The following is a 56794-nucleotide window of genomic DNA, read 5'->3' as shown; positions in this document are numbered from 1 at the left end:
TGTCCAACTCCGGCACCACCAACGAAATCGTGACGCTGCTGCCGCTGATCAAGCGCCTGGGCATCAAGATGATCAGCATCACCGGCAACCCCGAATCGACATTGGCCAAGGCTGCCGAAGTAAACCTCAACGTGCATGTGGCCCACGAGGCCTGCCCACTGAACCTGGCGCCGACCTCCTCCACGACCGCCGCCCTGGTCATGGGTGATGCGCTGGCCGTGGCGTTGCTGGAAGCGCGCGGGTTTACCGCCGAAGACTTCGCGTTCTCCCACCCAGGGGGCGCCCTGGGCCGTCGCCTGCTGTTGAAAGTGGAAAACGTCATGCACTCGGGCGATGAATTGCCCCACGTCCAGCGCGGCACGCTGCTGAAGGACGCGCTGATGGAAATGACCCGCAAGGGCCTGGGCATGACGGTGATCCTGGAAGCCGACGGCAAACTGGCCGGGGTATTCACCGACGGCGACTTGCGTCGCACCCTGGACCGCACCATCGACATCCATACCGCGACCATAGATGCTGTGATGACGCCCCACGGCAAGACCGCTCGCCCCGAGATGCTGGCAGCTGAAGCCTTGAAAATCATGGAAGACCACAAGATCGGCGCGCTGGTGGTGGTCGATCATCAAGACCACCCGATTGGCGCCCTGAACATGCACGACTTGCTGCGTGCGGGAGTGATGTAAATGACAGGCGACCTGTTGCAACGCGGCAAGAACATCAAACTGGCGATTTTCGACGTAGACGGCGTGCTGACCGATGGCCGCCTGTATTTCCTCGAAGACGGCAGCGAATTCAAGACCTTCAACACCCTCGACGGCCAAGGCATCAAGATGCTGATGGCAGCGGGCGTGCAAACAGCGATCATCAGCGGCAGAAAAACCCCGGTTGTGGAACGCCGCGCACAAAACCTGGGGATTCCTCACCTGTATCAGGGCCGCGAGGATAAACTGGTGGTCTTGGACGAGCTTCTTGGCCAACTCAACCTAAGCTATGAGCAGGTCGCCTATTTGGGCGATGACCTGCCTGACTTGCCGGTGATCCGTCGAGTCGGCCTGGGCATGGCCGTGGCCAATGCGGCAGCCTTTGTTCGCGAACACGCCCATGGCATCACCACCGCCCGCGGCGGCGAAGGTGCCGCCCGCGAGTTCTGCGAGCTGATCCTGCGCGCCCAAGGCAGCCTTGAAGCGGCCCACGCCGCCTACCTATAGAGCGTTTTATGCTGAGCAAAAAGATTCGCAACTTCCTGTTATTCGGGGTCATCGCCGCGCTGTTCCTGGCGGTGGGCTACTGGAATATCAGCCCGGAGCGCTTTCTCGACCAGCCTGTTGCGCAGGTTGACGAAGGGGCTATCGACTATTACGCCACCAATGCCTACAGCATCCAGTTCCTGCCCGACGGCAAGGTGCAGTATGAGATGACATCGGACAAGGTCGAGCACTTGAAGGCCACCGAAGTCACCCTGCTGACCAACCCGGACATGAACATCTACCGTGGCACCGAGTTTCCGTGGCATGTCACCAGCAAGCGTGGCGAGGTCAACCCGGACGGCACCGAAGTGGAACTGATCGACTCGGTGCGCGTCGCGCGTACCGACGATAAAAACCGTGACACCGTGATTACCAGCAGTCGTATGACCGTATTCCCGCAGAAGCAATATGCGCAGACCGAGCAAGACGTTAGAATCGACGGCGCTGGCGGGGTATCGACTGGCAAGGGAATGAAAGCGTATTTGAAAGAAAGCAGGATACACCTGCTATCGAACGTAAGAGGACAGTATGAGGCTCGTTAAAACTCTCCCTATTTTGCTCAGTCTGGGCGCAGCACTGGGAAGCGTGAGCGCCTGGGCTCTGCCGAACGATAGCCAGCAACCGATCCACATTTCGGCTGACGATGCGCAACTGGACGACAAGCAAGGCGTCGCCACCTACACCGGCGGCGTGATCATCACCCAGGGCTCGATGAAGATCACCGGCAACACGGTGACCTTGACGCGTACCGCCAATGGCGACATTGACGTGGTGACTTCGGTGGGCAACCTGGCTTACTTCGAGCAGAAGCAGTCGCCGACCGACAGCGGCCCGATGAAGGGCTACGGCAAGACCATCCAGTATCACGCCCAGCAGAACCGTATTGTCCTGATCGACCAGGCCAAGGTCCTCAGCCCGGACGGCAACTCCACGGAAGGTGAGAAAATCACCTATGACACCGTGAAACAGATCGCCAACGCCGGCCGCGCCAATGGCGCCAAGGTGACTGCGCCACGTCCGCGTATCGACATGGTTATCCAGCCGAAGAAGAAGGCCGAGTAATGGCAACCCTGAAAGCCCAGCATCTGGCCAAGGCCTATAAAAGCCGCCAGGTCGTGCGCGACGTCAGCCTGTCGATCGACAGCGGCCAGATCGTCGGCTTGCTCGGCCCCAACGGCGCCGGCAAGACCACCTGCTTCTACATGATCGTCGGCCTGGTCCAGGCGGATCAGGGTCGCGTCCTGATCGACGACCTGGATGTCAGCCACCAGCCAATGCACGGTCGTGCACGGGCCGGTATCGGCTATCTTCCGCAAGAAGCGTCGATCTTCCGCAAACTGTCGGTGGCCGACAACATCATGGCGATCCTCGAGACCCGCAAGGAACTCGACCGTGATGGCCGTCGCAAGGAGCTGGAAAGCCTGCTGCAGGAATTCCACATCAACCACATTCGCGACAACCTCGGCATGAGCCTGTCCGGCGGCGAGCGTCGTCGTGTGGAAATCGCCCGTGCCCTGGCCACTGCGCCGAAATTCATCCTGCTGGACGAACCGTTTGCCGGCGTCGACCCGATCTCGGTCGGCGACATCAAACAGATCATCCACCACCTGAAAGCCAAGGGCATCGGTGTATTGATCACCGACCACAACGTGCGTGAAACCCTCGACATCTGCGAAACCGCATATATCGTCAACGATGGCCAACTGATTGCCGAAGGCGACGCCGCCACGATCCTGGCCAACGAATTGGTGAAGGAAGTCTACCTGGGTCACGAGTTCCGCCTGTAAACACCGTGGTGTCACGGCCGCTGCCAAGATGCGCGGGAGTCAATGAAAACCTCCGGATTTTTATTGTTACCGTGCTCTAGGCAAAGCCCCCGACATCAGGCATATAATTTGCTTATGTTTGGCGCTCACGCGCCCTGTCGTGGATGGCGCATTGCGCCGGCGAATAAGGTGTTAAGCCCCTGCCATGAAACCATCGCTAGTCCTGAGAATGGGCCAGCAGCTGACGATGACACCGCAGCTGCAACAGGCCATCCGCCTGCTCCAATTGTCGACCTTGGACCTGCAACAGGAAATCCAGGAGGCTCTGGAGTCCAACCCGATGCTCGAACGCCAGGAAGAAGGCGACGACTTCGATAACGCAGACCCGCTGGCCGACAACATCGAGCAAAAACCCAATTCCGACGTGCAGGAACCTTCCTATCAGGAAACCGCCCCAACGGTGGATAACCTGGAAGAAGGTGAATGGAACGAACGCATTCCCAACGAACTTCCCGTGGACACCGCCTGGGAAGACGTCTACCAGACCAGCGCCAGCAGCCTGCCCAGCAACGACGATGATGAGTGGGACTTCACCACCCGCACCTCCGCCGGCGAAAGCCTGCAGAGCCATCTGTTGTGGCAATTGAACCTCGCGCCGATGTCGGACACCGATCGCCTGATCGCCGTGACCCTGATCGACTGCATCAACAACCAGGGCTACCTGGACGAGACGCTTGAGGAGATCCTCGAAGCGTTCGACCCGGAACTGGACATCGAACTGGACGAGATCGAAGCCGTCCTGCACCGGATCCAACAGTTCGAACCCGCCGGCATCGGCGCCCGCACCCTCAGCGAATGCCTGTTGCTGCAATTGCGCCAACTGCCTGCCAAGACGCCTTGGCTCATTGAAGCCCAGCGCTTGGTGACCGACTACATCGACCTGCTGGGTAGCCGCGACTACAGCCAGTTGATGCGCCGTATGAAACTCAAGGAAGACGACCTGCGCCAGGTCATCGAACTGGTACAGAGCCTCAATCCGCGCCCGGGCTCGCAGATCGAGTCCAGCGAAGCCGAATACGTGGTGCCTGACGTCATCGTGCGCAAGGACAACGAACGCTGGCTGGTGGAGTTGAACCAGGAGTCGGTGCCACGCCTGCGGGTCAACCCGCAATACGCCGGCTTTGTACGCCGCGCCGATACCAGCGCCGACAACACCTTCATGCGCAACCAGTTGCAGGAGGCCCGCTGGTTCATCAAGAGCCTGCAAAGCCGCAACGAAACCCTGATGAAAGTCGCCACCCAGATCGTCGAGCACCAGCGCGGCTTCCTGGAATATGGCGACGAAGCGATGAAACCGTTGGTGCTGCATGACATCGCCGAAGCAGTCGGCATGCACGAATCGACGATTTCACGGGTGACCACGCAGAAATTCATGCATACCCCACGGGGTATTTATGAGCTGAAATACTTTTTCTCCAGCCACGTCAGCACCTCCGAAGGCGGCGAATGCTCGTCCACGGCGATCCGCGCGATCATCAAAAAACTGGTTGCCGCGGAAAATCAGAAAAAGCCATTGAGTGACAGTAAGATCGCTGGTTTACTGGAGGCACAAGGCATTCAGGTCGCCCGTCGAACCGTCGCCAAGTACCGCGAGTCCCTCGGGATCGCGCCTTCCAGCGAGCGTAAGCGTTTGATGTGACGGGCGGGCCATAGCGTTCCAGTGGTGGGTATTCCTGCCCACCGCTTTATGCACTGGCAACGAAGGAGAAGCTGTATGCAAGTCAACATCAGTGGACACCAACTGGAAGTGACCGAACCGCTGCGCGCCTATATCGGCGAAAAACTCAAAAGAATTGAGGGGCATTTCGACAAGATCACCAACGTGCAAGTCATCATGACTGTCGAAAAGCTGAAGCAGAAAATCGAAGCCACCTTGCGTATACCCGGCGGGGAAGTAGTCGCCAATGCCGAGCATTCAGATATGTATGCCGCCATTGACGACCTGACCGACAAGCTGGATCGCCAAATCAAAAAGCATAAGGAAAAGCAGCAGAGCCTCCTCCAGGGCACAGGCCGCTAACACTCCCCACCCATGATTCGACTTGAAACCATCCTGACCCCCGGCCGTTCCCTCGTGAACGCGCCGGGTGGCAGTAAAAAGAAAGCCCTTGAGCAAATTGCCAACCTGATCAGCCGCGAAGTGCCTGACCTGGAGATGCAAGATGTCTACGAGGCTCTGATTGCCCGTGAAAAACTCGGCTCCACCGGTTTTGGCAACGGCATCGCCATTCCCCACTGCCGCCTCAAAAGTTGTGAGGCACCTGTCAGCGCCCTGCTGCACCTGGACGCTCCCATCGATTTCGACGCCATCGACGGCGCCCCGGTCGACCTGCTGTTTGTTCTGCTGGTCCCGCAAGCCGCCACCGATGCGCACCTGGAACTGCTCCGGCAGATCGCCAGCATGCTCGACCGCAAGGAAGTACGCGACAAACTGCGCAGTGCCAGCAGCAATGAGGCGCTGTATCAGGTAGTCCTGGATGAACAGAACGGGCAGTAATCATGCGTTTGATCATCGTCAGCGGCCGTTCCGGCTCGGGTAAAAGCACCGCCCTCAACGTACTTGAGGACAGTGGTTTCTACTGCATCGACAACCTGCCCGCCGGCCTGCTGCCAGAGCTCGCGGAACGCGCGTTGATCCACACCGAGCTGGCGCAACCGCTGGTGGCCGTATCGATCGATGCCCGCAACCTGCCCAGCCACCTTGAGCGGTTCCCGCAACTGCTCGAGGAAGTTCGCGCCAAGCACATCCATTGCGATGTGCTGTACCTGGACGCCGACGAAGAGACCCTGCTAAAGCGCTTCTCTGAAACCCGTCGACGCCACCCCCTCAGCAGCCCCCATCGTTCCCTGGCAGAAGCCATCGAGGACGAAACCAAGTTGCTGGGGCCGATCATTGACCTCGCCGACCTCAAGATCAACACCACCGGGCTCAACCTGTACCAGTTGCGTGATGCCATCAAGCTGCGCCTGCTGAACCAGCCCGAGCCGGGTACGGCATTCCTCGTCGAGTCGTTTGGCTTCAAGCGCGGCATGCCGGTGGACGCCGACCTGGTGTTCGATGTGCGCTGCCTACCCAACCCTTATTGGAAACCGGAACTGCGTGACCAGTCCGGGCTGGACCAACCTGTGGCTGAATACCTGGCAGCGCAACCGGATGTCGAGGAGATGTTCCAGGACATTTCCAGCTACCTGCTCAAATGGCTGCCGCGCTTCGCTGCAAGCAATCGGGCGTATGTCACCATTGCCATTGGCTGCACCGGCGGCCACCACCGCTCGGTCTACCTGACCGAACGCCTGGGCCAACTGCTGCAAAAAACCCTCAAGAACGTCCAGGTTCGCCACCGCGACCTTAGCTGAAAGGAACACCCCCGCGATGCCTGCTCTGGAAATTGAAATCATCAACAAGCTGGGGCTGCATGCCCGGGCTTCCGCGAAGTTCGTCGGCGTTGCCGGGCAGTTCCCCTGCCAGATCCGCGCGGGGCGTACGCCAGAGTCCATGGTCGATGGCAAAAGCATTATGGCCATGATGATGTTGGCCGCCGGCAAGGGCACCCGAATTCACTTGAAGACGGAAGGCGAGCAGGAGCAGGAAGCCATGGACGCCCTGGTGGCGCTGATCAACAACTTCTTTGATGAGGGTGAGTGACACCCTTGAAGACGGGCGTGAAGTCGCTACGACTTCAGCCCAATGCGGTATCCATCACCATCATCAAACAAAACCCAATGCACAACCCCAGGCTGGCGAGCATCTCGTGACCGTTGCGCCGCGACTCGGGGATGACCTCGTGAGTCACCACCAACAACATGGCCCCCGCGGCGAGCGCCAGCCCAAGCGGCAACAGCACTTCAGCCAGGCTTACCAACCAGGCGCAGAGCACCGCGAACACCGGCTCGACCAACCCTGAAGCAGCTCCGATCAGGAACGCCTTGATCCGCGACATCCCTGCCCCGGCCAACACCAACGCAATCACCAAGCCTTCGGGCACATCCTGCAAGGCAATGCCCATGGCCAGGCTGTCGGCATCGGGCATTGCGCCGCCCGCCGAAACACCCACGGCCATGCCTTCGGGGATGTTGTGGGCAATGATGGCAAACACAAATAACCAGATACGCGGCGGGATCACCGGGTGATCGGGCGTGCCTACCAGCATTTCCGGGCTGGCACCGGAGACCTTGCGATCAACCAGATACAACCCCAATGCCCCCAGCATGATGCCAACGCTGATCAGGCCACTGGCCCCCCAAGGCGAAAGCCCCAGGCCTTCGGCGGCGGCGATGCCCGGCACGATCAGCGAAAATGCCGTCGCCGCGAGCATGACCCCGGCACCAAAACCCAGCAAGGTGTCACTGAGCGCCACCGGCATGCGCCGAATCACCAGCACGGGCACCGCACCGAGTGCCGTGCCCAGTGCGCAGATCGCGCCGCCTTGCAGCGCGCGCAGGATTCGCGGCTCCAGGTTCAGCCAGTCCAGCCCATGGGCCACCAGCAATGCAGTCCCTGCCAATAGCAGCAGCGAGCCAAACGCATAACGAAACATCCGCCCGCTGCTGACCGCCAGTGTTTCAGTGCCCATAGTCGGCCTTAGATCTTGTTATGGAGGTGAATGTCAGGCCAAGGCGGCCTGATAGCGTGAGGCAACTTCCGGCCAATTGATCACGCTATAGAACGCGTTGATATATTCCGGACGCCGGTTCTGATAACGCAGGTAGTAGGCATGCTCCCACACGTCCAGGCCGAGGATTGGCGTGTTGCCATTCATCAGGGGGCTGTCCTGATTACCGCTGCTTTCGACGACCAGGGTCTTTTGTGGAGTAACGCTCAGCCAGGCCCAGCCGCTGCCGAAACGGGTCAGTGCGGCTTTGGTGAAGGCTTCCTTGAAGCTCTCGAAACCGCCCACCTGCTCGTCGATAGCCTTGCCCAGCGCGCCCTCAGGCTTGCCTCCGCCTTGTGGCGACATCACTGCCCAGAACAACGAGTGGTTGGCATGGCCGCCACCTTGGTTGATCACCGCAGCGCGCAGTGTTTCCGGCAATTGCTGCACACTGGACACCAGTTTCTCTACCGGCCAGCCCGCGAACTCGGTGCCTTCGACGGCAGCGTTGAGGTTATTGATGTAGGTCTGATGGTGCTTGGTGTAGTGAATCTCCATGGTTTGCGCATCGATATGCGGCTCCAGGGCGTCGTAGGCGTAAGGCAAGGCAGGCAAGGTGTAGGACATCTCAATGTGCTCCGTAATAAGGACTGTTGCGAGTCGACGCATCCTGTTGCGCCGCGGTGCTGCCCAGCAGGCGATGGGTACGCGGGTACTCACCGTGATCGCTGATGAAATTCAACAGTTCAATGTAGGTCTTGCTGCTCTGGCGTAGCGCCGCCTCGCGTAACTGCGGGGTCAGGCGCGGGTCCTGCATCGCATGCAACAAGCGCTGGTGAATGGCGCAGAGGTACTCCGCGCTTTCTTCCGGCTGGTTCAGACGCAGATGCAGGTCCGCCAGGTTGTGATGGGAAATGACAAAAGCCGCCACCGCTTCGTCGGCATCCGCCCAGCGTTCGAACAACACTTGGGCCAGGGCCAGGGCTTGCAAATAGGCCTCGCGAGCGTCAACCAACTCGCCTTGCATAAAGCAGCGATTGGCCCGTTCGATCGTGCGTTTCCAGTGCTCCATGGTGAGCCTCCAAAGCAGTGTCGGTGATTACACGCCGCCGGCCGTGAGCTTTTCCGGGTCCAGCAGGACTTCCAGTTGGCTGCGGGGCAAGTCGGTGTGCTCCAGGGCGACATCAATCACCGGACGGCCCTGCTGATAAGCCTTCTTGGCGATTTCAGCAGCCTTCTGGTAACCGATGATCGGGTTGAGCGCGGTGACCAGGATCGGGTTACGCGACAACGCTTCCTTGAGCTTGGCTTCGTTGACCTTGAAGCTGCCAATCGCCTTGTCCGCCAGCAGACGGCTGGAGTTGGCCAGCAATTCGAGGCTGCTGAGCAGGTTCTGGGCGATGATCGGCAGCATTACGTTCAGCTCGAAGTTGCCGGACTGGCCTGCGACGGTGATCACCGTGTCATTGCCGATCACTTGGGCCGCGACCATGGCAGTGGCTTCCGGAATTACCGGATTGACCTTGCCCGGCATGATCGAGGAGCCCGGCTGCAGGCCCTCAAGCTCGATTTCACCGAGACCGGCGAGCGGCCCGGAGTTCATCCAGCGCAGATCATTGGCGATCTTCATCAGCGATACCGCGGTGGCTTTCAACTGACCGGAAACAGCGACAGCGGTGTCCTGGGAGCCGATCAGTGCGAAGAGGTTCTTGCCCGGCGTGAATGTGACGTCGGTCAGCCTGCTCAGTTGCTGGCTGAAACGTGCGGCGAATTCCGGATGCGCGTTGATCCCGGTGCCGACCGCAGTGCCGCCCTGGGCCAGGGCCTGCAGGCTTGGCAGCAGGTCCTGCAGATGGCCGATATTGGCCTTGAGTTGCTGCGCCCAGCCATTGAGTACCTGGCTCATGCGCACCGGCATGGCGTCCATCAGGTGGGTGCGACCGGTCTTGATGAACGGGTGGACTTCTTCGGCCTTGCGTTCGATCACCTGCACCAGATGCAGCAGGGCCGGCAGGGTTTGCTCATGCAAGACCAACGCGGCGCTGACGTGGATGGTGGTCGGAATGATGTCATTGCTGCTTTGGCCGCAGTTCACGTGGTCATTGGGGTTGACCGCCTCGCCCAGCAAGCGTGTGGCGAGGGTCGCAATCACTTCGTTGGCGTTCATATTGGAGCTGGTGCCGGAACCGGTCTGGAAAACATCCACCGGGAAGTGCTGCATGAAATCGCCTTCGAGCAAGCCCTGGGCCGCATCGACAATGGCCTTGCCCTGCCCTTCGCTGATTTGCTTGAGGTCGACGTTGACCTTGGCGGCGGCAGCCTTGGCAAGGATCAGCGCGCGAATGAATTGCGCGGGCATACGTTGACGGCTGATCGGGAAGTTGTTCACCGCGCGCTGGGTTTGTGCGCCATACAAGGCCTCGGCCGGCACTTGCAGTTCGCCCATGCTGTCGCGTTCGATACGGGTGTTACTCATCGGAGGATCCTTGCACAAGGTCAGACACAGAAAGGGAAGGCAGCAACTCGCAGGTCGCCAATTGCCAGGCAAAGGTCTGCCAGCGCTTGAGGCGGCAGGCGCAGTGGGAAAGTTTTTCCAGGTCGCGCAGGGGGCGCCAGGCCTGGTCCAGGCATGTCGTGCGCCAATGCCAGGGCAGCGCAATATCGCCGGCGGTGTCGAGCAGCAGGTGGAATGAGGTTTCAGCGATCGTCCACGGATGGGTCGCAGTGCAGCACGCCAGGTATCGACCCTCGTTGAGGTAATGTTCGATCAGGCGCGGCTCGTCGGGATTGAGGCCGCAGCGAATCTGACGACTCATCCAGCGCCAGCTCTCCAGGTAAGGATCCTCATGCAGGACAGAACTCATGATCCACACTCATTCGGTAATGATATTTATTATTAAATGATATTGAGAATCAAAACAAGAGCCGCAAGTCAATCCACCTGTCACGCAAGCACAAAAAAGGCGCGCCATCAGTGATGATGGCGCGCCTTTTTTGTTGAAGCGTCGGGAGGGTCAGCTGCCAGCGACAGTCATCCGCTCAATCAATACCGAACCTGTGTGAATGTTGCTACGCCGTTCCAGGTCGTTACCCACCGCGACGATTTGCTTGAACATGTCGCGCATGTTGCCGGCGATGGTCACTTCCTGGACCGCGAACTGAATCTCGCCGTTTTCCACCCAGAAACCCGCCGCACCACGGGAGTAATCACCGGTCACCATGTTCAGGCCATGCCCCATCAACTCAGTCACCAGCAGGCCACGCCCCATGCGACGCAGCAACGCCGCCTGGTCTTCATCGCCATGGGTAACGAACAGGTTGTGCACGCCACCGGCGTTGGCCGTGCTCGGCAGGCCGAGCTTGCGGCCGGAGTATGTCCCCAGCACATAGGACACCAACTCGCCGTTTTCGACGAACGGTTTGGCATAGGTCGCCAGGCCATCGCCGTCGAACGCCGAGCTTCCCATGGCACGCATCAGGTGCGGGCGCTCATCGAGGGTCAACCACTCCGGGAACAGCTTTTGCCCGATAGCGCCCTCAAGGAACGACGACTTGCGGTACAGGTTGCCGCCGGAAATCGCGCCGAGGAAACTGCTGAACAAACCACCGGCCAACTCCGCCGAAAACAACACCGGCACTTCGCAAGTTGGCACCGGTCGCGCGCCCAAGCGGCTGGCGGCACGTTGTGCGGCGCGCTGGCCAATGCTGACCGGGTCCGCCAGCAACTCGCCCTGGCGGCTTACGTCGTACCAGTAATCACGCTGCATCTGGCCGTTGGCTTCAGCGATCATCACGCAGCTCAGGCTATGGCGAGTGGAGGCATACCCCCCTACAAAACCATGGCTGTTGCCGTAGACACGACAACCCTGATGCGTGCTCAACGTGGTGCCATCGGCGTTCTTGATGCGGGCATCTGCATCGAACGCAGCGGCTTCGCAGGTCAATGCCAGTTCAATGGCCTGCTCTGGGGTAATGTCCCAGGCGTGGAACAGATCGAAGTCTTTCAAGTCCTTGGCCATCAGCGCTTTGTCGGCCAGGCCCGAGCTTTCATCCTCGGAGGTGTGCTTGGCAATCGCCAAAGCGGCGGCGACGGTTTCGCGGATCGCCTCCGGGCCGCTCGCCGATGTACTGGCCGAACCTTTGCGCTGCCCTACGTACAAGGTGATGCCAAAACCCTGGTCGCGGTTGAACTCAACGGTTTCCACTTCCCGCTGGCGTACCGATGTCGACAGCCCCTGCTCCAGCGACACCGCCACCTCACAGGCACTGGCCCCCTGGCGCTTGGCCTCGGCAAGGATCTGCTCGACTTGTTCCTGCAGTGCCGGTAACGCTTGCGGGCCGACGCTTTGGGCTGCACTCATGGTTTTCTCCACTCAAATTCTGCTTTCGGTTAAGGCCATCGAGCGACCGGGCCGGACAAGCGGCCCCCGACTGGTTATCATGGCGGCGTTTCTTTGCGGACTGCCACCATGGTTGATTCTTACGACGACTCCCTCGATGGGGAGAAAAGCAAAACCCAGGTCAAACGTGAGCTGCATGCTCTGGTTGACCTGGGCGAGCGCCTTACAACGCTCAAGAAAGACTTGATTGCAAAACTGCCATTGACCGACGAAATGCGCCGGGCTCTTGCAGACGCACCCAAGCACACCGCGAATATCGCGCGTAAACGCCACATCATGTTTATCGGCAAGCTGATGCGCGATCAGGACACTGACGCCATTCTGGCCTTGCTCGATCAAACCGATGCCTCCACTCGCCAGTACAACGAACGCTTCCATAACCTGGAACGTTGGCGTGACCGCCTGATCTCGGGCGACGACGCCGTGCTGGAGAAATTCGTGCTGGACTACCCGGACGCGGACCGCCAGCAATTGCGCTCCCTGATCCGCCAGGCCCAACACGAGCTGGCGCATAACAAGGCGCCGGCCACCAGCCGTAAAATCTTCAAGTACATCCGTGAGCTGGACGAGACTCAACGCGGTCTGCGCTGATCCTCTTCCCCGGGTGGCGATCTTCGCCACCCGAAGCTCCACCCTTCCTACGAGCCCGTGCCTCCCACGGTGATCGCATCAATTTTCAGCGTTGGCTGGCCGACACCCACCGGCACCGACTGCCCATCCTTGCCGCATGTGCCCACGCCGCTGTCCAGCGACAGGTCGTTACCGACCATCGACACCTTGCTCATGGCTTCCGGCCCGTTGCCAATCAACGTTGCGCCTTTGACCGGCGCGGTGATCTTGCCGTCTTCGATCAGGTACGCCTCGCTGGTGGAGAACACGAACTTGCCACTGGTGATGTCCACCTGGCCGCCACCCAGGTTGGCGCAGTAGATTCCGCGTTTTACCGAGGCGATGATTTCCGCCGGGTCGCTTTCGCCACCGAGCATGTAGGTGTTGGTCATGCGTGGCATCGGCAGGTGCGCATAGGACTCGCGACGACCGTTGCCGGTACGTGCCACGCCCATCAGACGAGCGTTGAGTTTGTCTTGCATATAGCCCTTGAGCACACCGTTTTCGATCAGCGTGGTGCATTCGGTTGGAGTGCCTTCGTCGTCGACACTCAACGAGCCACGGCGCCCGGCCAAGGTGCCGTCATCGACAATGGTGCACAGCTTGGACGCAACCATCTCGCCCATGCGCCCGCTGTAGGCCGAGCTGCCCTTGCGGTTGAAGTCACCTTCCAGACCATGGCCCACGGCCTCGTGCAGCAATACGCCGGACCAACCCGATCCCAACACCACCGGCAACGTACCGGCCGGGGCCGGAATGGCCTCCAGGTTCACCAGCGCCTGACGCAGCGCTTCACGGGCATACCCCATGGCGCGGTCATCAGTGAGGAAATAACGGTAGTCGGTACGCCCGCCACCGCCATGCCCGCCGCGCTCCCGGCGGCCATTCTGCTCGACGATCACACTGACGTTGAAGCGCACCAGCGGCCGTACATCCGCCGCCAGGCCGCCATCGGTGGAGGCCACCAAGATGCGCTCCCACACACCGGCCATGCTCACGGTGACCTGCTGGATACGCGGGTCAAGGGCGCGGGTAGCCGCGTCGACACGCTTGAGCAGCTCGACCTTCTCCGCACGGCTGATCACTTCCAGGGGGTTATCGGGCGCATACAATTGCGCCACGTCCTGGGTACTGAACGCCTGCACCGTACCGTTTTGCCCGGCACGGGAGATCGAACGCGCCGCACGCGCCGCCAGGCCCAAGGCTTCCAGGGTGATCGCGTTGCTGTAGGCAAAACCGGTTTTTTCTCCGGATTGCGCACGCACGCCTACACCTTGGTCAAGGTTGAAACTGCCTTCCTTGACGATGCCGTCTTCAAGGGCCCAGGACTCGGAGATCTGCCCTTGGAAATACAGGTCAGCCGCGTCGATACCCGGCCCGGCCAGATCGCCCAGCACGGTTTGCAAGCTTTCGATGGTCACGCCACCAGGTGCCAGGAGGTGTTCACTGACTGAGGACAACAACTCGCTCATAGGTTTGGCCTTAAATTCATCGTTCCGAAGCAGGCCGCTGTGCGCCCTGCGAGAAAAAACGCCGGTGGCTGACCACCGGCATGCGCGCCCGTATCGACGCTTGTTCACTGCTATCGCGTTCGGCCAACAACACCGCTTCGCCTTGATCCTGTTGCGCCAGCACCCGCCCCCACGGGTCAACGATCGCTGCGTGACCGTAGGTTTCCCGCGGCCCCGGATGCACGCCGCCCTGGGCGGCCGCCAGCAGGTAACACTGGGTTTCGATGGCGCGTGCGCGAATCAGCACGTCCCAGTGCGCCGCGCCGGTCACCGCGGTAAACGCCGAAGGCGCGGTAATCAATTCAGCCCCTGCTGCACGCAACTCGCTGTACAGCTCGGGGAAGCGCAGGTCGTAACACACCGTCAGGCCCAATCGCCCCACCGGCGTGTCCGCCACCACCACGTTGCTGCCGAAAGCATAGTCGTCGGATTCACGATAACGACCACGCGCGTCGGCAACGTCCACATCGAACAGGTGCAACTTGTCGTATCGGGCAACGATTTCGCCCTGGTCATCGACCAGCAGCGAACAGGCGTTGGACTTGGCGTACGGCTGATCCCTGGGCGGCAACGGCAAGGTGCCAGCCACTATCCATAAGGTGAGGTCACGGGCAGTCTGTTTCAACCACGGCAGGATCGGTCCTTCGCCCAATGCCTCGGTCCGGCCGATATCGGCCACATCACGCCGGCCCATGGCGGCAAAGTTTTCCGGCAGCACCGCCAGCTTCGCCCCCCCTGCCGCCGCTTGCTCCAGCAGGCGCCGGGCCTGGGCAAGATTGGCCAGCACATCGCTCTGGCTGACCATTTGAATTACCGCAAAGGACATGGGCCGACTCTCCGTAATGGGCGTGCGACCATGCTACTCCACAGGCTCTCAGTTTGGCTTTTCAAATGGCTTGTCGAAGGTGATTTTTGGATCCTTCCACGGCCCCTCGACTTTGTATTGCACGCTGGCGAAGCGCGAAACGCGGTCACCGATCAACTTGTCGATCAGGAACAACGCCCCACCAATCGCCGGAGCCCCCACGATCAACGCGGCAATCGGCAGGTTGTTGGTGACCGGCAATGTCACCAGCAACTTGGCGTCGACACGGTCGGCCACCAGATCCAGGGTGCCGTTAAGCTCAAGGTTGGTCGACGGCCCGGTCATGGTGATCGGTTCGCGGGTAACGAACACGCCATTACTGGCAGCCAACAGGCCTTTGACCCGGTCATAACTCAAGCCCTTGCCGAGCAAGTCGGAAAAGTCCAGGCGCAACCGGCGCCCGATGGAGTTGAAGTTGAGCAGGCCAAACACACGCAGGGCCTGGGCGCCGCCTTCCACTTCAACGAACTGACCGCTGCGAAAGGATGCGTCCAGGCTGCCGGAGAAACGTTTCGGCCCCACATAGGCCGGCGAGCCCGGCCAGCGCCCGTCCACGTCCAGATGGAAGTCCTTGCTGGTGACGGTCGGCGCATAACCCCAGCCCTTGAGTACATCGCCGATATTCTTACCGTCCAGGCGCCCCTTGTACCAACTGCCGCTGCTTCCCGGCGCGCCTTCCCAGCCGCCATCACCCTTGAGCTGCATGCCCTTGAGGCCAAGGTCCAGATTGGTGAAGGCCAAACCCTTGGTTGTCGGGCGGATCTTCAACGACCACGCGCCGATCAAATCCGGCCCCTGGAACAGCTGGTCGATGGCAATGTCGAGCGCGGGAATATCCTTGGGGTCGATGTCGGCCAAAGGGTCCGGGGCGTTTTCATCGGCCTGTACGCTCGGGTCCACGGCCGGCAGTTTCACATACTGCAGGTTGATCGCAATCGGCGCGCCCTTGGCGTCCGGCAGGTTCACCGTGCCCTTGGCCTGCTGGCTGTCGAGCTGCAGGCCCCACGCCGCGGGTTTGCGGTCCAACTGCAATTTGACCTGATCGAACTGGGTGCCAAAGCCGGTCAGCTTGCCGACCTTGAAGTCGGCGCCGCTGAGCAATTGCTTGGCGCTGCCGCCCGGGTCGTTGCCCGCATAACGGTCCACGAGCTTCTTCCACGGGTCGAGATCCAGTTCCGACAAGACTCCGCGAATGCGCAGGCCTTTGACTGTCGGCAACAGCGCATCGCCATCACCGAGGAACAACTCGCCCCGGCCGTCATTGAACTTGTCCGGCGGCGCCGCGAAGGTGAAATTCGCCAGCTCGCCATAATCGAACCAGTAGCGGCGCTCGTTACCCTGCAAGGTCATGCGGAACACACTGTCACGCCCCTGGCTGGCTGGCATGCCAAAGGGCGCTGGTAAATCCACTGCCACGCCCTTGAGGTTGGAGCTGACCATCAGTTGACTGTCGGCACCGTCAAGGTTCAGTTGCAGCTGGTACGGAATATCGCCGGACACCGGCAACGGCTGGCTGATTTTCAACCAGTCCGTCAGCCGCTTGACCGTGACCTGCCCTTTGGCCGTCACGCGCGTACTGATATTGCCCGGCTTGCCGCCGGCAACAATCTGCGCACTGATCGGCCGGTCGAACGCCTGGGCCGTGATGTTCTGGCCACTGAGGCCCTTGGCGCTGTCGAAGCGGAAATCCCCCTTGAGCTGGGTCAGGTCCAAGGTGGGCTCGGCCAATTGCAGGCGGGACTTGTCGGTCTTGAAGTCCACCACGATTTTCGGTTCGGCGCCTTTGGCCAGCGGTATGTCCAGATCCAGGCTGCCTTGCAGGTCGCCCTCGCCCTTCCAGCCGGCAAACGTCGAAGCCGTGCCGATCGGCGCTTCCTGAAGGATCTTCAGACCATCCCCCAGGCCGCCGGCAAAACCGCCGGTGAGCAGCAGGTGGCTGTCCTTGTCCGCCGGCGCATGGGGAATATTGACGTAGATGTCGTTGACCTTGGTGTCGAGCAATTGCCCCTTGCTGGCCAGGATGCGCACACCGCTCTCTTCGACGAACACTTCACCCGTGACCTTGCTCACATGCGGCCAGCCTGGCTGGAACGCCAGTTCGGCGTCATGCACCTTGAAGAACAGGCTGATATTGCGCGAGGCGGGCAACGCATCGTGGTTGAGCGAGCCCTGGTATTGGAAGAACCCCTCGTCGACCGCACCTTTGAGAATCGCCGTGCGCAGCCATTCATCCAGCGCCGGGCTCAACACCGCCGGCAGGTATTTGGAGGTGAAGCGCCCGTCGCCATCGACCATGCCGACCCGCAGGTCCATGTAGTCTTCGCGGCTTTGGTCAAAACTCAGGCGAATCAAGAAATCGGCAGCCACTTTGCCCTCTTCGCCCAGCACCTTGATATACGGCGCGATCAGGGTGAAGCCATCTTTATCCAGCTTCCACGTCAGGCGCGCATTGGCCTGGATGTACTGCCAGGGTTTGGCAAAAATGGGATCCAGGTGCAGGGAAAAGTCCCTGCTGTCCATGCGCAGTTCGCCATGGCCAAGGTCACCGCTGATACTGCCGGAAATGTTACGGGCAGCCGGGGCACCGAAGTAGGCGTCAAACCCCACACGTTCGAGATTGGCGGCGAAACTGAGTTTTTGATCCGTGGTGTCCTGAGGACGGAAATCCACCAGCACATTGCGCAGCAAGCCAATCGCCTTCAGGTGCTCGATGGTCGTGGCGAAACCTTCGGGCAACGGCGCCAGGGCATTGAGCAACGGTGTGATGGGGGTCAGGTCCAGGCGGTCCGCCTGAAGCTTCCACACCTCCTGGTCCTTGTCGGTGGCCAGGCTTTGCTGCAATTGCACGCGCGATTCCCAGCGGGTCTCGCCCAGGTTCATCGCCAGCGAGTCGAACAGCACCGTAAGACCGCTATCACTGCGTTGCAGGTAGGCGTTGAGGGCCAGGTTTTCAATGTGCACCGGCTTGCGCTCGGCGTAGCTGCCCTTGATCTGTGGCGAGTTGAGGCGCACCACCGCGCTTTGCACGGTGCCCTTGGCCCAGGTCAGCCAGAATTCGCCGCCGGCCTTGAATTGGGTGAGTTTCCATTGCTGCGTCAGCTTGGCCGGAATCCACTTGGCCCAGTCGCTCTGGGGCAGGCTCAGGTAGGCCTGTGCTTCAGCGTCTTGCCATTGGCTCGCACGAATCCGCGTGCGCAAGCTCAGTGCCAGGGGCTGGCCGTCAGGCAGGGTCAGGCGCGCGTCCAGGCGCTGGCGGGTGATGCCGGTATGCAAGCTCAGGCCGACATATGTCAGGGTCAACGGGGGCTGGTCGAAGGGTTGCAAGGTCACCTGGCTGTCGAGCAGTGACACACGCTTGACCATCTGCATACGCTGGAGCAATTGCTGTGGGTCCAGCGGCTGGTCATCCTGCACCGGCAGGCCTTGCAGCGCCCAGCGGCCGTTCTTGTCTTCCTTGACGCTGAGTTGCAGGCCACTGACTTCCAGATGTGCGATGCGCACTTCACGCGCCATCAGGCTGGCCCAGATGTCCGGCACCACTTCGACCTGATCCAGGCGCAAGGCACTGCTGCCCTCGCCCAGCATCACGTCGTGGGCCAGCAGCATCGGCGCAAAGCCGCTCCAACGGCCTTCAAGGCTGCCAATGTGCAGCGGCATGTCCACCGCCGCCTGGGCCTTGGCCTCGACTTCGGCGCGATATTCGGCCACCAGCGGGGTCAATTCGCGCCCCAGGCTCACGTACACCGCCGCCAGTACCAGCAGCAACGCGCAAAGGCCCAGGCCCCAACGGGTCAAAGCGGCAAAAAAGCGTGTCAGACGCTCCATGTCAGGCGACCCTCAAGACAGTCAAAAGTAAGCGAATGGGGATCAGAGCAGCACCACGTCGTATTGTTCCTGGGAATACATGGTTTCAACCTGGAAACGAATTGTGCGTCCGATAAACCCCTCCAATTCGGCGACGTTGCCGGACTCTTCGTCCAACAGACGGTCGACCACTTTCTGGTTGGCGAGCACTCTATAACCTTCGGCCTGGTAAGCCCGAGCCTCTCGTAGGATTTCCCGGAAAATCTCGTAGCAAACGGTTTCCGGAGTCTTCAATTTACCGCGCCCCTGGCAACTGCTGCACGGCTCGCACAGCACTTGCTCAAGGCTTTCGCGGGTGCGCTTGCGGGTCATCTGCACCAGGCCCAGCTCGGTGATGCCGATAATGTTCGTCTTGGCGTGGTCGCGCTCCAGTTGCTTCTCGAGGGTGCGCAGCACCTGACGCTGGTGCTCTTCATCTTCCATGTCGATGAAGTCGATGATGATGATCCCGCCCAGGTTGCGCAGGCGCAGTTGACGGGCAATCGCAGTGGCCGCTTCGAGGTTGGTCTTGAAGATGGTTTCCTCGAGATTGCGATGCCCCACGAACGCGCCAGTGTTGACGTCGATGGTGGTCATGGCCTCCGCAGGGTCCACCACCAGATAGCCACCGGACTTCAGTGGCACTTTGCGTTCCAGGGCTTTCTGGATTTCATCTTCAACGCCATACAGGTCAAAGATCGGCCGCTCGCCAGGATAGTGCTCCAGGCGATCGGCAATTTCCGGCATCAGCTCGGCAACAAATTGCGTGGTGCGCTGGAAGGTTTCCCGCGAGTCGATGCGAATTTTCTCAATCTTGGGGCTGACCAGATCGCGCAGGGTACGCAGGGCCAGGCCCAGGTCTTCGTAGATGACACTGGGTGCGCCGATGGTCTTGATCTGTGCGCCGATCTGGTCCCACAGGCGCCGCAGGTAACGGATGTCCATGAGGATTTCATCGGCACCGGCACCTTCGGCGGCGGTACGCAGGATGAAACCGCCAGCTTCCTTGATGCCTTCGGCCGCCACACAGTCGCTGACCACCTTTTTCAGGCGCTCGCGCTCGGCTTCATCTTCGATCTTCAGGGAGATGCCGACGTGGGCGGTACGCGGCATGTACACCAGATAGCGCGACGGAATCGACAGCTGCGTGGTCAGGCGCGCGCCCTTGGAGCCGATGGGGTCCTTGGTGACTTGCACCACCAGGCTCTGCCCTTCGTGCACCAGCGCGCTGATGCTCTCTACCGCCGGGCCTTCGCGCAGGGAGATTTCCGATGCGTGGATAAACGCTGCACGGTCCAGGCCGATGTCGACGAATGCCGCCTGCATGCCCGGCAAGACACGCACCACCTTGCCTTTATAGATATTGCCGACGATCCCGCGCTTTTGGGTGCGCTCGACGTGCACTTCTTGCAGAACACCGTTCTCTACCACCGCCACGCGTGATTCCATCGGCGTGATATTGATCAGAATCTCTTCACTCATGGCTGGGTCTCGTTCAGGCGTTTTCACAATAGTGACCGATCGCTTAGGGCTGGGCGCTGGGGTTAGGCGTTCAGCGCGCGGTAAGGTGTTGCCAACAGGGTATGCCGAATTGACCGAGCAGTTGCGCGGTTTCGCACACCGGCAGGCCTACCACGGCGGAATAACTGCCATTGAGCCCGGCGACAAACACCGATCCAAGCCCTTGAATAGCATAGCCGCCCGCCTTGTCCTGGGGTTCGCCACTGTGCCAGTAGGTTGTAGCTTCCTCGACAGAAATACTGCGAAAACGTACACGACTGCTTACACAAACAGTTTCGCAGCGCTGGCCATCGGTCACGGCAATGGCAGTGAGCACGTCATGTTCACGCCCCGCCAGCGCCATCAACATGGCCAGGGCATCGGCTTGATCCACGGGTTTGCCGAGGATCTGGCCGTCGACAATGACAGCGGTGTCGGCACCCAGCACACAGGCACCCGAGGCGTGTTCAAGCGCAGCCAAACCCGCCGCAGCCTTGCCGCGCGCCAGACGCTCGACGTAGGAAACGGCGGATTCGTGGGTAAGAGGAGTTTCATCAATCGCGGCGCTGACCACGGTGAAGGGCACACCGATCTGGGTCAGCAACTCACGTCGCCTCGGGGAGCCCGAGGCCAGATAAAGCGAATTCATGCAGACTCTCCCTGTAGGACTCGATAACCAGGCAGAGCCTCGCAATCCATTCAATTGATTTTATAGCGACGACGTAACCCACGCAGGCCAAAACTGATCCAGGGCCACAGCAGCGCACTGACCAGCGCCGGCAATACCAACGCGAGCGTCGGCTGGCGGTTACCCGTCAGGGCACTGAGCCATAGCTGCACCAACTGCGCCAGGCCGAAGATCACCAGGATCACCAGGCACTGCTGCCACATCGGAAACATGCGCAAACGCTGCTGCAACGACAGCACCAGGAACGTAATCAGCGTCAGGATCAGCGCGTTCTGGCCCAGCAAGGTGCCATACAGCACGTCTTCCGCCAAGCCCAGGAACAGCGCGGTGACCATGCCGATCTTGTGCGGCAGGTTCAGCGACCAGAAGGCCAGCAGCAATGCCAGCCAGAGCGGACGCAGGATTTCCATGAATTGCGGCAACGGAGAAACGCTGAGCAGCAAGCCGACCGCGAAGGTCAACCAGACGATCCAGCCATTGCGCGAATGAGTACCGGCCATTATTCCTCCCTCTGCCGCGTGGTTGCCGGAGCCGTTGCCGCTGGACGGGCAGCCGGCGTTGCAGCAGGCGGTTTGGTCGCAGGCGTGGCAGTCGCGGGCGCCGAAGCAGGTGGTTTGGTGGCCGCCGGCTTCACCGCGTGCGCGTTGTGCGCAGCTGGCTTGACCGGCGTCGCGACCGGCGCGGCGGCAGCGGGAACGGCCGCAGGTGTGGCCGATGGCGCAGCGGCAGGCTTGGGCACCGTCGCAGGGACGATCGGCGTGGTGCCGTTCTGCTTGTCTTCGGCTTCCTGGGCTTGGGCGGCATCGTTGGCGCGTTCTTCCGGGGTGCGGTTGTCGCTGAACACCAGCAGCAGATAGCGGCTGCGGTTCAAGGCGGCAGTCGGCACGGCACGGACGATGGCGAATGGCTGGCCGGAGTCGTGGATCACTTCCTTGACCGTCGCCACCGGATAACCCGCCGGGAACCGTTGACCCAGGCCGGAGCTGACCAACAGGTCGCCTTCCTTGATGTCGGCGGTATCGGCTACATGACGCAATTCCAGGCGTTCCGGGTTGCCGGTGCCGCTGGCAATCGCACGCAGGCCGTTGCGGTTGACCTGCACCGGAATGCTATGGGTCGTGTCCGTCAGCAACAGTACGCGCGAGGTGTAGGGCATCAACTCGACCACCTGGCCCATCAAGCCACGGGCATCGAGCACCGGTTGACCGAGGACCACACCGTCGCGCTCACCTTTGTTGATGATGATGCGATGGGTGAAGGGGTTGGGGTCCATGCCGATCAACTCGGCGACTTCGACCTTCTCGTTGACCAGCGCGGAAGAGTTGAGCAACTCGCGCAGCCGAACGTTCTGCTCGGTGAGGGCCGCCAGCTTTTGCATGCGCCCCTGCAGCAGCAGGTTTTCAGTCTTGAGTTTTTCGTTCTCGGCGACCAGCTCGGTGCGGCTGCCAAATTGGCTGGCCACGCCCTGGAACAGCCGTTGCGGCAGGTCGGTGATCCAGTAAGTCTGCATCAACACCAGCGACATCTGGCTGCGCACGGGCTTGAGCAGTGCGAAACGGGCATCGACCACCATCAGCGCGACCGAAAGCACGACCAGCACCAACAAGCGCACGCCCAATGAGGGGCCTTTGGCGAAAAGCGGTTTAATAGGCCGCTCCTCCCAGGCAAATGTTCTCTTTACTCATACGGCATCTAACCGGCCTGGATGCAGGTTGAAGAAGATAAACGCCAACAGGCAGCACTGCAAAGTGCTGCCTGTTGGCGACGCATGAACCGACCAACGAAGCTTATTCGCTGGAGAGCAGGTCCATGGTGTGTTTATCCATCATTTCCAGTGCACGACCACCGCCACGGGCAACGCAGGTCAGCGGGTCTTCGGCAACGATCACCGGCAGGCCGGTTTCCTGGGCCAGCAACTTGTCCAGGTCGCGCAGCAAGGCGCCACCGCCGGTCAGCACCAGGCCACGCTCGGCGATGTCGGAAGCCAGTTCCGGCGGCGATTGCTCCAGGGCGCTCTTCACAGCCTGAACGATGGTGGCCAGGGACTCTTGCAGAGCTTCCAGCACTTCATTGGAGTTCAGGGTGAAGGCACGTGGAACACCTTCGGCCAGGTTGCGACCGCGAACATCGACTTCGCGCACTTCGCCGCCCGGGTAGGCGGTGCCGATTTCCTGCTTGATGCGCTCTGCGGTGGATTCACCGATCAGGCTGCCGTAGTTACGGCGCACATAGGTGATGATCGCTTCATCGAAGCGGTCGCCGCCGACGCGGACGGATTCGGCATACACCACACCGTTCAGGGAGATCAGGGCGATTTCGGTAGTACCACCACCGATATCCACCACCATCGAACCGCGGGCTTCTTCAACCGGCAGGCCGGCACCGATCGCAGCGGCCATTGGCTCTTCGATCAGGAAGACTTCGCGAGCACCGGCACCAAGGGCCGATTCACGGATGGCACGACGCTCCACCTGGGTGGACTTGCACGGAACGCAGATCAGCACACGCGGGCTGGGCTGCAGGAAACTGTTTTCGTGAACCTTGTTGATGAAGTACTGCAGCATCTTCTCGCAGACGCTGAAGTCGGCGATCACGCCGTCTTTCATCGGACGGATGGCGGCAATATTGCCTGGTGTACGGCCGAGCATGCGCTTGGCCTCGGTGCCGACGGCAACGACACTTTTCTGATTACCATGGGTCCGAATGGCCACAACCGATGGCTCATTCAGAACGATACCGCGCTCGCGCACGTAAATAAGGGTGTTGGCAGTGCCCAGGTCAATGGAAAGATCGCTGGAAAACATGCCACGCAGTTTCTTGAACATGGGGAAAGGACCCTAGGCAACGCGTGGGTAAAAAAGTGCGGCAAACTCTAACAACGACAGGGATTTTGGGCAAGGCGCCAATGTGCTAAATTGGCCGACTTTCTACGCACCAACCCCCACAATCGCGGCCATATGACCGTAGAAATGCGGTAGTGTTCCGACAATCTAACACACGGACGCCTTTCCACTGGAGAATCCCATGGCGCTTGAACGCTCCGACGTGGAAAAAATCGCTCACCTGGCCCACCTGGACCTGGTTGAAAGCGAAATTCCACAAACCACCGCAGCCCTGAACAGCATTCTCGGGCTGGTTGACCAAATGCAGGCCGTGAATACCGACGGCATCGAGCCCCTGGCTCACCCACTGGAAGCCAGCCAGCGCCTGCGCGCAGACGTCGTGACCGAACGTAATAATCGCGAGGCCTACCAGTCCATCGCACCAGCGGTCGAAAACGGCCTGTATCTGGTTCCGAAAGTCATCGACTAAAGGGAAAGAGCCTTTCATGCATCACATGACTCTGGCCGAGATCGCCCGCGGTCTCGCCGACAAAAAGTTTTCTTCCGAAGAGCTGACCAGGACCCTGCTGGCGCGTATCGCCGCACTGGACCCGCAGGTCAACAGCTTCATCAGCCTCACCGAAGAGCTGGCCCTGAGCCAGGCCAAGGCCGCCGACGCACGTCGCGCCAACGGTGAGAATGGCGCACTGCTGGGCGCTCCAATCGCCCACAAGGACTTGTTCTGCACCCAGGGTATCCGCACCAGCTGCGGCTCGAAGATGCTCGACAACTTCAAAGCGCCCTATGACGCCACCGTGGTGTCCAAGCTGGCTGCCGCCGGGGCCGTGACCCTGGGCAAGACCAACATGGATGAATTCGCCATGGGTTCGGCCAACGAATCGAGCTACTACGGCGCGGTGAAAAACCCGTGGAACCTGGAGCACGTGCCCGGCGGCTCGTCCGGCGGTTCGGCTGCAGCCGTTGCCGCGCGCTTCCTGCCGGCGGCCACCGCCACCGACACCGGCGGCTCGATCCGCCAGCCAGCGGCGTTCACCAACCTCACCGGCCTGAAGCCGACCTATGGTCGCGTTTCCCGCTGGGGCATGATCGCCTACGCCTCCAGCCTCGATCAGGGCGGCCCGTTGGCACGCACTGCCGAAGACTGCGCGATTTTGTTACAAGGCATGGCCGGGTTCGATCAACAGGACTCCACCAGCATCGATGAGCCAGTGCCGGACTACAGCGCCAGCCTCAACACGTCGATCAAGGGCCTGCGCATCGGCGTGCCGAAGGAGTACTTCAGCGCCGGTCTCGACCCACGCATCGCCGAACTGGTGCACAACAGCGTCAAGGAGCTGGAAAAGCTCGGCGCGGTGATCAAGGAAATCAGCCTGCCGAACAATCAGCACGCGATCCCTGCCTACTATGTGATCGCCCCGGCTGAAGCCTCTTCCAACCTGTCGCGTTTCGACGGCGTGCGCTTCGGCTATCGCTGCGAAAACCCGAAAGACCTGACCGACCTGTACAAACGCTCCCGTGGCGAAGGCTTCGGTGCCGAAGTACAACGCCGCATCATGGTCGGTGCCTACGCCCTGTCGGCCGGCTACTACGACGCGTACTACCTCAAGGCGCAAAAGATCCGTCGCCTGGTGAAGAACGACTTCATGGCGGCCTTTAATGAAGTCGACGTGATCCTCGGCCCAACCACGCCGAACCCGGCCTGGAAGCTCGGCGCCAAGAATGGCGACCCGGTGGCTGCGTACCTCGAAGACTTGTACACCATCACCGCCAACCTCGCGGGCCTGCCGGGCTTGTCCATGCCTGCCGGTTTCGTCGATGGCCTGCCGGTGGGCGTGCAATTGCTCGCCCCGTATTTCCAGGAAGGCCGCCTGCTCAATGTGGCGCACCAGTACCAGTTGCACACCGACTGGCACACCCGCACCCCTACCGGCTTCTGAGGAGAACACTATGCAATGGGAAGTCGTGATCGGGCTGGAGATTCATACCCAGCTCGCCACCCAATCGAAGATTTTCTCCGGTAGCGCCACCACGTTCGGCTCCGAGCCCAACACCCAGGCCAGCCTGGTCGACCTGGGCATGCCCGGTGTCTTGCCGGTGCTGAACCAGGAAGCGGTGCGCATGGCGGTGATGTTCGGCCTGGCGATTGACGCCGAGATCGGCCAGCACAACGTGTTCGCGCGCAAGAACTACTTCTACCCGGACCTGCCCAAGGGCTACCAGATCAGCCAGATGGAACTGCCGATTGTCGGCAAGGGCCACCTGGACATCCCTCTGGAAGACGGCACCATCAAGCGCGTCGGCGTGACCCGTGCGCACCTGGAAGAAGATGCCGGCAAGAGCCTGCACGAAGAATTCCCGGGCGCCACCGGCATCGACCTGAACCGTGCCGGCACGCCGCTGCTGGAGATCGTTTCCGAACCGGACATGCGCAGCGCCAAGGAAGCCGTGGCCTACGTCAAGACCATCCACGCACTGGTGCGTTACCTGGGCATCTGCGACGGCAACATGGCCGAAGGCTCGCTGCGTTGTGACTGCAACGTGTCGATCCGCCCGAAAGGCCAGGTTGAGTTCGGCACTCGCTGCGAGATCAAGAACGTCAACTCGTTCCGCTTCATCGAGAAAGCGATCAACAGTGAAGTGCGTCGCCAGATCGAGCTGATCGAAGACGGCGGCAAGGTCATCCAGCAGACCCGCCTGTACGACCCGAACAAAGACGAAACCCGCGCCATGCGCAGCAAGGAGGAAGCCAACGACTACCGTTACTTCCCCGATCCGGACCTGTTGCCGGTGGTCATCGAGGACGCGTTCCTCAATGACGTACGCGCCACCCTGCCGGAATTGCCGCAGCAGAAACGCGAGCGCTTCCAGGAGCAGTTCGGCCTGTCGGTCTACGATGCCAGCGTGCTGGCCTCCAGCCGTGAGCAAGCCAACTACTTCGAAAAAGTCGTGAGCATTGCCGGTGACGCCAAGCTGGCGGCCAACTGGGTGATGGTCGAGCTGGGCAGCCTGTTGAACAAGCAGGGCCTGGAAATCGACGAAGCCCCGGTCACTGCCGAGCAGTTGGGCGGCATGCTGCTGCGCATCAAGGACAACACCATCTCCGGCAAGATCGCCAAGACCGTGTTCGAAGCCATGGCCAGCGGTGAAGGCAGCGCCGACGAGATCATCGAGAACCGCGGCCTCAAGCAAGTCACCGACAGCGGCGCGATCTCGGCCGTGCTGGACGAAATGCTCGCGGCCAACGCCGAGCAGGTCGAACAGTACCGTGCGGCAGACGAAGCCAAGCGCGGCAAGATGTTCGGCTTCTTTGTGGGCCAGGCAATGAAAGCCTCCAAAGGCAAGGCCAACCCGCAACAGGTGAACGAATTGCTCAAAAGCAAGCTCGAAGGCTGATAGCGACGAATGGTCCGAGTGAGATCCCATGCTCAACTCGGACACTTTGTAGGAGCGGGCTTGCTCGCGAAGGCGGTTGATCAGTGAAGGAATACTTGGCTGACACACCGCCTTCGCGAGCAAGCCCGCTCCCACATTTGATAAGGGGGTATCCTTGAAAATGCAGCGTCTATTTGCCCTTCTGGCCCTGTTCTCGCTGTTGGCCGGCTGTGCCAGCGGCGTCATCAACCCCAACGGCTACGACGAAACCGGCACCGCCTCCTATTACGGCGCCAAGCACCACGGCAAAAAGACCGCCAGCGGTGAACCCTTCAACCAGAACGCCCTGACCGCCGCCCACCGGCAACTGCCGTTCGGCACCCAGGTCAAGGTCACCAACTTGAACAACGACAAATCCGTGGTGGTGCGCATCAATGATCGCGGCCCGCATACCCGTGGGCGCTTGATCGATCTTTCACGCAAGGCCGCCGAGCAGTTGGGCATGATCAGCAGCGGGACCGCACGCGTGCGGGTACAAGCCCTTGGCAACTGAGGAGCCCTGGCCATTTTCGGATTACTGACAGCCCTTTCCCCCTGGAGCCTGCTCGAACTAGTCGGCGGCCTGCTGCTGCTGATCACCGGCGCCGAAATCCTGGTGCGCGCGGCGGTGCGCCTGGCTGCCAGCCTCAAGGTGCGGCCACTGATCATTGGCCTGACGATCGTCGCCTTCGGCAGCAGCGCGCCGCAGATGAGCGTCAGCCTGCAAGCCACCCTGGCAGGCAACACCGACATCGCGGTGGGCAGCGTGATCGGCAGCAGCATCTTCAACATCCTCGTCACCCTGGGCCTGTCGGCGCTGATCATCCCGCTGCGGGTCTCGCGCCAGCTGGTACGTCTGGACATCCCGGTGATGATTCTCGCCGCGCTACTGGTGTTCACGCTGGCGGCCAATGAAGCACTCACACCGGCCGATGGCCTGTTGCTGCTGAGCGCGCTGATCGCCTACCTCGGCGTGCTGCACTACCAGACCCGCCACTCTCGCCGCCCACGCACCCTGGACACCGTGGCCCGCGCGCCCTGGCTGAGCAGCGTGCTGTTGATAGTCGGCGGGCTGCTGATCCTGCTGCTTGCCGGCCACCTGCTGCTCGCTGGGGCGGTGGATGTGGCGGCGGACCTGGGCTTGTCGGAGCGCATCATCGGCCTGACGCTGATCGGCGTCGGCACCTCCCTGCCGTGCCTGGCGACCTCGCTGATCGCCGCCCTGCGCGGCCAGCGGGAAATCGCTGTGGGCAACGTGATCGGCAGCAACCTGTTCAACCTGCTGGGTGTGCTGGGGTTCACCGCCCTGGTGGCGCCCACGCCGCTGTCGGTATCGCCCAATGCCTTGGATTTCGACCTGCCGGTGATGCTCGCCGCCGCGGCGCTGTGCCTGCCGGTGTTCTACAGCGGCTACCGCGTAACCCGCGCCGAAGGCCTGGTGCTGCTGGGCCTGTACCTGGCGTATGGGCTGCATGTGATGTCGTTCACCACTGGCATGCCGCTGGCCACCAAGCTTGAACACCTGATGCTGTATTACGTCCTGCCAGTGCTGGTGGCATTCCTGTTGTTCAGCACGCTGCGAGCCTGGCGCCGTCAACACAAGAGGGAATCGCAATGACCGATCAGAAGAAGTCCGGGGTTGAAATGCGTCGCCAGGTCATGGGCGACGTGTTCGTCGACCGTGCCTTGGGCAACGCCACCGAATTCACACAACCGTTGCAGGATTTCGTCAATGAACATGCATGGGGCGGTGTGTGGAATCGCGAAGGCTTGCCGCTGAAGACCCGCAGCCTGATCACCCTCGCCGCCCTCACCGCGCTCAAGTGCCCGCAGGAGCTCAAGGGTCACGTACGGGGCGCGTTGAACAATGGCTGTACGGTGGAAGAGATTCGCGAGGCACTGCTGCATTGCGCGGTGTATGCGGGTGTACCGGCGGCGATCGATGCGTTCAGGGCGGCGCAGGAAGTGATTGAGGCGTATCAGGCCGATCAGCAGTGACGGCTAGATAGCATTCGCGGGCAAGCCCGCTCCCACCGTTGGCCGAGCTTCAACCTGAGAACGCGGTCGAATGTGGGGCTTGCTCGCGAATGGCCCCCACAAAATTCAGATCCACCCACCCGCCTGCAACACGAAAATCCCGATATTCGTGGTCACCGCCGCCATCAGCGTGGTGATCACGATAATCGCCGCCGCCAGCTCGTGATTGCCCTCTGCTGCCCTGGCCATCACAAAACTGGCCGCTGCCGTCGGCGCGCCGAAATACAGGAACAGAATCCCCAACTCCGGGCCCCGGAAACCCAACAGCCAGGCGCCCAGCGTGGCCACCAGCGGCAACCCGATCATCTTCACCAGGCTCGCGCTCAAGGCCATGCTCCCGCTTTTACGCAGCGCCGCCAGCGACAGGGTGCCACCGATGCAGATCAGTGCCAGCGGCAAGGTCATGTCTGCCAGATAGCGGCCGGAAGACTCCAACCAACCCGGCAGGCCAATCTGGAACACCGCGAACGGCGTGGCCACGATCACGCTGATGATCAACGGGTTGGCCACCACACTCTTGCAGATGCTCCATGGGTCGGACTTGATCACCGGGCTGTACACCGCCAGCACAATGGTCGACAGCGTGTTGTAGAACAGGATCACCAGCGCGGCGAGGATCGCGCCGAGGGAGATGCCGTAATCGCCGTACATGCTGGCCGCCAACGCCAGGCCAATCACCCCGTTGTTGCCGCGAAAGGCGCCCTGGGTATAGATGCCGCGGTCTTCACGCGGGCAGCGAAACAGCGCCCAGCCCCAGGCCAGGGCAAAGCTGAGCAGCGTGGCGACGGCAAAATAGATCAGCAAACCCGGCTTGAGTGCCGAGTGCAGGTCGGCATGCAGGATGCCAAGAAACAGCAGCGCCGGCATGGTGACGTTGAACACCAGGGACGACGCCGTGTGGATAAAGTTGTCATTGATCCAGTCGATGCGCTTGAGCAGCACACCGAGAAACAGCATGGCAAACACCGGCGCGGTGATGGACAGGGTGGTGAGGAAAATTGCCAGCATGCCGGGGAGAACCTTGGTGAGCGTCGTTAGGTGGCTAATGATAAGCCATGCAGCCCACTTCGTCCCGGCAACGCTGATCATATGTGGGAGCTGGCTTGCCAGCTCCCACAAGATCCGCGGCGGTCTCAGGTAATGGGTGCCGGGTTGAACAAGGTGATGTCGTTATGCAGCTTGTGATGCTCAGCCCACGTTTGCTTCTTGCCGCTGGCCACGTCCAGATAGAAGTGAAACAACTCCCAACCCAGCTCCTCGATGCTCGCCCGCCCAGTTGCAATACGCCCAGCGTCGATATCGATCAGGTCCGGCCAGCGCTGCGCCAACTCCGTACGCGTCGACACCTTCACCACCGGCGCCATCGCCAGCCCGTAAGGCGTGCCACGCCCTGTGGTGAACACATGCAGGTTCATCCCCGCCGCCAACTGCAAGGTGCCGCAAACAAAGTCACTGGCCGGCGTCGCGCAAAAAATCAGGCCCTTGCCCTTGAAGCGCTCGCCCGGACCCAGCACGCCATTGATCGCGCTACTGCCGGATTTGACGATCGAACCCAGGGACTTTTCGACAATATTCGACAACCCGCCCTTCTTGTTGCCCGGCGTGGTATTGGCACTGCGATCGGCCTCGCCCTTGGCCAGGTAGCGGTCGTACCAGTCCATTTCCCGGACCAGTTCCTCGGCGACTTCCTTGCTCTCGGCGCGCGAAGTCAGCAGGTAGATGGCATCGCGGACTTCAGTCACTTCGGAAAACATCACCGTCGCCCCGGCCCGCAGCAACAAATCCGAGGCATAACCCAGCGCCGGGTTGGCGGTGATCCCGGAAAACGCATCGCTGCCACCGCACTGCATGCCCAGGATCAGTTCCGAGGCTGGCACGGTTTCGCGGCGGCGTTGATCGAGTTTCTTCAAGCGCGTCTCAGCCAAGGCCATGATCTGCTCGATCATTTCGGTAAAGCCATGGCTGGAATCCTGGAGCCGATACAACCACGGCTCGCTCAAATCGACCGAGCTGTCGTTGTCGTGCATCACCTGCCCGGCCTGCAATTTCTCACAGCCCAGGCTGATCACCAGGGCTTCGCCCCCCAGGTTCGGGTTGCGGGCCAGGTTACGCACGGTGCGGATCGGGATGTAGGCATCCGTCGCGGTAATGGCCACGCCACACCCGTAACTGTGGGTCAGCGCCACCACGTCATCGACATGGGGGTACTTGGGCAGCAACTCGTCCTTGATGCGCTTGACCGCATGGTCCAGCACCCCGGTAACGCACTGCACCGTGGTGGTGATGCCGAGGATATTGCGCGTACCGACGGTACCGTCGGCGTTGCGATACCCTTCGAAGGTGAAACCCTCCAACGGTGCCTGGGTTTCAGGCACCTCGGTGGACAGTGGCAGGCTGTCCAACGGTGGCGCGGTGGGCATGCGCAGTTGATCTTCCTGGACCCAACTGCCACGGGGAATCGGCGCCAAGGCGTAACCGATGGTCTGGCCGTAGCGAATAATCTGACCGCCCTCGGGAATATCTTCCAGGGTCACCTTGTGGCTCTGGGGGATGAAATCCACGGTCACCAGGCCGTCCGGGAACTCGGTCCCGGCCGGTACGCCCTGGTCATTGACCACGATCACCACGTTGTCGCGCTCGTGCAAACGGATGGAGCGCGGCGAGTCGGCATGTTCAATCAACTGCATTACATCGCCCCTCAGGAATGCGCTTGGGAAAGATTGGTCAGCTCAGGGCCCTTGCTCGGCGGCTCCTTGAGCACTACGCGCTTGATCGGGCCGACGATGACCAGGTAACTGAACACCGCCACCAGCGCGTTGGCGCCGACAAACACCAGGGCCCATTTGAACGACCCAGTGGTGCTGATGATGTAGCCGATGACAATCGGCGTGGTGATCGACGCGAGGTTACCGAAGGTGTTGAACAAGCCGCCACTAAGGCCGGCGATCTGTTTCGGCGAGGTGTCGGACACCACCGCCCAACCCAGTGCGCCAACGCCTTTGCCAAAGAAGGCCAACGCCATGAAGCCCACCACCATCCATTCAATATCCACGTAGTTGCACGCCACGATGCTGCTGGAGATCAGCAGGCCACCAATGATCGGCGCCTTGCGGGCGAAGGTCAGGGAGTGGCCCTTGCGCAGCAGGTAGTCGGAAATCACCCCACCCAGCACACCACCGATAAACCCGCAGATCGCCGGCAACGAGGCGATGAAACCGGCCTTGAGGATAGTCATGCCACGGTCCTGCACCAGGTACACCGGGAACCAGGTCAGGAAGAAATACGTGATGCCGTTGATGCAGTACTGGCCCAGGTACACACCGAGCATCATGCGATTGGTCAGCAACTGACGAATGTAATCCCACTTCGGCCCGTCGGTTTTCTTACCTTTGCCCTTGTCCTGATCCATATCGACCATCGCGCCATTGGCGGCGATGTGATTGAACTCGGCTTCGTTGATCAGCGGATGCTGGCGCGGGCTGTGGATAACTTTCAGCCAGATCAGCGAGAACAGGATGCCAATCACCCCCATCACGATAAACACGTGCTGCCAACCGAAGCTGTAAACGATCCAGCCCATCAACGGCGCGAACAACACCGTGGCGAAGTACTGCGCCGAGTTGAAAATCGCCGAGGCCGTGCCGCGCTCCGCCGTAGGAAACCACGCCGCCACAATACGGGCGTTTCCGGGGAACGACGGCGCTTCGGCCAGGCCCACCATAAAGCGCAGCATAAACAGCGCGACCACGGCGGTGGAGACACCGAACTCACCCACATAGCCTTGCAGCACAGTGAACAGTGACCAGGTGAAGATGCTCAGGGCATAGACTTTTTTCGAGCCGAACCGGTCCAGCAGCCAGCCGCCAGGAATTTGCCCGGCCACGTAGGCCCAACCGAATGCAGAGAAGATGTAACCGAGGGTGACCGCGTCGATGCCGAGGTCTTTTTGCAGGCTGGAGCCCGCGATAGCGATGGTGGCCCGGTCGGCGTAGTTGATCGTGGTCACCAGAAAAAGCATGAGCAATATCAAATAGCGGACGTGGGTCGGCTTGGTCGCTTGCATGTAGAAGTACTCCCACTAATTATTTTTTTTGCGGGTAATGGTCTGGTTGTCTCTGAGGACCGCTTTTATGTGGGAGCCGGGCTTGCCCGCGATACAGGCACCTGGGTGTGTCAGGCACACACCGGTGATGCTATCGCAGGCAAGCCAGCTCCCACAGGAACCGGTGCCAACAGGTAGTGCGTGTTACGAACCGATGTAGCTGGTTTTTACGACGGTGTAGAACTCTTGCGCATAGCGACCTTGCTCACGCGAACCATAGGATGAGCCCTTACGGCCACCAAATGGAACGTGATAGTCCACACCGGCGGTCGGCAGGTTGACCATCACCATCCCGGCCTGGGAATGACGCTTGAAGTGGTTGGCGTACTTGAGCGAGGTGGTGGCGATACCCGCCGACAGACCGAACTCGGTGTCGTTGGCCATGGCCAGCGCCGCCTCGTAATCGGCTACGCGCACCACGTTGGCCACCGGGCCGAAAATCTCTTCACGGCTGATGCGCATCGCGGCTTCGCTGTCGGCAAACAGCGTCGGCGCGAGGAAGTAACCCTCGGTGTCGCACGTCACCAGGCCGCCACCGCTGACCAGCCGCGCGCCTTCGCTTTGACCGATGTCGATGTACTTCAAGTCCTGGTCCAACTGGGCCTGGGAAACCACCGGGCCGATGTCGGTCCCGCTTTTGAGGGCGTGGCCGACTTTGATCGACTTCATGCGTTCAGCCATGGCCGCGACGAACTGGTCGTGGATACCGGCGGTGACGATCAGGCGACTGGAGGCCGTGCAGCGTTGGCCGGTGGAGTAGAACGCGCTTTGCACCGCCAACTCGACGGCCTGCTTGAGGTCGGCGTCGTCGAGAATGATCTGCGGATTCTTGCCGCCCATTTCCAACTGCACCTTGGCCTGGCGCGACACACAACTGACCGCGATCTGGCGCCCGACACCCACGGAGCCGGTAAAGCTGATGCCATCGACTTTCGGGCTGTTGACCAATACATCGCCGACCACACGCCCGCTGCCCATCACCAGGTTGAACACGCCGGCGGGGAAACCGGCGCGGGAGATGATGTCCGCCAGGGCCCAGGCACAGCCCGGCACCAATTCAGCGGGCTTGATCACTACGCAGTTGCCGTAGGCCAGGGCCGGGGCGATTTTCCACGCAGGGATCGCGATCGGGAAGTTCCACGGGGTGATCAGGCCGACTACGCCGAGGGCTTCGCGGGTCACCTCAACGTTGACGCCCGGGCGCACCGACGGCACGTAGTCACCGGACAAACGCAGGCATTCACCGGCGAAGAATTTGAAGATGTTGCCGGCACGGGTCACCTCGCCAATGGCTTCGGGCAGGGTCTTGCCCTCTTCACGGGCCAGCAGCGTGCCGAGTTCTTCGCGGCGGGCGAGGATTTCACTGCCGACTTTATCCAGGGCATCGTGGCGCGCCTGAATCCCCGAGGTGGACCAGGCCGGAAAGGCGGCCCGTGCCGCATCGATGGCGGCGTTGACTTGGCTGACATCGGCCTTGGCGTATTCGCCAATCACATCGGACAAGTCCGACGGGTTGAGGTTGACGCAATAGTCGGCACCGGCCACCCATTGGCCGTTGATGTAGTTTTCAAAACGCTGGGCTTGGGACACAAATCTTCTCCTGACGCAAAAGGCCGCTGATCTCTCAGCGGCCTTGTAGATAAGTTATTGCGCGCCTTGCTTGTCGATCAGCGCGGCCAGGGCTTCATATTCTTCCGGCAACAGGTCGGTCAGCGGGGTGCGCACCGGGCCTGCGTCGTAGCCGGCGATCCTGGCGCCGGCCTTGACGATGCTCACGGCATACCCGGCCTTGCGGTTACGGATGTCCAGGTAAGGCAGGAAGAAGTCGTCGATGATCTTGGAGACCGTGGCGTGATCGTCCTTGGCAATCGCGTGGTAGAAGTCCATCGCGGTTTTCGGGATGAAGTTGAACACCGCCGAGGAGTACACCGGCACGCCCAGAGCCTTGTAGGCAGCGGCGTAAACCTCTGCAGTCGGCAAGCCGCCGAGGTAACTGAAACGATCACCGAGGCGACGGCGGATCGAGACCATCAACTCAATGTCGCCCAGGCCGTCTTTGTAGCCGATCAGGTTCGGGCAGCGTTCGGCCAGGCGTTCCAGCAGGGGTGCGGTCAGGCGGCAGACGTTGCGGTTGTACACCACCACGCCGATTTTTACCGATTTGCACACGGCTTCAACGTGGGCGGCAACCCCGTCCTGGCTGGCTTCGGTGAGGTAGTGCGGCAGCAGCAACAGGCCTTTGGCGCCGAGACGTTCGGCTTCTTGGGCGTACTCGATGGCCTGGCGGGTCGAACCGCCGACACCGGCAAGAATCGGCACGCTGGTGGCGCAGGTATCAACCGCGGTCTTCACCACTTGGGAATATTCGCTGGCGGCGAGGGAAAAAAACTCACCGGTGCCGCCGGCAGCGAAAAGCGCCGTGGCGCCGTAAGGGGCCAGCCATTCCAGACGTTTGATGTAACCCGCCTGGTGGAAATCACCCTGGGCGTTGAAATCGGTCACGGGAAAAGACAGCAGGCCGTGGGAGAGGATGGACTTCAGTTCTTGTGGATTCATTATTCGAACACCCTGGGCAAAGACTTTCTGGCGAAAGGTTGTTGTTGGTTTTGATGATGTCGTACGTCATCGTACAACTATAAAAAGATTCGTCAACTGCAATTCGTCGACGTTGATCCACGAGTGAGTGGTCTGCATCTGCGCTTGACGTAGGAAAGTATTCCTCTATGCTTGCAACAACTGTATATGCATACAGTTATTAAGGAAGATTCCTACGACATAGCAAGGAGCTAACATGTCAGGTCTTGAACTCGCAGCACCCGTAAAAAACCCTCCTGTCCTGCGCTTCGAAGGCGGTGAACACACTGCCATCGGCGACGATACCCTGTTGCGTTTCGCTAAGGACGCTGCGGCCATCCCAGCCCGACAAGTGCAGTTGCACCTGCCCAACGGGCTGGCACTGACCTACGGCCAGGTGATTGCGTTGGGCGGTGATTTCTATGGCATCCCCGGCCAGCCCATCAGCGATGGCGCCTCCCCTGCCGAACGCGTGCAACGCTTCACGGCCGCGTTTAACTCGCTGGCGGTATTGCCGGCCTCGCGAGAGGAAGCAGGCAAGATCCTCGCGGTGATGCAAAAGGAGATCAATGCGGTCAACCAGGCGATCAGGGACGGCAAGCAAGCCCATGAAGCCTACGACGCACTCGGTGATACGTTGTCCGAAGAGTGGAACCGCATCACCGGCGGCGGCAGCGTGGTTTCGGCCCTGGTGCCATTGGGGCGTTATTTGAAGCTGGCGGCCGACAATGCCGACCACTTCGGCGAGTGGGCGTTGTCGGCGTATCTGGCAGGGCACACGGCGGCCTTGCAGCAGGCGGTGGTGGCGCATCAGACCGGTACCGACCAGGCACTGGAACTGGCCTACGCCATGAACAGTTTTGCCGATCACTTTTTGACCGACCTGTTTTCCGCCGGGCACTTGCGCGTTCCACGCAAACAGCTGGCGGCCGTGGTCACGCCGGGTGAGCTGGGTTCGCTGATCAGCCGCTTTATGCACGACGAAGACAGCAAGTTCGGGCTCAAAGTGCGCAATGCGCTGGGGGATCAATGGCACGCGTATGGGGACAAACGCTACTTCGACGCCATCGATGCGGACAATCGGACGCAGGTCAAACGTGCGGTGCAGGCCTCAGCCGATGAAGTCTTCGAAACGTTTATCAGCGGCGTGGCGCCCTCCCCGGCCAATTTCAAGGCGCCGTTGTATGTGCCCGACTTGAACGCCGTACAGAACCCGGCGAACAACTTTTCGCCACTGTTCAAGATGGAGGGAGACAAGGTGCTGCGCCGCAAGGACGTGAATGACCTGAACGACAAGCACTGGACGGATGATTGGTGGGGGTGGAGTACGTATCTGTTGCTCAAGGACTACAAGCCCAACCAACCGGCCAGTTAAGTAAACACGCCATCCGAGACACTGGAGATCAAAATGTGGGAGCGGGCTTGCTCGCGAAGGCGGTGTGTCAGTCTGCACATGCATTAACTTAAAGGACGCATTCGCGAGCAAGCCCGCTCCCACACTTGGATTGCTTTACACCCGGCACAACTCGGTTGCCTGCTTTAACCGCGCTGCGCTTCTGCCTCTTCGTGGGCATGGCGCAGTCGCTCACGGCTGTTGGTCAGGTGCAGGCGCATCGCCGCACGTGCCGCATCCGAATCCTTACGGGCAATCGCCTCGTAGATCTCTTCGTGCTCACGACTCAGGCGCCCCATGTAGTGCTGCTGGTCATCATGGGCCAGGCGTGCCGAATTCAGCCGCGTGCGCGGAATAATGCTGGTGCCCAGATGGGTCATGATGTCGGTGAAGTAGCGGTTGCCGGTGGACAGGGCAATTTCCAAATGGAAAGCGAAGTCGGAGGCCACCGCGTCGCCGGCGTGGGCCGCGCTTTCATTCAGGGCATCGAGGGCTGCGCGCATGGTCGCCAGTTGCTCGTCGGTGCGGCGCAGGGCGGCCAGGCCGGCAGACTCGACTTCCAGGCTGATCCGCAGCTCGAGGATCGCCAGCACATCACGCAGGGTAACGACGGTGGCCGGGTCGATACGGAAACCGCTAGGGCTTGGGGTATCCAGCACAAAGGTGCCAATCCCGTGGCGGGTTTCGACTTGTCCGGCGGCCTGCAAGCGCGAGATCGCTTCACGCACCACGGTGCGACTGACGCCATGGGCTTCCATGATCGCCGACTCGGTGGGCAGCTTGTCGCCACGCTTGAGTTCGCCGTCGCGGATCTGCTCGGACAACACCGTGACCAATTCCTGGGCAAGGCTGCGGCGCTTGCGGGGGAGACGCGGGGCGGTGTTGGCGTTTTCCATGATGAATCATCTTTCTCGGTGAGCTTGAGGGAGCATCATAGCCCATGGCGGTTGTACGATCACCGTCCAGGCACGACTTTCATCTATATCCCGAGCGCAAAAAAATGCCCCGGCACAGGCCGAGGCATCCTTCATGGCTGGCCCGAAGGCGGCAGCCGTTTACTTCACCACTTTCAAGCTCGGCCGACCGCTTGGACGCGGTGGCTCGGTATCCGGTGGCAGATCATCGCCGTCTTCGCTGTCGATCGATTCGTCATCCTCGAAAGGCGACTCCAGATCAAACACCATGCCTTGGCCATTTTCCCGGGCATAGATGCCGAGGATGGCGCCAATCGGCACGAACAGCGTATGCGGCACACCGCCGAAACGCCCTTCGAAGCTCACCGCCTCGTTGTCCATGTGCAGGTGGCGCACGGCACTGGGCGATACGTTCAGCACAATCTGTCCGTCACTGGCAAAACCCTGCGGAACCTGAACCGCAGGAAATTCGGAATTGACCAGCATGTGCGGGGTGCAATCGTTGTCCACAATCCACTCATAGAGCGCGCGGACCAAGTAGGGTCGACTGGAGTTCATCAGCGGCTCCTTAAGCCTTAGCGCATGTCGCGTTCGACACCAGACAGACTCGCCTGGAAAGCCTCACGCGCAAACTGGCGCTCCATATAATCAAGCAGCGGCTTGGCCGGCCGCGGCAGTTCAATACCAAGAATCGGCAAACGCCAGAGTATCGGTAATAGGCAGCAATCGACCAAACTTTGTTCCTCACTGAGGAAAAAAGGTTTATCGGCGAACAACGGCGAAACGCCGGTCAGGCTTTCGCGCAATTCCTTACGCGCTTGCGTGCGAACAGCTTCTTTTGTGCGCGAATCCAGAATCACGTCCACCAGCCCGCACCAGTCACGCTGGATCCGATGGATCAGCAGGCGGCTGTTGGCACGTGCCACCGGATACACCGGCAGTAAAGGCGGATGCGGGTAACGCTCATCCAGGTATTCCATCACTACGGTCGACTCCCACAACGCCAGGTCACGATCGACCAGGGTGGGCAAGCTGCCGTACGGGTTCACTTCGATCAGTTTCGGCGGATGACGGCCCGCCTCCACACTGATGATCTCGGCGCTGACACCCTTCTCGGCGAGCACGATACGCACTCGGTGGGAATAGTGGTCGGCGGGGTCGGAGTAACAGGCCAACCGATTGGTCACGCCCATGGCGGTCCTCCTCGCTTGTTGAAATTATCGAAAGCTCAAAAACGAGCGCGCCCAGAGAGCATCTCTGTAACAACCTGTTCAACCGGGTCGCTACGTATTCAGAGATGCCGCTGGGCGCGCAAGATTAACAGCAATTGCTTACGGTTGGATCAATGCACATCCTTCCAGTATTCGCGTTTGAGCAGATAGGCGAATACGAAGAAGAAGGCCAGGTACAGCAACACATACGTACCGATGCGCTGGTGCTGCAGTTTGACCGGGTTGGCCGAGTAGGCCAGGAAGGTCACGAGGTTTTTTACTTTCTCGTCGAACTGCTCTTCATTCAGCGCTCCGGTCTTGGGCACGATGGTCAGCTGATCGCACGCTTCGTGAGTCAAAGGCGTGCCAGTCAACGGGTCATATTGCTTCTTGCCGTTTTCAACGACCTGAACCTGCTTGCATCCTACCACTTGGCGACCCTGCAGGCCGACCAGAACGTTCGGCATGCCGACGTTCGGGAAGACTTTGTTGTTCACGCCGTATGGGCGCGACGGGTCTTCATAGAACGACTTGAGGTAGCCGTAGAGCCAATCGGTGCCACGTACACGGGCGACCAGGGTCAGGTCGGGCGGTGCCGCACCGAACCACGTCTTGGCGTCAGCCGGCTGCATGCCGATGCTCATGTGGTCGCCGATCTTGGCGCCGCTGAACACCGCGTGACTGAGCATCACGTCATGGGGGATACCCAAGTCATCGGCGACACGCTCGTAACGCTGGAACTTGGCGCTGTGGCAGCCCATGCAGTAGTTGGTAAAGGTGCGCAGACCATCCTGCATGGCGGCCTTGTCGGACACGTCGATGTCGACCTTTTCCAGCTCAGGGCCACCGTGCTCGGCAGCGAAGGACAGCAGCGGCAGGGCCGCAAGCATCAATGCAACGAATAATTTTTTCATCAGCCAGTCACCCTTTCCGGAACCGGTTTGGTCTTCTCTAGCCGGGTATAGAACGGCATCAGAATGAAGTAGGCGAAATACAGGAAGGTGCAGACCTGCGACAGCAACGTACGCTCAGGGGTTGGCGCCAACACGCCGAGGACACCCAGGATCACGAAGGCAATGCAGAACACCCACAGCCAGATTTTGCTCAGCCAACCCTTGTAGCGCATGGACTTGACCGGGCTGCGGTCGAGCCAAGGCAACACGAACAGCACCGCGATGGCCGCGCCCATGGCGATCACGCCCATGAGTTTGTCGGGGATCGCACGCAAAATTGCGTAGAACGGCGTGAAGTACCAGACCGGGGCAATGTGCTCAGGGGTCTTGAAGGCGTTGGCCTGTTCGAAGTTAGGCTTCTCGAGGAAATAGCCGCCCATCTCCGGGAAGAAGAACACGATCGAGCAGAACACGAACAAGAACACCACTACGCCGACAATGTCTTTCACGGTGTAGTAAGGGTGGAACGGAATGCCATCCAGCGGGATGCCGTTCTCGTCCTTGTGCTTCTTGATGTCCACGCCGTCCGGGTTGTTCGAACCCACTTCGTGCAGTGCCAGGATGTGCAACACCACCAGGCCCAGGATCACGATCGGCAGGGCCACCACGTGCAAGGCGAAGAAGCGGTTCAGGGTAATCCCCGAGATCAGGTAGTCACCACGGATCCACTGGGTCAGGTCGTTGCCGATCACCGGGATCGCACCAAACAACGAGATGATCACCTGGGCGCCCCAGTACGACATCTGGCCCCAAGGCAGCAGGTAGCCCATGAAGGCTTCCGCCATCAGCGCCAGGTAGATCAGCATGCCGAACACCCATACCAGTTCGCGAGGCTTCTGGTACGAGCCGTAGAGCAAGCCGCGGAACATGTGAAGGTAGACGACGATAAAGAACGCCGACGCGCCGGTGGAGTGCAGCAGGCGCAGGATCGAGCCGTACTCGACGTCACGCATGATGTATTCGACGGAGGCGAACGCTTCTTCAGCCGACGGCGTGTAGCTCATCGTCAGCCAGACCCCGGTGACGATCTGGTTGACCAACACCAGCAGCGCCAGGGAACCGAAGAAGTAGAAGAAGTTGAAGTTCTTTGGTGCGTAATATTTGCTGAGATGGTCTTCCCACATTTTAGTGGCGGGGAAGCGCGCATCCACCCAATCCATGAACTTGCTCATCACGCGTTCTCCTTATCGAGGCCAATGACAATGAGGTCGTCAGTTTCGTAAGTATGCGGAGGCACGGGCAGGTTCAAAGGCGCGGGCTGAGACTTGTAGACGCGACCGGCGAGGTCGTAGTGCGAGCCGTGGCAGGGGCAGAAATAACCGCCAACCCAGTCTTTGCCCAGGTCGACCGGGGCGACTTCCGGGCGGAACGTCGGCGAGCATCCAAGGTGAGTACAAAGACCGACCAGCAGCAGAATCTCTGGCTTGATCGAACGCGCTTCGTTTTTGGCGTAGGCGGGTTGGTCGGACTTCTCGGATTTAGGGTCAGACAACTGGCCTTCGATCTTCTTGAGATTGCCCAGGATTTCCTCAGTACGACGAACAATGAAGACCGGCTGGCCGCGCCACTCAGCAATCATCTGCTGACCTGGTTCGATCTTGCTGATATTCACCTTCACCGGTGCACCTGCGGCTTTCGCCTTGGCACTGGGAAACCATGACCCCACGAACGGGACCGCAGCCCCCACCGCTCCTGCAGCACCCACCACGGATGTGGCTGCTACCAAGAAGCGACGCCGGCCTGCATTCACGCCGTCATTGCTCATTCAGTCCTCTCCCATCAGCTTTTTGGCCTGTTAAATCAGGCGTCTACTAAGTGTTGAATCTTTGCTTATAAAAATTTTGCCGAATGGTAATGAAAAGCCCCACGTATGACAAGGGAATTGCCCGGGGCTCAGCCTCCAGGCCCTGTAGTATAGGGGGTCTACGGATGTGGCAAGTTGTCACGCACAAATTTGTGCATAAATCGCAGGCAATAAAAAACGCCCAGCTCCGTAAGGAGGCTGGGCGCTTTTGTGGAACGTAAAGCGAATTAACGCTTCGAGTACTGCGGACGCTTACGCGCTTTACGCAGACCGACTTTCTTACGTTCAACTTCACGAGCATCGCGAGTCACGAAGCCAGCTTTGCGCAGAGCGCCACGCAGGGTTTCGTCGTACTGCATCAGAGCGCGAGTGATACCGTGGCGGATTGCGCCAGCTTGACCACTTACACCGCCACCGATAACGGTGACGTAGATGTCGAACTTTTCAACGGTCTCGGTCAGTTCCAGCGGCTGACGAACTACCATGCGGGCAGTTTCGCGGCCGAAGAAGTTGTCCAGGGAGCGGTTGTTGATCGAGATGTTACCAGTGCCCGGACGCAGGAAAACGCGTGCGGTTGCGGTTTTGCGACGGCCAGTGCCGTAATTTTGAGTCGCCGACATAATGAACTATTCCGTTAAAACTTCAGTTCTTGGGGCTGCTGAGCAGCATGAGGGTGTACAGCGCCCGCATAGACTTTCAGCTTGCGAAACATATCGCGACCCAGTGGGCCCTTGGGCAGCATGCCTTTTACCGCGATTTCGATCGGGGCTTCAGGCTTCTTGGAGATCAGGCCTGCGAAGTTTGCAGACTTGATGCCACCTGGGAAACCGGAGTGACGGTAGTACATTTTGTCTTGAGCTTTGTTGCCGGTAACAAGCACCAGCTCAGCGTTGATGATCACGATGTAGTCACCGGTATCAACGTGAGGGGTGTACTCAGGCTTGTGCTTGCCACGCAGACGGCTAGCGACTTCAGTGGCCAGACGACCCAGAGTCTGACCAGCGGCATCGACGACAAACCAGTCGCGCTCAACTGTTTCCGGTTTTGCAGTATAAGTAGACATTCTTTAATAGCCTCAGGGGCCGCCCTGTAAATTTAGACGGCGGATCTTACTGAATAGTGCGTACTTTGACAAGTCAAAGGCAGCCGGATACAGACGCTATCGGGGGCTCGGGTCGGCGCGTCCGTTCAACGGCAAGATTCTTCGGCAGGCGGCGCATCACTTCCACTGCAGAAAGAGGTGGGCAATTATGCAGATTGCGAAAAAAAATTCAACCTGCTTTTATGATTGTTTTCCCTGAAGGAGCACCCGATGGATTATCGACAGCTGGGCCGTACGGATCTGAACGTGAGCGCGATAGCCTTGGGCACCATGACCTGGGGCGAGCAGAACAGCGAAGCAGAGGCCTTCGCCCAGATCGAACGGGCCAAGGCCGCGGGGATCAACTTCCTCGACACGGCGGAAATGTACCCGGTGCCGCCCAAGGCCGACACCTATGCCACCACCGAGCGCTACATCGGTAATTACTTCAAAAGCCGTGGCGATCGTGCCGACTGGATCCTAGCCAGCAAGATCGCCGGCCCCGGCAACACCATCGACTACATCCGCGACGGCCACCTGCGCCACAACCGCAAGCACATCGCCGCCGCCCTGGACGCCAGCCTCAAGCGCTTGCAGACCGACTGGATCGACCTCTACCAACTGCACTGGCCGGAACGCAGCACCAACTTCTTCGGCCAACTGAGCTACAAGCACAAGGACGAAGACGACCTCACCCCGCTGGAGGAAACCCTCGAAGCGCTGGACGAACAGGTCAAGGCCGGCAAGATCCGCCACATCGGCCTGTCCAACGAAACCCCGTGGGGCACCATGAAATTCCTCGCCCTGGCCGAAGCCCGTGGCTGGAGCCGTGCGGTATCGATCCAGAACCCCTACAACCTGCTCAACCGCAGCTTTGAAGTGGGCCTGGCGGAAGTCGCGATTCGCGAGCAATGCGGCCTGCTGGCCTACTCGCCCCTGGCGTTCGGCATGCTCAGTGGCAAATACGAAAATGGCGCACGCCCGGCCAAGGCGCGGCTGACCGAATACAGCCGCTTCAGCCGCTACTTCAACCCGCAGTCGGAAGCGGCGTGCAGCCGTTATGTAGCGCTGGCCCGGGAACATGGCCTGGACCCGGCGCAGATGGCGTTGGCATTTGTGACGCAGCAGCCGTTTGTGACCAGCAACATCATTGGCGCCACGTCGCTTCAGCAACTGGATAGCAACATTGCCAGTGCCGATCTGAAACTGTCCAAAGAGGTGCTGGAGGGGATTGAGGCGATTCAGAAGGATCATCCGAACCCTGCGCCTTGATTGATCTGTAGACCGCCATCACAGGCAAGCTCCTACATTTTGACGAGTGAACACCGCCAAATGTGGGAGCTGGCTTGCCTGCGATGAGGCCCTCAAACACGCCACATCACTCAAAGCGCCCGCGCAATGATCTCCTTCATGATCTCATTGGTCCCCGCATAAATCCGCTGCACCCGCGCATCCGCCCAGGCCCGCGCAATCGGGTATTCCCACATGAAGCCGTAGCCACCGTGCAACTGCACGCACTCATCGAGCACCTTGCATTGCAGGTCGGTGGCCCAATACTTGGCCATTGCGGCAGTCGGCACGTCCAGCTTGCCCTCCAGATGCAACGCTATGCACTTGTCGACAAACACGCGGCCGATCTGAATCTCGGTGGCCATTTCCGCCAGCTTGAAGCGAGTGTTCTGAAAATCCGCAATTGCCTTGCCAAACGCCTTGCGCTCGCGAGTGTATTCCAGGGTCCATTGCAGTGCCGCCTCGGCAGATGACACGGCGCCGATTGCCACCGTCAAACGCTCCTGAGGCAACTCCTGCATCAGATACGCGAACCCCGCACCGGCCTGGCCCAGCAGGTTCTCCCTGGGCACGCGCACGTCCTGGAAGAACAGCTCCGAGGTGTCCTGGGCCTTCATGCCGACCTTCTCCAGGCGCTTGCCCTTGGCGAAGCCCGGTGTGTCGGCCTCCACCAGAAACAGGCTGGTGCCCTTGGCGCCCGCCTTGGGATCGGTCTTGGCCACCACGATCACCAACTCAGCCAGATAGCCGTTGGTGATAAAGGTCTTCGAACCGTTGATCACATATTCATCGCCATCCAGCACGGCGGTGGTCTTGACCCCTTGCAGGTCGGAACCGGCACCTGGCTCGGTCATCGCAATCGCCGTGACCATCTCACCGGAGATCAGTTTGGGCAGGTATTTGTGCTTCAACGCCTCGCTGCCGTAATGCAGGATGTACGGCGCGACAATGTCCGAATGCAGGGAAAAACCGATCCCGGTCAGCCCCAGTCGGGCAACCTCCTCGATCACCACTGCGCTGTACAGAAAGTCCGCACCCAACCCACCGTATGCCTCCGGCAGGTGGGAACACAACATCCCCGCCTCCCCCGCCTTGCTCCACAAGGCTCGGTCGATATAGCCCTGCTTCTCCCATTGCCCATGGAACGGCACCGCGTCTTTTTCGAGGAAGGTGCGCACGCTCTCGCGAAAGAGTTCGTGCTCCGGGCTGTACAAGGTTCTGGGAATCATGGGTCACCTGCGAGGATTGTCGGACAAAGACGAGCCCACAGAGACTATGCCGCGAAGGCAGCACGGGACACTGGACACATGCGACAAAAAATAAGACGATCCAGCCGTCTGGTGACCACTTTCCCCTATAAGAATAAATGAAATTATGTCTAACCAAATCTCCACGCCCTTGCGGCGCGTCAGCATTTTGGCCATTGATCGGGTATTCGCTTCAACCCTCATGCAAGCCAAGGATTTCTTCCACCTCGCCAGCCTGCGTTACGGCAAGCAACAAGGCCTGGGCCTGATCCCGGCGTTCGAAACGCGCCTGGTCAGCCCCGACGGGCAGTCGGTGCGCAGCTTCAGTGATGTGATCATGCCGGTGGATGGCGGCCTGGAAGACGCCGACATCATCGTGCTCCCGGCCTTCTGGGACGACTTCGACGCCCTCTGCAGCCGCTACCCGCAAGTGCTGCCGTGGCTGCGCGCGCAACACGCACGCGGCGCCGTGCTCTGCGGCGAAGCCACCGGGGTGTTCTGGCTGGCCGAAGCCGGCTTGCTCGATGGCAAGGAGGCAACCACCTATTGGCGCTTTTTCAACGCCTTCAGCGAACGCTTCCCACGGGTACAACTCAACCAGGACAAGCACCTCACCGACGCCGACAACCTGTACTGCGCCGGCGGCACCACCTCGGCGTGCGACCTCTACATCTACCTGATCGAACGCTTCTGCGGCGCCAACATCGCCCAGGCCGTAGCCCGCGACATTCTCTACGAAGTGCAACGCAACTATTCGCCGGGACGTATCGGTTTCGGTGGGCAGAAGCTGCACCAGGACGTGATCATCCTGCAGATCCAGCACTGGCTCGAAGAGCACTTCGCCGACAAGTTCCGCTTCGAAGACGTCGCCCGGGAACACGGCATGAGCATCCGCAACTTCATGCGCCGCTTCCAGACGGCGACGGGCGACAAGCCATTGCACTATCTGCAACGCCTGCGCATCGAGACGGCCAAGGGACTGCTGTCAGGCAGTCGCAAGAGCATCAAGACCATCAGTTACGAGGTGGGTTACGACGATGCGAGCTTCTTTGCACGGTTGTTCAGGCAGCACACGGAACTGTCGCCGAACCAATACCGCCAGCAGTTCCAGCAGGCGGCATAGGCAAGGCTGAACGCGGTAAAAAATGTGGGAGCGGGCTTGCTCGCGAATGCGGTGGGTCAGTCAACATCATCAGTGACTGACAGTCCGCATTCGCGAGCAAGCCCGCTCCCATATTTGATCTATAGCGTTCTCAGGGCTTATGGCCGCGCGCCAGGAACTCGTGGGATTGCATTTCCAGCAAGCGACTCAGGGTCCGCTGGAATTCAAAGGTCAATCGACCGCCGGTGTACAGATCCTTCAACTCCACTTCCGCCGAGATGATCAGCTTCACGTTACGGTCGTAGAACTCATCGACCATGTTGATAAACCGCCGCGCGATGTCGTCGGTGGTCACGCTCATCTGCTCCACACCGCTCAAGATCACCGCATGGAAGATCTTGCCCAGCTCGATGTAGTCGTTCTGGCTGCGCGGGCCGTCGCACAGGGCGCGGAAGTCGAACCACGCCACGTCATCGCAAGTACGCAACGCGATGATTTCGCGGTTTTCGATGATCAACTTGTCGTTTTCCACCGCCTGGGTGCATTCCGGCGTCAGGGCGCGAAAGCTCTTTTTCAGGCTTTCGTGCGCCGCTTCGTTGAGCGGAAAGTGGAACAGTTCCGCTTGCTCAAGGTGACGCAGGCGGTAGTCGACGCCACTGTCGACGTTGACGATTTCGGTGTTCTGCTTGATCAGCGCGATGGCCGGCAGGAAGCGCGCGCGTTGCAGGCCGTCCTTGTACAGGCCGTCGGGCACGATGTTCGAGGTGGCGACCAGGGTCACGCCGTTCTTGAACAACTCTTCCATCAGGGTGCCAAGGATCATGGCATCGGTGATGTCGGAGACGAAGAACTCATCGAAGCAGATCACCCGCGCTTCGTCGGAGAAGCGCTTGGCAATGATGGTCAGCGGGTTTTTCTCGCCCGGCAGGGTCTTCATTTCTTCGTGCACGCGCTTCATGAAGCGGTGGAAGTGCGTCCGGACCTTTTCCTTGAACGGCAGCGCTTCGAAGAAGGTGTCCACCAGATAGGTCTTGCCGCGGCCGACGCCGCCCCAGAAATACAGGCCTTTGACTGGCGTGCGGTCTTTCTTGCCGAACAGCTTGCCGAGCATCCCTGGCTTGCTTTGCGAGGCCGCGACGAGATCGTCGTACAGGCGCTGCAAATGACGCACCGCCGTTTCCTGGGCTGCGTCATGGAAGAATTCAGGGCGTTTCAGATCAGCTTGGTATCGTTCTAGGGGCGTCATAATTTCGTTAGCAAGGCAACAAAAACGGGCCGTCACTGTAACGACGGCCCTGATTAATGGCAATCAACCCTTGGTCGGGTCAATCCTCGATGGGGGTCAACGCAACGCGCAAGGCGGCGATGGCGGCGTCGCGGGAGGCGTCGTCAGCGAACTGCGCGCTGTCGGCCACGGCCGCGCCGTCCAGCCATACGCTGAAGCCCAGGGCTTCGGTGCGTAGGTCCAGTGCGTCGCCGTTTTGCAGCGCCTTGGTGACGGCGCCAGCGGCTTTACCGTCGGCAAAGTTGCGCGACAGCAACAATTGCTCGCCATCGGCGGCCAGCAGGCGGAAGCGGAAGCTGCCGTCATCCTCGCGGAAGCTCACGAAACGCGCCGCTTTCGCCGCTTTCTTCTTGGTCGCGACCGGTGCCGAGGCCTGCTCGACGAACGAACGCAGGCCCACCGCCTCACGCAACTCGGCGAGGAACGGTGCCGCCACGGCGCGGGCTTTCTTGGCGCCGACCAACAACAGGTCTTCCATGTCCGACGGGCGCGACATCAGTTGGTGATAACGCTCGCGGGCTTCGCCCAGTTGACCGTCCAGCAGTTGGAACAGACGGGCCTTGGCCTCGCCCCAACCCAGACCTTGCAGCAGCTCAGCGCGGAATTCTTCTTCCTGGGACTTGCTGGCAAACGCCTGGTACAGGGTGAACAGGTGGGAGTTGTCCGGGTCCTTGGCTTCGCCCGGCGCACGGGAGTCCGTGACGATCCGCGAGATCGCGTCCTTCATGTCCTTGGCGCTGGTGAACAACGGGATGGTGTTGTCGTAGCTCTTGGACATCTTGCGGCCATCCAGGCCCGGCAAGGTGGCGACGCTTTCTTCGATCAGCGCCTCGGGCATGGTGAAGAACTCCTTGCCCTTGCCGAACAGGTGGTTGAAGCGCTGGCCGATGTCACGGGCCATTTCCACGTGCTGGATCTGGTCGCGGCCGACCGGCACCTTGTGCGCGTTGAACATCAGGATGTCCGCCGCCATCAGCACCGGGTAGCTGTACAGGCCCATGGTGATGCCCGCATCCGGGTCTTCGCCGGCTTCCACGTTCTTGTCCACCGAGGCCTTGTACGCGTGGGCGCGGTTGAGCAGGCCCTTGGCGGCAACGCAGGTGAGCAGCCAGGTCAGCTCGGGGATTTCCGGGATGTCGGACTGGCGGTAGAAGGTCACCCGGTTCACATCCAGGCCACCGGCCAGCCAGGTCGCGGCGATTTCCATGCGCGAGCGCTGGATGCGCTGCGGGTCATCGCATTTGATCAGGGCGTGGTAGTCGGCCAGGAAGTAGAAGGAGTCGGCATTGGCATCCTGGCTGGCGAGGATCGCCGGGCGGATCGCACCGGCGTAGTTGCCCAGGTGCGGCGTGCCGGTGGTGGTGATGCCGGTGAGGATACGGGTACGAGTCGTCATGGGTAATCGCTTATCAGACTGCTATCAATTCGAGAGGCGCGGCAGCACCAGATCCTTGAGATCGGTGAGCTTGCCATGAAAAAAGTGCCCGCATTCTGCCACTTTCAGCAGCTCATGGGGGCGATTCAAGGCGGCGGACCAGTCGTAGACGGTCTGCGGATCGACCACTTCGTCGGTTTCCGGCTGGATCAGGGTCAGTGGGCAGCCCTGTGGCAACACATCGGTATCCCGCAGGCGCATCACTGCCGCGGCGACCATGAACAGGTGCGCGAGTTTTTCGCCCTTGGCTTCCAGACGCCCGCCAAGGCTGGCGGCGACATAACCGCCAAAGGAAAAACCGAGCAGGGTCAGCGGCAAACCGGGATGTTTTTCCCGCAGCCAGGTGGCGGCCGCTTCGGCATCGTCCACTTCGCCGGTGCTCATGTCGTGGCTGCCGGCGCTCGCGCCGACGCCACGATAGTTGAAACGCAAAGTGATCAAACCGGCATCGCGGGCGGTGCGTTGCAGGGTCGATACGACTTTATTGAGCATGGTCCCGCCCTGCACCGGGTTAGGGTGGCAGATCAGCGCCAGGCCACGTGGCTCGGGGTGATCCAGGTACAAGGCTTCCAATTGGCCTACCGGGCCATCGATCAAAACAGGGGTTTCACGCATGAGCAAGAGATGAACTCCGTGACCTCTCAAAGGGTCGACTCGTCTAGCTAAAAGTCTGTGCATGGCATCATTGCGAGGTTAATCGCGGTATACAGCGCAGGTTTGAGCCGTTAACGTAAAGCAAAGCCGTTTATAGAGGAAGGACTCGTGGAACACTCGCTCTTAGTTTGGTTGTTGCCGACTCTTGCCCTGGTTGCCGGTGTCGCCATTGGATTCCTGGTCGCTCGCCTGCTGCCGAATGCCGCGCCTAACCGCACGCAGCGTCAGCTGGATGACATTCAGGAACGTTTTGACAGTTATCAGAACGAGGTGGTTACCCACTTCAACAGCACCGCAAATCTGGTCAAGAAACTCACCCAGAGCTATCAGGAAGTACAGGATCACCTCGCGGACGGCGCCAACCGCCTCGCCCTCGACGACATCACCCGCCAGCGTCTGCTGGCCGCGCTGCATTCCGATGCCCCGCAAACCCCACGGGAGCGCCTGACCCCGCCACGGGAAAACCAGGAGCCACCACGGGACTACGCGCCAAAAACGCCGAACGCCCCAGGCATGCTGGATGAGCATTACGGCTTGAAGAAGTAAGTTTTCTTCAAGCACTAAAAAGCCCGGCTGATCGATGATCAGCCGGGCTTTTTGTTGGCTTCATTTTACAGAACAATGGAGACCCAATGTGGGAGCGGGCTTGCTCGCGAATGCGGTGTGTCAGTGACGGATGTGTTGACTGATCCAGCGCATTCGCGAGCAAGCCCGCTCCCACAGTTTTTGACCGGGTGCAGCCTCAAGCCGGTTGTTGTTCCTGCAACAACCCACCCTCAATCCGCACATGCCGCCCATGGAAGCGCTTGAGGCTGCTGCGATGGCCCACGCTGACGATGCTCAACCCCGGCAATTCATCGATCAACGCCTGGTACAACGTCGCCTCATCCTCTTCATCCATGGCCGAGGTCGCTTCGTCCATGTACAACCACTGCGGCGCAAACAATAGCGCGCGGGCAAACGCCAAACGCTGCTGCTCACCCGGCGAAAGCATGCGTTGCCAGTGGTTGGCTTCGTCCAGGCGCGCCACCAGATGGGGCAAGCGGCAGGTCTGCAGCACCTGTGCATAACGTTGCGCCGGGTAGGCGCTGTCGTCCTGTGGATAACTCAGCACGGTTTTCAAGGTGCCAATCGGCAGATAAGGCTTTTGCGGCAGGAACAGATAACGCGCCGCCGGCAGGCGAATGCTGCCGTGCCCCGCCGGCCACAAATGCCCCATCGCACGCAGCAAGGTACTTTTGCCGCTGCCGGAACGCCCGCTGAGCATCACACGCTGGCCGGGCTCGACACTCATGTCGGCATCGCTCAGCAAGTGGCGGCCATCGGCCAGGTCCATGCCCAAGCCCTGCACCACCAGGCGCTCGCCTTCCGAACGCACATCGATCGCCGGCGGGCGCTGCTCGTTGTCACTCATGGCCTGTTGAAAGCTCAGCAGACGATCACTGGTGGCACGCCACGACGCCAGGTCCGAGTACGCGTTGATAAACCAGCTGAAGTTCTCTTGCACGTTGCCGAACGCCGAGTTGATTTGCATCAGCTCGCCCAACTCGATCTTGCCGGCGAAGTAACGCGGCGCGGCGACGATAAACGGGAAGATGATCGCGATCTGGCTGTAGCCGGCAGTGAAAAACGTCAGGCGCTTGGACACTTTCATGATTTCCCAGAAGTTGTGCCAGACCTTGCTGAAACGTGCGCTCAAGCGCTGTTTTTCATTCGGCTCGCCGTTATACAGCGCGATGCTCTCAGCGTTCTCACGCACCCGCACCATGGAGAAACGCAAGTCCGCTTCAAAGCGTTGTTGTTGGTTGTTCAAGCCGATCAAGCGACGGCCGATCAGGTGAGTCAGCCAACTGCCCACGGCGGCGTACAACAACGCGCACCAGAACATGTAGCCGGGGATGGTGATGCCAAACACGTCGATACTGCCCGACACGCCCCACAGGATGATCGAGAACGACACCAGGCTGACCACATTGCGCAACAACCCCAGGCCCAGGCTCAAGGAACTGGAGGTGAAGTTATTGAGGTCTTCGGAAATCCGCTGGTCCGGGTTATCGGTGTAACCGCCCTGCTCCAGCTGGTAATAGTTCTTGTCGGCAAGCCAGCGGGCGAAGTGTTTTTCGGTAAGCCAGGCCCGCCAGCGGATGGTCAGCATCTGGGTCAGGTACAGGCGGTACACCGCCCCCAGGATCGCCACGGCGGCAATCGCGCAGAAATAGCCGATCAACTGCCAGAACGCGGCGGTGTCCTTGTGTTCAAGGGCGTTGTAGAAATCCTTGTACCAGTGGTTGATCCACACCGAAATCGCCACGCTGAACAGCGACAAGCCAATCACCGCCGCCAGCAGCAGCCACGCCTTGCCCTTCTCTTCACTGCGCCAATACGGCGTGATCATCGCCCAGGTTCGGCGCAGGAATTGCCCACGCACCGCGTCATTGACCGCGCAATACTCAGCGTTCTGATTCATCGTTCAGGCTCTGTAAGAAAATGTAACAGACGTTTGAACCGATCATAGACGATCGGTTCAGGGCTCCGTGCGGCCTGAAGCGGGTTGTTCAGACTTCGTTCAGCGGCGTACCGGACGCTTTTGCAGTTTGCGCTGCAAGGTCCGACGGTGCATGCCCAGGGCGCGGGCAGTGGCGGAGATGTTGCCTTCGTGCTCGGTCAACACCCGCTGGATGTGTTCCCACTGCAAGCGGTCCACCGACATCGGGTTTTCCGGCACCAGGGTGTCGAGGTCGGCATGCTCGGAAAGCAAGGCGGCCAGCACGTCGTCGGCGTCCGCCGGTTTGCACAGGTAGTTGCACGCGCCGCGCTTGATTGCCTCGACGGCGGTGGCAATGCTGGAGTAGCCGGTGAGGATCACCACGCGCATTTCCGGGTCAAGCTCCAGCAGCTTGGGCAACAGCACCAGGCCGGAATCGCCGTCCATTTTCAGGTCGAGCGCGGCGTAGTCCGGCAGGTCGGCCTGGGCGATGGTCAGGCCTTCTTCGGCGGAACCGGCGGTGCTCACGCGAAAGCCGCGACGGCTCATGGCGCGTGCCATCACGCGGGTAAAGGTGGCGTCGTCATCTACCAGCAACAGGTGCGGCAGTTCTTCGCCTTCGACTTGGATCTCGTCACTCATCGATATCTCCTCGTGCGACACGGGGCAGGCGCAGCTCGGTGAGCGTGCCACCTTCCTCATGACTATAGAGCTTCACTGAGCCGCCCGCGCGGGTCACGCTGGCCTTGCTCAAAAACAGGCCGAGGCCGAAGCCTTTGCCCTTGGTGGTAAAGAATGGTTTGCCGATCTGCTCGGCAATGGCCAACGGCACGCCCGCGCCGTGGTCACGAATATTGATGGTCACGTGTTCCGCATCCCAGTCCAGCTGCACGCCCAGGCCTTCGGGGCAGGCGTCGGCGGCATTGTTCAACAGGTTGAGCAACGCCTGGGTCAGGTCGGGCGGCGGCGCCATGCGCGGGACGGTGCCTTGCCCAAGCAGGTGGAAGCGGTAACTGGCTTCGGGGCGCATCAGGTGCCAGCGGTTCAAGGCTTCGTCGAGCCACTGGGTCACGTCCTGCATCTCCACCGCCAGGCGGCGATTGGCTTCGGCGGCGCGCACCAGTTGCTGCAAGGTCTGCTTGCATTGCTTGACCTGCTCCTGCAACACCCCGAGGTCTTCCTGCAGGGCCGGGTCGTGGTGGTCTTGAATGATTTCCTTGAGCAGTACGCTCATGGTCGCCAGCGGCGTACCCAACTCATGCGCCGCACCGGCGGCCTGGGTGGCCACGGCCAGCAGTTGCTGATCGCGCAGGCCTTCTTCCCGCCGAATGGCGCGCAGCTGTTCCTGGCGGCGCAACTCTTCGGCCATGCGCGCAGCGAAAAAGGTGATGACCGCGGCGGACAGGGCAAAACTCAACCACATCCCGTAGATCTGCAGGTTTTCCCGGGCAATGGGAAAGGTCTGCAGCGGATAGAAGCGCGCCAGCAACAAGGTGTAGAGGGTCAGGGCGATGCCCGACAGCACCACCGAATAGCGCCACGGCAACGTCACGGCGGCGATGGTCAACGGCACCAGGTAATACGAAACGAACGGATTGGTGGAACCGCCGGAGAAATACAGCAACACACTGTGGATAAACAGGTCGCAAGCCAATTGCAGCGCATATTCCAACTCGGTCACCGGCCACGTGGTGCGCAGGCGGATCGCGGTAAACACGCACAGCACGGTGGAAAAACCCAGGGTCACACCCAGTTGCAGCCACGGCAGTGGCAACAGGTCGAACCAATAGGCAAGCCCAACGGAGCCGGCCTGTGCGGCCAGGACCAGCGTGCGGATGAACGTCAGGCGCCAGAGGTTCTGGCGAGTGGCGGAAGTCAGTTTTACGGCGGCGAGCATGAGCTCTCCCGGTGAGCGCTGCAGGCGGATCGGCAGGAGTATAAACGATGCCGGCCGGCTGGCACGGCGCGTGTGGCTCTTTGCCGCAGGGCGGGCGAATGACCGTTCGTCGGCCCCACACAACTTGTAGCGAATGTGTAAACCCGAAGAACCCGATGCCACCGTCTACAGTCCTATCGAACACGACTATCCCAAGGAGCTCTCATGTCTCGTTTCACTCGCAGCGCAGCCGTCATCACCCTCAGCGTCGGCACCCTGGTCAGCGTGCCTGCATTGGCCGCCGACGCACTGAACTACAACCAGATTTCCCTGCGCGCCGAGGTCAGCCAGGAAGTTGCCCGCGACAAGATGATCGTGACCCTCTACACCGAATCCCAGAACAGCGACCCGGCCAAGCTCGCCGCTGAAATCACCACCACCATGAACAAGGCCCTGGGCCAGGCGCGCGCAGTCAAAGGCGTGACCCTGCGCCAGGGCAGCCGCAACAGCTACCCGATCTACGACAACAAGAACCAGAAGATCACCGGCTGGCGCGAGCGTGCCGAACTGCGCCTGGAAAGCGCGGACTTCCCGGCACTGTCCAAGCTCACCGGCGAACTGCTCAACACGCTGAAAATGGACAGCATGGATTTCGCCATCGCTGATGCCACGCGCAAGGCCAGCGAAGATTCATTGCTCAAGGACGCCGTCGCCGCCTTCAAGGCCCGTGCGCAACTGGCCACCGACGCGTTGGGTGGCAAGGGCTACAAGATCGTCAACCTGAACTTCAACACCAACGGCTATCCGCAGCCCTACGCACGCGGTGAAATGATGATGAAAGCGGCCGCGATGGACTCGGCGCCAACACCGGAGGTGGAAGCTGGCACCAGCAAGGTCGGCATGATTGCCGACGGGGTGATTGAAGTCTTGCAATAACTTCACGAACAGGCGGTAAAAACGGTGCATTCCTCACAGGTTTGCGCCTTTTTCTTGGGCGTCGTCATATGCCGCAGCATGTTCTCTGGAATCCCCGACAGGATTTCCCCGACACAGAGAGTGCCGCAGCGACAGGGAGTGCTGCGTAGGCATATTGTCTACCTCACGAGAACCCAGCTCATGTCTATCTCTGCAATTTACACCGCGCCTCTCCAACAACATTCCACCCATTTACCCACGCCCTCCCCCGTAGCGCCGGTGCCACAGGCCGGCGCCGGTACAACGGCGTCGCCCCACGAGACCGCTCTGCTCAACGCATACATTGCGGCGGTGCAACGCAAGGTGCTGCACAACGATGCCGGCCTGGTCAAAGTGCCGCCCCAGAGCACGCTGGGCCAATGGCTGGAGCTGTATCGGGCCCAAGTGGAGCACCCAGTCGTACAAGGCTGGATGCGCGATCAGAAGATCGATCCCTCTGCCGTGCTTTCAATCGACCCCTTCAAGGGCACGCTGACCGTCGGGGTCGACGCAAAGGCCAAAACCTTTTCTCTCTCGGACACATCCGGCTGGGGCCAGATCTCTGGCCCGTTGCTGGCCGCCGCAAAAGTGATCGCCCCCGAAAACAAAGGCGCCTTGCGCGTGCGGTTCGGTGATGGCTACACGCAGGTCAGCGCCAAAGTGGTGGCGAACTTCCAGGGCATTCCCCTTCCTGCAAGCCGTTCCCAGGCCAGTGACCAAATCAGGCATCTGGAGCAGCAAAAAGCCTTCGACCCCATCCCGGCGGACGACCCTGCGCGCCCGGCCAGTCACCGCTCAGCGGACGCCCTGGCAGTGCACAAAAAAAATGCAGCCACGTTCTACAGCAGCGCGCCTCAAGCGTTGGAGTACAAGCATCTGGCGGTCGATGTTGCCACTAACCTGCCTGACACACGGGCAGAAGCCAAGAAGTGGGCGGAGGCACTCATTTTCAAGTTGACCGGCAAACATGTCGACGCGGACACCCTCTATTTCAATCGCTTCGACAACTACAACACCCCGCTGAACGGAGCCACCGCCTCGGGCGCCGAACATATCAACGAT

General features: G+C 60.5%; 57 protein-coding genes (2 of these 57 cut by a window edge). 23 read left to right on the top strand and 34 right to left on the bottom strand.

Going from position 1 to position 56794, the window contains the following annotated elements; all coding sequences use genetic code 11:
• From AC3ISR_RS04515 to AC3ISR_RS04470, 10 genes are all read left to right on the top strand, one after another.
• On the top strand, positions 1-683 hold the 3' portion of the coding sequence (locus AC3ISR_RS04515; RefSeq protein WP_192297669.1) for a KpsF/GutQ family sugar-phosphate isomerase. 292 nt of this gene lie to the left of the window's left edge; only the last 683 of its 975 coding nucleotides appear in the window; its start codon lies beyond the left edge, outside the window; it ends in the stop codon at positions 681-683.
• Positions 684-1208, top strand: coding sequence for a KdsC family phosphatase (locus AC3ISR_RS04510; protein ID WP_178922703.1), 525 nt, complete (start codon positions 684-686; stop codon positions 1206-1208).
• An 8-nt stretch (positions 1209-1216) separates the two neighbouring features.
• Positions 1217-1789, top strand: coding sequence for an LPS export ABC transporter periplasmic protein LptC (lptC, locus tag AC3ISR_RS04505; RefSeq protein ID WP_192297670.1), 573 nt, complete (start codon positions 1217-1219; stop codon positions 1787-1789).
• Complete coding sequence (lptA, locus tag AC3ISR_RS04500; RefSeq protein WP_192297671.1) at positions 1776-2309, top strand: lipopolysaccharide transport periplasmic protein LptA; 534 nt, start codon at positions 1776-1778, stop codon at positions 2307-2309. The genes lptC and lptA overlap by 14 nt, the downstream gene beginning before the upstream one ends.
• Positions 2309-3034 (top strand): LPS export ABC transporter ATP-binding protein, encoded by a 726-nt coding sequence (gene lptB, locus AC3ISR_RS04495; protein ID WP_192297672.1) that lies wholly within the window; start codon positions 2309-2311, stop codon positions 3032-3034. Before lptA ends, lptB begins: the two co-directional genes overlap by 1 nt.
• A gap of 184 nt (positions 3035-3218) precedes the next feature.
• On the top strand, positions 3219-4712 hold the full coding sequence (locus AC3ISR_RS04490) for an RNA polymerase factor sigma-54 (RefSeq protein ID WP_192297673.1): 1494 nt from the start codon (positions 3219-3221) through the stop codon (positions 4710-4712).
• A 75-nt stretch (positions 4713-4787) separates the two neighbouring features.
• Positions 4788-5093 carry a ribosome hibernation-promoting factor, HPF/YfiA family gene (gene hpf / locus AC3ISR_RS04485; RefSeq protein WP_010170586.1) on the top strand — a complete coding sequence of 102 codons (306 nt, stop codon included), beginning with the start codon at positions 4788-4790 and terminating at the stop codon, positions 5091-5093.
• 12 nt (positions 5094-5105) lie between these two features.
• On the top strand, positions 5106-5570 hold the full coding sequence (gene ptsN / locus AC3ISR_RS04480) for a PTS IIA-like nitrogen regulatory protein PtsN (protein ID WP_017738757.1): 465 nt from the start codon (positions 5106-5108) through the stop codon (positions 5568-5570).
• Between the two features lie 2 nt (positions 5571-5572).
• Positions 5573-6430 carry an RNase adapter RapZ gene (gene rapZ / locus AC3ISR_RS04475; protein WP_192297675.1) on the top strand — a complete coding sequence of 286 codons (858 nt, stop codon included), beginning with the start codon at positions 5573-5575 and terminating at the stop codon, positions 6428-6430.
• 16 nt (positions 6431-6446) lie between these two features.
• On the top strand, positions 6447-6719 hold the full coding sequence (locus AC3ISR_RS04470; protein ID WP_017738759.1) for an HPr family phosphocarrier protein: 273 nt from the start codon (positions 6447-6449) through the stop codon (positions 6717-6719).
• Positions 6720-6753: 34 nt separating this feature from the next.
• Here the strand turns inward: AC3ISR_RS04470 and AC3ISR_RS04465 are convergent, their stop codons facing one another.
• The 6 genes from AC3ISR_RS04465 to pmbA form a co-directional block, all read right to left on the bottom strand.
• Complete coding sequence (locus AC3ISR_RS04465; protein ID WP_192297676.1) at positions 6754-7647, bottom strand: ZIP family metal transporter; 894 nt, start codon at positions 7645-7647, stop codon at positions 6754-6756.
• A 33-nt stretch (positions 7648-7680) separates the two neighbouring features.
• Positions 7681-8292 (bottom strand): superoxide dismutase, encoded by a 612-nt coding sequence (locus tag AC3ISR_RS04460; protein WP_463983236.1) that lies wholly within the window; start codon positions 8290-8292, stop codon positions 7681-7683.
• A gap of 1 nt (position 8293) precedes the next feature.
• Positions 8294-8737: a DUF2753 family protein gene (locus AC3ISR_RS04455; RefSeq protein WP_192297678.1), complete on the bottom strand. Its 444-nt coding sequence runs from the start codon at positions 8735-8737 to the stop codon at positions 8294-8296.
• Positions 8738-8764: 27 nt separating this feature from the next.
• A complete protein-coding gene (locus AC3ISR_RS04450) occupies positions 8765-10141 on the bottom strand; it encodes a class II fumarate hydratase (protein ID WP_192297679.1) in 1377 nt (458 codons plus the stop codon).
• Positions 10134-10529, bottom strand: coding sequence for a FagA protein (locus tag AC3ISR_RS04445; protein WP_192297680.1), 396 nt, complete (start codon positions 10527-10529; stop codon positions 10134-10136). The genes AC3ISR_RS04450 and AC3ISR_RS04445 overlap by 8 nt, the downstream gene beginning before the upstream one ends.
• Before the next feature lie 150 nt (positions 10530-10679).
• Positions 10680-12026, bottom strand: coding sequence for a metalloprotease PmbA (gene pmbA / locus AC3ISR_RS04440; RefSeq protein WP_192297681.1), 1347 nt, complete (start codon positions 12024-12026; stop codon positions 10680-10682).
• Between the two features lie 108 nt (positions 12027-12134).
• Here pmbA and yjgA point away from each other — a divergent pair, with 108 nt between their 5' ends.
• Complete coding sequence (yjgA, locus tag AC3ISR_RS04435) at positions 12135-12656, top strand: ribosome biogenesis factor YjgA (RefSeq protein ID WP_025856302.1); 522 nt, start codon at positions 12135-12137, stop codon at positions 12654-12656.
• 47 nt (positions 12657-12703) lie between these two features.
• Here the strand turns inward: yjgA and tldD are convergent, their stop codons facing one another.
• The 8 genes from tldD to mreB all read right to left on the bottom strand — a co-directional run bounded on the left by tldD (position 12704) and on the right by mreB (position 23906).
• Positions 12704-14146, bottom strand: a complete 1443-nt coding sequence (tldD, locus tag AC3ISR_RS04430; protein ID WP_053131569.1) for a metalloprotease TldD — start codon at positions 14144-14146, stop codon at positions 12704-12706.
• Positions 14147-14162: 16 nt separating this feature from the next.
• Positions 14163-15011, bottom strand: a complete 849-nt coding sequence (locus AC3ISR_RS04425) for a carbon-nitrogen hydrolase family protein (RefSeq protein WP_192297682.1) — start codon at positions 15009-15011, stop codon at positions 14163-14165.
• A gap of 48 nt (positions 15012-15059) precedes the next feature.
• Complete coding sequence (locus AC3ISR_RS04420; protein ID WP_463983235.1) at positions 15060-18875, bottom strand: YhdP family protein; 3816 nt, start codon at positions 18873-18875, stop codon at positions 15060-15062.
• Positions 18876-18917: 42 nt separating this feature from the next.
• Entirely contained in the window at positions 18918-20375 is a 1458-nt protein-coding gene (rng, locus tag AC3ISR_RS04415; RefSeq protein ID WP_010213134.1) for a ribonuclease G, read from the bottom strand.
• A 70-nt stretch (positions 20376-20445) separates the two neighbouring features.
• A complete protein-coding gene (locus AC3ISR_RS04410; protein WP_192297684.1) occupies positions 20446-21042 on the bottom strand; it encodes a Maf family protein in 597 nt (198 codons plus the stop codon).
• Positions 21043-21092: 50 nt separating this feature from the next.
• A complete protein-coding gene (mreD, locus tag AC3ISR_RS04405) occupies positions 21093-21581 on the bottom strand; it encodes a rod shape-determining protein MreD (RefSeq protein WP_192297685.1) in 489 nt (162 codons plus the stop codon).
• Positions 21581-22729 carry a rod shape-determining protein MreC gene (gene mreC, locus AC3ISR_RS04400; protein ID WP_463983375.1) on the bottom strand — a complete coding sequence of 383 codons (1149 nt, stop codon included), beginning with the start codon at positions 22727-22729 and terminating at the stop codon, positions 21581-21583. The genes mreD and mreC overlap by 1 nt, the downstream gene beginning before the upstream one ends.
• A gap of 139 nt (positions 22730-22868) precedes the next feature.
• Positions 22869-23906, bottom strand: coding sequence for a rod shape-determining protein MreB (gene mreB, locus AC3ISR_RS04395; protein WP_002555108.1), 1038 nt, complete (start codon positions 23904-23906; stop codon positions 22869-22871).
• 199 nt (positions 23907-24105) lie between these two features.
• Here mreB and gatC point away from each other — a divergent pair, with 199 nt between their 5' ends.
• From gatC to AC3ISR_RS04365, 6 genes are all read left to right on the top strand, one after another.
• Entirely contained in the window at positions 24106-24393 is a 288-nt protein-coding gene (gene gatC / locus AC3ISR_RS04390) for an Asp-tRNA(Asn)/Glu-tRNA(Gln) amidotransferase subunit GatC (RefSeq protein WP_192297686.1), read from the top strand.
• Between the two features lie 16 nt (positions 24394-24409).
• Positions 24410-25861, top strand: a complete 1452-nt coding sequence (gene gatA / locus AC3ISR_RS04385) for an Asp-tRNA(Asn)/Glu-tRNA(Gln) amidotransferase subunit GatA (RefSeq protein ID WP_192297687.1) — start codon at positions 24410-24412, stop codon at positions 25859-25861.
• Positions 25862-25871: 10 nt separating this feature from the next.
• On the top strand, positions 25872-27317 hold the full coding sequence (gatB, locus tag AC3ISR_RS04380; RefSeq protein ID WP_463983234.1) for an Asp-tRNA(Asn)/Glu-tRNA(Gln) amidotransferase subunit GatB: 1446 nt from the start codon (positions 25872-25874) through the stop codon (positions 27315-27317).
• Positions 27318-27477: 160 nt separating this feature from the next.
• The gene (locus tag AC3ISR_RS04375; protein WP_192297689.1) at positions 27478-27849 is read left to right on the top strand and encodes a septal ring lytic transglycosylase RlpA family protein; all 372 of its coding nucleotides are present in this window, start codon (positions 27478-27480) and stop codon (positions 27847-27849) included.
• A gap of 24 nt (positions 27850-27873) precedes the next feature.
• Positions 27874-28953, top strand: a complete 1080-nt coding sequence (locus tag AC3ISR_RS04370; protein ID WP_192297836.1) for a calcium/sodium antiporter — start codon at positions 27874-27876, stop codon at positions 28951-28953.
• The gene (locus AC3ISR_RS04365) at positions 28950-29333 is read left to right on the top strand and encodes a carboxymuconolactone decarboxylase family protein (protein ID WP_124527480.1); all 384 of its coding nucleotides are present in this window, start codon (positions 28950-28952) and stop codon (positions 29331-29333) included. Before AC3ISR_RS04370 ends, AC3ISR_RS04365 begins: the two co-directional genes overlap by 4 nt.
• A 105-nt stretch (positions 29334-29438) precedes the next feature.
• On the opposite strand, the gene AC3ISR_RS04360 is transcribed toward AC3ISR_RS04365, so the two are convergent.
• From AC3ISR_RS04360 to kdgD, 5 genes are all read right to left on the bottom strand, one after another.
• On the bottom strand, positions 29439-30380 hold the full coding sequence (locus tag AC3ISR_RS04360) for an AEC family transporter (RefSeq protein WP_192297690.1): 942 nt from the start codon (positions 30378-30380) through the stop codon (positions 29439-29441).
• 125 nt (positions 30381-30505) lie between these two features.
• On the bottom strand, positions 30506-32059 hold the full coding sequence (garD, locus tag AC3ISR_RS04355) for a galactarate dehydratase (protein WP_192297691.1): 1554 nt from the start codon (positions 32057-32059) through the stop codon (positions 30506-30508).
• A gap of 11 nt (positions 32060-32070) precedes the next feature.
• The gene (locus tag AC3ISR_RS04350) at positions 32071-33435 is read right to left on the bottom strand and encodes an MFS transporter (protein WP_192297692.1); all 1365 of its coding nucleotides are present in this window, start codon (positions 33433-33435) and stop codon (positions 32071-32073) included.
• A 183-nt stretch (positions 33436-33618) separates the two neighbouring features.
• Positions 33619-35064 (bottom strand): aldehyde dehydrogenase family protein, encoded by a 1446-nt coding sequence (locus AC3ISR_RS04345; RefSeq protein WP_192297693.1) that lies wholly within the window; start codon positions 35062-35064, stop codon positions 33619-33621.
• A 54-nt stretch (positions 35065-35118) separates the two neighbouring features.
• Entirely contained in the window at positions 35119-36030 is a 912-nt protein-coding gene (kdgD, locus tag AC3ISR_RS04340; protein WP_192297694.1) for a 5-dehydro-4-deoxyglucarate dehydratase, read from the bottom strand.
• 235 nt (positions 36031-36265) lie between these two features.
• Between kdgD and AC3ISR_RS04335 the strand changes: the two genes are divergently transcribed.
• Positions 36266-37423, top strand: coding sequence for a phospholipase (locus AC3ISR_RS04335; protein ID WP_192297695.1), 1158 nt, complete (start codon positions 36266-36268; stop codon positions 37421-37423).
• Between the two features lie 164 nt (positions 37424-37587).
• Here the strand turns inward: AC3ISR_RS04335 and AC3ISR_RS04330 are convergent, their stop codons facing one another.
• The 8 genes from AC3ISR_RS04330 to rplM all read right to left on the bottom strand — a co-directional run bounded on the left by AC3ISR_RS04330 (position 37588) and on the right by rplM (position 43386).
• Positions 37588-38337 (bottom strand): FadR/GntR family transcriptional regulator, encoded by a 750-nt coding sequence (locus AC3ISR_RS04330; protein ID WP_192297696.1) that lies wholly within the window; start codon positions 38335-38337, stop codon positions 37588-37590.
• Between the two features lie 159 nt (positions 38338-38496).
• Positions 38497-38913 (bottom strand): ClpXP protease specificity-enhancing factor, encoded by a 417-nt coding sequence (locus AC3ISR_RS04325; protein WP_192297697.1) that lies wholly within the window; start codon positions 38911-38913, stop codon positions 38497-38499.
• Positions 38914-38930: 17 nt separating this feature from the next.
• The gene (locus AC3ISR_RS04320; RefSeq protein WP_192297698.1) at positions 38931-39548 is read right to left on the bottom strand and encodes a glutathione S-transferase N-terminal domain-containing protein; all 618 of its coding nucleotides are present in this window, start codon (positions 39546-39548) and stop codon (positions 38931-38933) included.
• Positions 39549-39697: 149 nt separating this feature from the next.
• Positions 39698-40480, bottom strand: a complete 783-nt coding sequence (locus tag AC3ISR_RS04315; RefSeq protein WP_192297699.1) for a cytochrome c1 — start codon at positions 40478-40480, stop codon at positions 39698-39700.
• Positions 40480-41691, bottom strand: coding sequence for a cytochrome b (locus tag AC3ISR_RS04310; protein WP_003171746.1), 1212 nt, complete (start codon positions 41689-41691; stop codon positions 40480-40482). The genes AC3ISR_RS04315 and AC3ISR_RS04310 overlap by 1 nt, the downstream gene beginning before the upstream one ends.
• Entirely contained in the window at positions 41691-42284 is a 594-nt protein-coding gene (gene petA, locus AC3ISR_RS04305; RefSeq protein ID WP_027604843.1) for a ubiquinol-cytochrome c reductase iron-sulfur subunit, read from the bottom strand. Before petA ends, AC3ISR_RS04310 begins: the two co-directional genes overlap by 1 nt.
• 266 nt (positions 42285-42550) lie before the next feature.
• A complete protein-coding gene (gene rpsI / locus AC3ISR_RS04300; RefSeq protein WP_002555064.1) occupies positions 42551-42943 on the bottom strand; it encodes a 30S ribosomal protein S9 in 393 nt (130 codons plus the stop codon).
• Between the two features lie 14 nt (positions 42944-42957).
• Positions 42958-43386 carry a 50S ribosomal protein L13 gene (rplM, locus tag AC3ISR_RS04295; protein WP_463983231.1) on the bottom strand — a complete coding sequence of 143 codons (429 nt, stop codon included), beginning with the start codon at positions 43384-43386 and terminating at the stop codon, positions 42958-42960.
• Between the two features lie 249 nt (positions 43387-43635).
• Between rplM and AC3ISR_RS04290 the strand changes: the two genes are divergently transcribed.
• Positions 43636-44676 (top strand): NADP(H)-dependent aldo-keto reductase, encoded by a 1041-nt coding sequence (locus tag AC3ISR_RS04290; protein ID WP_192297701.1) that lies wholly within the window; start codon positions 43636-43638, stop codon positions 44674-44676.
• A 110-nt stretch (positions 44677-44786) separates the two neighbouring features.
• Here AC3ISR_RS04290 and AC3ISR_RS04285 read toward each other — a convergent pair whose 3' ends face one another.
• A complete protein-coding gene (locus AC3ISR_RS04285) occupies positions 44787-45923 on the bottom strand; it encodes an acyl-CoA dehydrogenase family protein (protein ID WP_192297702.1) in 1137 nt (378 codons plus the stop codon).
• A 220-nt stretch (positions 45924-46143) separates the two neighbouring features.
• Between AC3ISR_RS04285 and AC3ISR_RS04280 the strand changes: the two genes are divergently transcribed.
• Positions 46144-47064 carry a GlxA family transcriptional regulator gene (locus tag AC3ISR_RS04280; protein ID WP_192297837.1) on the top strand — a complete coding sequence of 307 codons (921 nt, stop codon included), beginning with the start codon at positions 46144-46146 and terminating at the stop codon, positions 47062-47064.
• A gap of 130 nt (positions 47065-47194) precedes the next feature.
• Here the strand turns inward: AC3ISR_RS04280 and zapE are convergent, their stop codons facing one another.
• The 3 genes from zapE to AC3ISR_RS04265 form a co-directional block, all read right to left on the bottom strand.
• Complete coding sequence (gene zapE, locus AC3ISR_RS04275; RefSeq protein WP_192297703.1) at positions 47195-48289, bottom strand: cell division protein ZapE; 1095 nt, start codon at positions 48287-48289, stop codon at positions 47195-47197.
• A gap of 79 nt (positions 48290-48368) precedes the next feature.
• Positions 48369-49724 carry a tryptophan--tRNA ligase gene (locus AC3ISR_RS04270; protein ID WP_463983230.1) on the bottom strand — a complete coding sequence of 452 codons (1356 nt, stop codon included), beginning with the start codon at positions 49722-49724 and terminating at the stop codon, positions 48369-48371.
• Between the two features lie 24 nt (positions 49725-49748).
• Positions 49749-50378, bottom strand: coding sequence for an alpha/beta hydrolase (locus AC3ISR_RS04265; protein WP_192297705.1), 630 nt, complete (start codon positions 50376-50378; stop codon positions 49749-49751).
• A 147-nt stretch (positions 50379-50525) separates the two neighbouring features.
• On the opposite strand from AC3ISR_RS04265, the gene AC3ISR_RS04260 reads away from it, so the two are divergent.
• Positions 50526-50963 (top strand): Z-ring associated ZapG family protein, encoded by a 438-nt coding sequence (locus AC3ISR_RS04260; RefSeq protein ID WP_032886236.1) that lies wholly within the window; start codon positions 50526-50528, stop codon positions 50961-50963.
• 196 nt (positions 50964-51159) lie between these two features.
• On the opposite strand, the gene AC3ISR_RS04255 is transcribed toward AC3ISR_RS04260, so the two are convergent.
• The 3 genes from AC3ISR_RS04255 to AC3ISR_RS04245 form a co-directional block, all read right to left on the bottom strand.
• On the bottom strand, positions 51160-52884 hold the full coding sequence (locus tag AC3ISR_RS04255) for an ABC transporter ATP-binding protein/permease (protein ID WP_463983229.1): 1725 nt from the start codon (positions 52882-52884) through the stop codon (positions 51160-51162).
• Positions 52885-52983: 99 nt separating this feature from the next.
• The gene (locus AC3ISR_RS04250) at positions 52984-53544 is read right to left on the bottom strand and encodes a response regulator transcription factor (RefSeq protein ID WP_003171731.1); all 561 of its coding nucleotides are present in this window, start codon (positions 53542-53544) and stop codon (positions 52984-52986) included.
• Entirely contained in the window at positions 53537-54799 is a 1263-nt protein-coding gene (locus tag AC3ISR_RS04245) for an ATP-binding protein (RefSeq protein WP_192297707.1), read from the bottom strand. The genes AC3ISR_RS04250 and AC3ISR_RS04245 overlap by 8 nt, the downstream gene beginning before the upstream one ends.
• Positions 54800-55003: 204 nt before the next feature.
• Here AC3ISR_RS04245 and AC3ISR_RS04240 point away from each other — a divergent pair, with 204 nt between their 5' ends.
• Positions 55004-55714 (top strand): SIMPL domain-containing protein, encoded by a 711-nt coding sequence (locus AC3ISR_RS04240; RefSeq protein WP_192297708.1) that lies wholly within the window; start codon positions 55004-55006, stop codon positions 55712-55714.
• A gap of 180 nt (positions 55715-55894) precedes the next feature.
• On the top strand, positions 55895-56794 hold the beginning of the coding sequence (locus tag AC3ISR_RS04235) for a dermonecrotic toxin domain-containing protein (protein WP_463983228.1). The gene runs 2457 nt beyond the window's last position; the window shows 900 of its 3357 coding nt (coding positions 1-900); its start codon is at positions 55895-55897; its stop codon lies off the right edge, out of view.

It is taken from the genome of Pseudomonas sp. GL_117 (genome assembly GCF_057835125.1).
This window is presented reverse-complemented; position numbering and strand designations above follow the sequence as displayed.

Coding starts and splice junctions, on each gene's coding strand:
- AC3ISR_RS04510 (WP_178922703.1), top strand. CDS start 684: ATGACAGGCGACCTGTTGCAACGCGGCAAGAACATCAAACTGGCGATT.
- lptC (WP_192297670.1), top strand. CDS start 1,217: ATGCTGAGCAAAAAGATTCGCAACTTCCTGTTATTCGGGGTCATCGCC.
- lptA (WP_192297671.1), top strand. CDS start 1,776: ATGAGGCTCGTTAAAACTCTCCCTATTTTGCTCAGTCTGGGCGCAGCA.
- lptB (WP_192297672.1), top strand. CDS start 2,309: ATGGCAACCCTGAAAGCCCAGCATCTGGCCAAGGCCTATAAAAGCCGC.
- AC3ISR_RS04490 (WP_192297673.1), top strand. CDS start 3,219: ATGAAACCATCGCTAGTCCTGAGAATGGGCCAGCAGCTGACGATGACA.
- hpf (WP_010170586.1), top strand. CDS start 4,788: ATGCAAGTCAACATCAGTGGACACCAACTGGAAGTGACCGAACCGCTG.
- ptsN (WP_017738757.1), top strand. CDS start 5,106: ATGATTCGACTTGAAACCATCCTGACCCCCGGCCGTTCCCTCGTGAAC.
- rapZ (WP_192297675.1), top strand. CDS start 5,573: ATGCGTTTGATCATCGTCAGCGGCCGTTCCGGCTCGGGTAAAAGCACC.
- AC3ISR_RS04470 (WP_017738759.1), top strand. CDS start 6,447: ATGCCTGCTCTGGAAATTGAAATCATCAACAAGCTGGGGCTGCATGCC.
- AC3ISR_RS04465 (WP_192297676.1), bottom strand. CDS start 7,647: ATGGGCACTGAAACACTGGCGGTCAGCAGCGGGCGGATGTTTCGTTAT.
- AC3ISR_RS04460 (WP_463983236.1), bottom strand. CDS start 8,292: ATGTCCTACACCTTGCCTGCCTTGCCTTACGCCTACGACGCCCTGGAG.
- AC3ISR_RS04455 (WP_192297678.1), bottom strand. CDS start 8,737: ATGGAGCACTGGAAACGCACGATCGAACGGGCCAATCGCTGCTTTATG.
- AC3ISR_RS04450 (WP_192297679.1), bottom strand. CDS start 10,141: ATGAGTAACACCCGTATCGAACGCGACAGCATGGGCGAACTGCAAGTG.
- AC3ISR_RS04445 (WP_192297680.1), bottom strand. CDS start 10,529: ATGAGTTCTGTCCTGCATGAGGATCCTTACCTGGAGAGCTGGCGCTGG.
- pmbA (WP_192297681.1), bottom strand. CDS start 12,026: ATGAGTGCAGCCCAAAGCGTCGGCCCGCAAGCGTTACCGGCACTGCAG.
- yjgA (WP_025856302.1), top strand. CDS start 12,135: ATGGTTGATTCTTACGACGACTCCCTCGATGGGGAGAAAAGCAAAACC.
- tldD (WP_053131569.1), bottom strand. CDS start 14,146: ATGAGCGAGTTGTTGTCCTCAGTCAGTGAACACCTCCTGGCACCTGGT.
- AC3ISR_RS04425 (WP_192297682.1), bottom strand. CDS start 15,011: ATGTCCTTTGCGGTAATTCAAATGGTCAGCCAGAGCGATGTGCTGGCC.
- AC3ISR_RS04420 (WP_463983235.1), bottom strand. CDS start 18,875: ATGGAGCGTCTGACACGCTTTTTTGCCGCTTTGACCCGTTGGGGCCTG.
- rng (WP_010213134.1), bottom strand. CDS start 20,375: ATGAGTGAAGAGATTCTGATCAATATCACGCCGATGGAATCACGCGTG.
- AC3ISR_RS04410 (WP_192297684.1), bottom strand. CDS start 21,042: ATGAATTCGCTTTATCTGGCCTCGGGCTCCCCGAGGCGACGTGAGTTG.
- mreD (WP_192297685.1), bottom strand. CDS start 21,581: ATGGCCGGTACTCATTCGCGCAATGGCTGGATCGTCTGGTTGACCTTC.
- mreB (WP_002555108.1), bottom strand. CDS start 23,906: ATGTTCAAGAAACTGCGTGGCATGTTTTCCAGCGATCTTTCCATTGAC.
- gatC (WP_192297686.1), top strand. CDS start 24,106: ATGGCGCTTGAACGCTCCGACGTGGAAAAAATCGCTCACCTGGCCCAC.
- gatA (WP_192297687.1), top strand. CDS start 24,410: ATGCATCACATGACTCTGGCCGAGATCGCCCGCGGTCTCGCCGACAAA.
- gatB (WP_463983234.1), top strand. CDS start 25,872: ATGCAATGGGAAGTCGTGATCGGGCTGGAGATTCATACCCAGCTCGCC.
- AC3ISR_RS04375 (WP_192297689.1), top strand. CDS start 27,478: ATGCAGCGTCTATTTGCCCTTCTGGCCCTGTTCTCGCTGTTGGCCGGC.
- AC3ISR_RS04365 (WP_124527480.1), top strand. CDS start 28,950: ATGACCGATCAGAAGAAGTCCGGGGTTGAAATGCGTCGCCAGGTCATG.
- AC3ISR_RS04360 (WP_192297690.1), bottom strand. CDS start 30,380: ATGCTGGCAATTTTCCTCACCACCCTGTCCATCACCGCGCCGGTGTTT.
- garD (WP_192297691.1), bottom strand. CDS start 32,059: ATGCAGTTGATTGAACATGCCGACTCGCCGCGCTCCATCCGTTTGCAC.
- AC3ISR_RS04350 (WP_192297692.1), bottom strand. CDS start 33,435: ATGCAAGCGACCAAGCCGACCCACGTCCGCTATTTGATATTGCTCATG.
- kdgD (WP_192297694.1), bottom strand. CDS start 36,030: ATGAATCCACAAGAACTGAAGTCCATCCTCTCCCACGGCCTGCTGTCT.
- AC3ISR_RS04335 (WP_192297695.1), top strand. CDS start 36,266: ATGTCAGGTCTTGAACTCGCAGCACCCGTAAAAAACCCTCCTGTCCTG.
- AC3ISR_RS04330 (WP_192297696.1), bottom strand. CDS start 38,337: ATGGAAAACGCCAACACCGCCCCGCGTCTCCCCCGCAAGCGCCGCAGC.
- AC3ISR_RS04325 (WP_192297697.1), bottom strand. CDS start 38,913: ATGAACTCCAGTCGACCCTACTTGGTCCGCGCGCTCTATGAGTGGATT.
- AC3ISR_RS04320 (WP_192297698.1), bottom strand. CDS start 39,548: ATGGGCGTGACCAATCGGTTGGCCTGTTACTCCGACCCCGCCGACCAC.
- AC3ISR_RS04315 (WP_192297699.1), bottom strand. CDS start 40,480: ATGAAAAAATTATTCGTTGCATTGATGCTTGCGGCCCTGCCGCTGCTG.
- AC3ISR_RS04310 (WP_003171746.1), bottom strand. CDS start 41,691: ATGAGCAAGTTCATGGATTGGGTGGATGCGCGCTTCCCCGCCACTAAA.
- petA (WP_027604843.1), bottom strand. CDS start 42,284: ATGAGCAATGACGGCGTGAATGCAGGCCGGCGTCGCTTCTTGGTAGCA.
- rpsI (WP_002555064.1), bottom strand. CDS start 42,943: ATGTCGGCGACTCAAAATTACGGCACTGGCCGTCGCAAAACCGCAACC.
- rplM (WP_463983231.1), bottom strand. CDS start 43,386: ATGTCTACTTATACTGCAAAACCGGAAACAGTTGAGCGCGACTGGTTT.
- AC3ISR_RS04290 (WP_192297701.1), top strand. CDS start 43,636: ATGGATTATCGACAGCTGGGCCGTACGGATCTGAACGTGAGCGCGATA.
- AC3ISR_RS04285 (WP_192297702.1), bottom strand. CDS start 45,923: ATGATTCCCAGAACCTTGTACAGCCCGGAGCACGAACTCTTTCGCGAG.
- AC3ISR_RS04280 (WP_192297837.1), top strand. CDS start 46,144: ATGCAAGCCAAGGATTTCTTCCACCTCGCCAGCCTGCGTTACGGCAAG.
- zapE (WP_192297703.1), bottom strand. CDS start 48,289: ATGACGCCCCTAGAACGATACCAAGCTGATCTGAAACGCCCTGAATTC.
- AC3ISR_RS04270 (WP_463983230.1), bottom strand. CDS start 49,724: ATGACGACTCGTACCCGTATCCTCACCGGCATCACCACCACCGGCACG.
- AC3ISR_RS04265 (WP_192297705.1), bottom strand. CDS start 50,378: ATGCGTGAAACCCCTGTTTTGATCGATGGCCCGGTAGGCCAATTGGAA.
- AC3ISR_RS04255 (WP_463983229.1), bottom strand. CDS start 52,884: ATGAATCAGAACGCTGAGTATTGCGCGGTCAATGACGCGGTGCGTGGG.
- AC3ISR_RS04250 (WP_003171731.1), bottom strand. CDS start 53,544: ATGAGTGACGAGATCCAAGTCGAAGGCGAAGAACTGCCGCACCTGTTG.
- AC3ISR_RS04245 (WP_192297707.1), bottom strand. CDS start 54,799: ATGCTCGCCGCCGTAAAACTGACTTCCGCCACTCGCCAGAACCTCTGG.
- AC3ISR_RS04240 (WP_192297708.1), top strand. CDS start 55,004: ATGTCTCGTTTCACTCGCAGCGCAGCCGTCATCACCCTCAGCGTCGGC.